The sequence below is a fragment of the Amycolatopsis echigonensis genome (assembly GCF_014174495.1).
GTDB classification, from domain to species: Bacteria; Actinomycetota; Actinomycetes; order Mycobacteriales; family Pseudonocardiaceae; genus Amycolatopsis; species Amycolatopsis echigonensis.
On sequence record NZ_JACJHR010000047.1, the window covers coordinates 1 to 56,831 of the forward strand.

Here is a 56,831-nt window from a genome sequence, read left to right on the forward strand (position 1 = left end):
GCATGAACGAGAAGATCCCGCACAAAGCCGACGTCGACGGCCTGACCGCCAAATGGGTACCGGTGTGGGAACGCGAAGGCGTATACCGGTTCGACCGGACGCGCCCGGACGTCTACTCGATCGACACGCCGCCGCTGACCGCGAGCGGTTCGCTGCACATCGGGCACGTCTTCTCCTACACGCACACCGACGTTCTCGCGCGCTACCAACGGATGCGCGGGCGTTCGGTCTTCTACCCGGTCGGCTGGGACGACAACGGCCTGCCCACCGAACGCCGCGTGCAGAACCATTTCGGCGTGCGCTGCGAGCCGTCGCTGCCCTACGACCCGTCCTTCGCCCCGCCGGATCAACCCGGCAAGAACGCGATTCCGGTGTCCCGGCGCAATTTCGTGGAGCTGTGCCGTCAGCTGACCGAAACCGACGAGAAGGTTTTCGAGGAGGTCTGGCGGAGCATCGGGCTTTCGGTGGACTGGACGCTGGCGTACCAGACGATCGACCCGGCGACCACGGAAATCTCGCAGCGCGCGTTCCTGCGCAACCTCGCGCGCGGCGAGGCGTACCAATCCGAAGCCCCGACGCTGTGGGATGTCACCTTCCGCACCGCTGTCGCGCAGGCGGAACTGGAGGACCGGGAACGGCAGGGCGCGTATCACGATCTCGTGTTCACCGCCGACGACGGCGCTGACGTGCTGATCTCGACTACACGGCCCGAGTTGCTGCCCGCGTGCGTCGCGCTCGTCGCGCATCCGGATGACGAGCGCTACCAAGGCCTTTTCGGGAAAACCGTGCGCACACCGGTGTTCGGGGTCGAGGTTCCGGTCCACGCGCATCACTTCGCCGATCCGGAAAAGGGCACCGGCATCGCGATGGTGTGCACCTTCGGCGACACCACCGACGTCACCTGGTGGCGCGCGCTGCGGCTCGAAACGCGTCCGGTGCTGGGCCGCGACGGCCGGTTCCGTTCCGAACCTCCGCACGGCGTCCCGGCGGACACATACAGCGAGCTGGCGGGCAAGACTGTCCACACTGGACGCCAGATCGTGGTGGAGCTCCTGCGGGAGGCGGGCGCGCTGCGCGGCGAGCCGAGGCCGATCACGCATCCGGTCAAGTTCTACGAAAAGGGCGACAAGCCGCTGGAAATCGTCACCAGCCGCCAGTGGTACCTGCGCAACGGCGGCCGCGACGACGCCCTGCGCGCGAAACTGCTGGAGCGCGGCGAGGAGCTGAACTGGGGCCCGCCGCACATGCAGGTCCGTTACCGCAGCTGGGTCGAGGGCCTGACCAGCGACTGGCTGATCAGCCGCCAGCGGTTCTTCGGCGTGCCGATCCCGGTCTGGTACCCGCTGGACGCCGACGGGGAGCCGGACCACGACGCGGTGCTCGTGCCCGACGACGCGAGCCTTCCGGTGGACCCGAGCACCGACGTTCCGCCGGGCTATTCCGAGGAGCAGCGCGGCGTGCCGGGCGGGTTCGTCGCGGAGGCGGACGTGATGGACACCTGGGCGACGTCCTCGCTGACGCCGCAGATCGCCGGTCGCTGGAGCCTCGACGACGACCTGTTCCGCCGCGTGTTCCCGTTCTCGCTGCGGCCGCAGGCGCACGAGATCATCCGCACCTGGCTGTTCTCCACCGCGGTCCGCGCCGAACTGGAGGAAGGCGTGCTGCCGTGGCGGGACGCGGTGATCTCCGGCTGGGTGCTCGACCCGGACCGCAAGAAGATGTCGAAGTCGGTCGGCAACGTCGTCACGCCCGCGGATCTGCTGGAGCGGCACGGTTCCGACGCGGTGCGCTATTGGGCGGCAAGCGCGCGGCCCGGCGTGGACACGGCGGTCGACGAAGGCCAGATGAAGGTCGGGCGACGGCTGGCGACGAAGCTGTTGAACGTGAGTCGGTTCGTCCTCGGCCTCGGGACTCCGAAACCGGATTCGGTCGCCACGAAGCCGCTGGACCGGTCCGTGCTCGCCGCGCTGGCGAACGTGCTCGAAGAGGCGACAGCCGCGTTCGAAGCGCTCGACCAGGCGCGTGCGTTGCAGGTCACGGAGACGTTCTTCTGGACGTTCTGCGACGACTACGTGGAACTGGTGAAGGGCCGCGCGTACGGCGATCTCGGGGCGGAGGCAGCTGAATCGGCGCAGGTGGCACTGCGGACGGTGCTGTCGGCGCTGGTGCGGATGTTCGCGCCGGTGCTGCCGTTCGCCACTGAAGAGATCTGGTCGTGGTGGCAGGAAGGTTCCGTGCACCAGGCGTCCTGGCCGACCGCGCCCGCCGGCGACGGGGACGTCACGTTGCTGCCGCTGGCCGGTTCCGTGATCGCCGCGGTGCGCCGGGCCAAGACCGACGCGAAGGTGTCCATGCGGACCGCCGTCGAGACGCTGTCGGTCACCGCTCCGGCGGATGTGCTCGAAGGCTTCGCCGGAGTCGCCGAGGACGTGCGGATCGCCGGGGTGGTCAACACCGTGGCCACCCAGGAGGGCGAACTCTCGGTGGCGGTGACGATCAGCTGATCACGCGCCCGCGGCGAGCCACCAGGCTTCGTCCAGCTCGCCGCGGGCCACGATCTCGGCCGGTCCGGTCAGCGTGGATTCGCCGCGCCCGACCGTCACCGACACCCGGCCGCCCGGGATGTCCACTGTGGACTCGCCGGTGTCCTTGCCTGCGAGGTGCAGCGCCGCAGCCACGGCGGCGACCGTGCCGGTGCCGCAGGCGCGCGTCTCCCCCACGCCGCGTTCGTGGACGCGCATCCGCAGCGCGCCCTCGCCGAGCACGTTGACGAACTCCAGGTTGACGCCGGCCGGGAAGAAGTCGTGGTCGAAATCGGGCTGCTCGCGCAGGTCGAGACCGGCGATGTCGGTGTCGGTGACCGACACCAGGTGCGGGTTGCCGACGTTCACCGCGACCCCGGAGAACGGCTGCCCGGCCACCACGGTGACCGAGGTGCCGGTGATCGCCGCCGGGCCCATCTGGACGGTGACGGAACGGTCCGGGTGCACGACGACCGGCCGATCCCCCGCGCGGGTGCCGATGACGAACTCGCCGCCCTCGGCCAGTCCGGCGTCGACCAGGTAGCGCGCGAAAACGCGGGTGCCGTTGCCGCACATCTCGGCGATCGAGCCGTCGGCGTTGCGGTAGTCCATGAACCACTCGCCGGCCGACTCTTCGCCGATCGCCTTCGCCCGGACGACGCGCAGCACGCCGTCCGCGCCGAGGCCCCGCTGCCGGTCGCACAGCGCGGCGACCCGCTCCGCCGTGAGGTCCAGGCGGCCGGCCGCGTCAGGCAGCAGCACAAAGTCGTTCTGCGTGCCGTGGCCCTTGAGGAATTCGATGCCGCCCATGCGTCCAGGCTACTGGTCGAGCGCGGCGAGGACCCGCGCGGCCAGGTCCGCCGATCCGCCGTCGAACCACTGGATCCGCTTGTCCCGCCGGAACCACGAACGCTGCCGCCGCACGAACCGCCGGGTGGCCTGCGCGGTCGCCGCGGCAGCTGCCGCGAAGTCGCCTTCGCCGTCCAGTTCGGCCAGCACCTGCTGGTAGCCGAGCGCTCGCGAAGCGGTTTTCCCCTCCCGCAACCCGCGGTCGAGCAACGCGCGCACCTCGTCCACGAGACCGGCCTCGAACATCCGCTCCACCCGCAGGTCGACGCGCTGGTCCAGCTCGGCGATCTCGCGGTCGATCCCGATCAGCACCGTGTCCCAGCGCGCCGGACCCGGTTTCGGCAGGTTCGCGGAGAACGGTTCGCCGGTGATCTCGATGACCTCCAGCGCGCGCACGATGCGCCGGGTGTTCGTGGGGAGGATCGCCGCCGCGGCGACCGGGTCGCGCTCCCCCAGGCGGGTGTAGAGCGCGGCGGTGCCGAGTTCGGCGGCCTCCTCGTCGAGCCGCGCGCGCACCGCGGGGTCGGTGCCGGGGAAACGGAGGTCGTCCAGCACCGCTTGCACGTACAGCCCCGAACCGCCGGTCAGCACCGGAACCCGGCCCGCGTCGAGAATCCGCTCGATCGTGCCGCGGGCGTCACGCTGATAGGCGGCGACCGACGCGGTTTCGGTCACGTCGAGTACGTCCAGCAGGTGGTGCGGGACCCCTCGCCGTTCCTCGACGGTCGCCTTGGCGGTGCCGATGTCCATGCCCCGGTAGAGCTGGAGCGCGTCGGCGTTCACCACCTCGCCGTCCAGCGCCAGCGCGAGTTCGACCGCGAGCGCGGTCTTCCCGGTGGCGGTGGGGCCGACGACGGCCACCGGACGAGGCCGTTGAGCTGGGCTGATCACGCCGGAGAACGCTACCCGGCCGGGGCGGGACGCGGGCACGGAGCGTCAAGGAGAAGTAGGATCAACGCTTTCAGGCGGCTCACCCAGTACCACGGCGCGCGCTGAGCTGCTTGAATGCCGCTGGGGCCCCATGCCCCCGGCAGAGCACGACAACAGCGCAACCCGGCCCCGCTCCCGCGGCGGGGCGCCCGCAGCAGCGGGCGTACAGGCGATAAGGAGCCTGCGATGGCCCAGGAGAACACGTCCCCCGGCACCCCGGCACCGCACCCGGTGCCGCACGCGCAGGGAGCCGGCCATGCCGCGCCTCCGGTGCCGCCCGCCGAGCCCAGCCCCGCCACCTGGGGCCGGGTCGACGAGGAAGGCACCGTTTACGTCTTCACCGCCGACGGCGAACGCGAGGTCGGGGTCTGGCAGGCCGGGACGCCCGAGGAAGGGCTGCTGCACTACGCGCGCCGCTTCGACGACGTGCGCACCGAGGTGGAACTGCTCGAAACGCGGCTGAAGTCCGGAGCGGGCGATCCGAAGCACGCGCTCTCGAGCGCCACCCAGATCCGCGACGGGCTCGGCGAGGCGGCCGTGGTCGGCGACCTGAAAGCGCTCGCCGCGCGGCTCGACTACGTGATCGGAGTGGCGGAGAAGGCGCTGGTCAACGTCAAGCACGAACGCGAGGAAGCCCGGGCCGCGGCCGTGGCGCGCAAGCAGGCGCTGGCCGACGAGGCGGAGAAGATCGCCGCCGAGTCCACCCAGTGGAAAGCCGCGGGCGACCGGCTGCGCGCGATCCTCGACGAGTGGAAGACGGTCAAGGGCGTCGACCGCAAGACCGACGACGAGCTGTGGAAGCGCTTCTCGAAGGCCCGCGAGGCGTTCAACCGCCGCCGCGGCTCGCACTTCGCCGAACTGGACAAGCAGCGGGCGAGTGCGAAGCAGCGCAAGGAAGAGCTGATCGCCGAGGCCGAGGCGCTGTCCGACTCCGACGACTGGGGCGCCACCGCGGGCCGGTACAAGGAGCTGATGGCCGAGTGGAAGGCCGCCGGGCGCGCTCCGAAGGACAGCGACGAGGCGTTGTGGCAGCGGTTCCGCGCCGCGCAGGACGCGTTCTTCGCCCGCCGCTCGGCGGTGTTCTCCGAGCGCGACGCGGAGTTCGCCGGCAACGCCCAGCGCAAGGAAGAACTGCTGGTCGAGGCCGAGAAGATCGACGTCGCGGCGAACCTCGAAGCGGCCAAGGCGGCGCTGCGCAAGATCCAGGAGCAGTGGGACGAGATCGGCAAGGTCCCGCGCGAACGCATCCGCGAACTCGACGGGCGGCTCAAGGCGGTGCAGGACGCGGTGAAGTCGGCCGAGGACAGCCGCTGGCGCCGCACCGACCCGGAGGCGCAGGCGCGCGCCGCGCAGTTCCGGGAGCGGGTCGAGCAGTTCGAATCGCAGGCCGCCAAGGCCCGGGCCGCCGGGGACGAGCGGCGGGCGAAGAAGGCCGAGGAGCAGGCCGCCCAGTGGCGGGAGTGGATGGAGGCCGCGGAAGCCGCGGTCGCCGATCGCTGATCCTGAGCGCGCGAAGGGCCGGTACCCGCGGGTGCCGGCCCTTTGCGTTGCCTGGTTCAGTTACGCGAGAACGCCGTGCGCATCCACAGCGTCGCCAGGACGATCGTCGCGATCCACGCCACGATCATGCCGATGCCCGGGCCGTCTCCGGCCGCTCCGCTGGCGTGCGCGGACTGCTGCGACCAGATCGCCAGCAGGCCGTCGACCGAGGCGAACCAGCCGCCCGCGGCGCAGCACCACGCGACCCACCAGCGGCGGGACACCAGCGCGACCGCGCCGATGAACAAGCCGACGCCGGTGGACGTCACGGCGAACAGCTGCGGGACCCCGCCCGCCTGGCCGGCCAGCGTTTCCCAGCCCGCGCGGCCCTGGGCCCACGGCAGGAGCTGGGCCACGAGCAGCACGAACATCAGCACCGAGATGGTGAACCCGCGCCTGCCCAGCTCCACCGTGCGCGCGGCGAGGCGGCCCGCGTCGTCGATCTCTTCGCTCAGCCGGCGATCGACCTCGGCCGGCGTCCCCGGTTCGCTCATCCTGCACACCCACTCACCGGGGCCGGCTGCGCCGCCGGGGCTCCGAAGCCCGGCAGTCCCAGGGTGACCCCGCTCGTCTTGGGCCGAAGACCGGCTTCGGCGTTGTCGCCCGCTCGCGTGCGGCGATGCGTCAGGAGGTCGCCGTCGGCGACCAGGTGGTGCGGCGCGCCGTAGCTGATCACCGTCTCCACGACGTCGCCCGGCCGGACCGAGCGGTCGACGGCCGATCCGGTCGGCGTGAAGTGCACCAGGCGTCCGTCGCGGGCGCGGCCGCTCATCCGGTGCGTCTCCGCGTCCTTGCGCCCCTCGCCCGCGGCGACCAGCAGCTCGACCCGGCGGCCGACCAGCTTGCGGTTCTCTTCCCAGGAGATCTCGTTCTGCAGCTCGACCAGCCGGTCGTAGCGCTCCTGCACGACCTCCTTCGGCAACTGGCCGTCCATCTCCGCGGCGGGAGTGCCGGGGCGCTTCGAGTACTGGAAGGTGAACGCGCTGGAGAACCGCGCGGCGCGGACGACATCGAGCGTCGCCTGGAAGTCTTCCTCGGTCTCGCCGGGGAAACCGACGATGATGTCGGTGGTGATGGCGGCGTCCGGCATCGCGGCGCGCACCTCGTCGAGGATGTTCAGGAACCGCGCGGACCGGTACGACCGGCGCATCTCGCGCAGCACGCGGTCCGAACCGGACTGCAGCGGCATGTGCAGCTGGTGGCAGACGTTCGGCGTCTCGGCCATCGCGTCGATCACGTCCGAGGTGAACGCGGCCGGATGCGGCGAGGTGAACCGCACGCGCTCCAGCCCCTCGATCCCCCCGGTGGCGCGCAGCAGCTTGCCGAACGCGAGCCGGTCGCCGAACTCGACGCCGTAGGAGTTCACGTTCTGGCCCAGCAGGGTCACCTCGAGCACGCCCTCGGCGACCAGCGCCTCGACCTCGGCGAGGATCTCGCCGGGACGGCGGTCGCGCTCCTTGCCGCGCAGCGACGGCACGATGCAGAACGTGCAGGTGTTGTTGCAGCCGACCGAAACCGACACCCAGCTCGCGTAGGACGATTCGCGGCGCGCGGGCAGCGTGGACGGGAACGTCTCGAGTGATTCGAGGATCTCGACCTCGGCCTCGGCGTTGTGCCGCGCGCGCTCCAGCAGCGCCGGCAGCGAGCCGATGTTGTGCGTCCCGAAGACGACGTCGACCCACGGCGCCCGCTTGACGATGTCGCCGCGGTCCTTCTGCGCGAGACAGCCGCCGACGGCGATCTGCATGTCCGGATTGGCGACCTTGTCCGGGCGGAGGTGCCCGAGGGTGCCGTAGAGCTTGTTGTCCGCGTTCTCCCGCACGGCGCAGGTGTTGAACACGACCAGATCCGGCTTCGCCTGCCCCGCGGCGGGGACGTAGCCGGCTTCCTCGAGCTGCCCGGCGAGCCGTTCGGAGTCGTGCACGTTCATCTGGCAGCCGAACGTGCGGATCTGGTACGTTTTCGCGTTCATCGTGCTCCAGCGTAAACCCCGGGGCCCGCGCCTGGCCCGGCACCCGCCCGCCCGGGCGTTATCGGACGGACGCCAGCACAATTCCGCTAATCGGGAAATGTGCCGTTGACCGGGAACGGAAATGCGCCGAAACGGCCATCGGAGAACAATTTCCGCTATTGTTTCCCGCACCGTTCCGAAGATAAGATCATCGCCATTGTTCCGAATCGGACCGCCGCCGCTATGGAGGAAAAGTGCGCAAGGTTTTCGCCTGTTCGGCGGCTGCTGTCGCGAGCACGCTCGTCGTCGCCGCGATCGCGGCCGCCCCGGTCGGCGCGGCTCCGGCCCCGGCTCCCCGGTCGGTCACCTGGTCGGCCGACCCCGCCGCCGGCGTCGGCGCGTTCACCTCGATCCAGTGCGCCGACGGCCACTTCAAAACCGCGAAAGACGCCGCGAAGGGCAAGGTGTGGGTCGCCGAGCAGCTCGCGAACGAGGAGCGCTGCGAGGCGGTCGGCCCGGACCTCTCCGCGGGCAAGACCTTTTACCTCGGCTGGTCGTCGAAGTACCGCATCACCGACTCCACCAGCCGCTACGTGTTCCAGCTGAAATGCAGCCCGAGCACCGGCACCGCGAACCATCCGATCGTCCTCGAGGTGATCGGCGGCAAGCTCCGGCTCGAGGACTGGACGACCGACCACACGAGCGTCACCCTCTGGGACACGCCGATCTCGAACGACCAGTGGCACGACATCGCCTTCCGGATCTCGACCGACCGCACCAAGGGCACGATCCAGTTCTGGTTCGACGGCAAACGGCAGACGTTCTCCGACGGGTCCACCACCTACACCGGCACCACGATCGACGGGACCCGCAACTACCTGAAGTGGGGCGTCTACCACCAGGCCGACCAGACGGCGACGCAGTGGCTCAGCAAGATCCGGATGGGCGGCAGCCTGGCCGACGTCACCGGCTGACCTCTGGCACCATCGCCCCATGCGATGGAGGCTTGGGGCGATGCTGGCAGTGCTCACGGTGCTGCTGAGCGGGTGCGGGCCGAGCTTCGCGAACCTGCACCTGCGCGTCGCCGCCGGGTCGGTGGGCGGCGTGTACCACGACCTCGCCGTGCCGCTGGCTTCGGCGTGGGCGGGCGAACTCGGCATCGAGACGCCCGAGGTGCTCGCCACCCAGGGCTCGCGCGACAACCTCAACCGAGTGCTTTCCGGGAGCGCGGACGTCGCGTTCGTCGCCGCTGACCTGGCCGCGGACGCGGCGGCCGCGCACCCCAGCAAGCTCGCCGCGCTGGCCCGCATCCACGACGACTACCTGCACATCGTCGTCCGCAAGGACTCGCCCTACACCTCGGTGCCGATGCTGCGCGGCCGCCACATCGCGGTCGGGTCGCCGGAGTCCGGCGTCGAGTACATCGCGGACCGGGTGCTGCAGGTCGCCGGGCTGAGAAGCGCGGTCGCGGTCAACCAGCTGAGCCTCGAGGATTCGCTCTCCGCGCTGGCCGACCGCAAGATCGACGCGATGTTCTGGTCCGGCGGGCTGCCGACGCCGCTCATCACCGAGTACAACCGCAAGGTCGGCCTGCGGCTGCTCGACATGTCCGCGCTGATGCCGGGCATGCAGCGGTTCAGCCCGGTATACGGCACCGCGACCATCCCCGGCAGCACGTACGACCAGCCCGGTCCGGTCACGACGCTGGTGGTGCCGAACTTCCTGGTCGTGCCCACCTCGATGTCCGCGGACGTCGCCGAAGCGCTCACGAAGGGCCTCTACGACGCCCGACCGCAGCTCGCGGCGGTCAACCGGGCGGCGCTGTCGATCGACGTGCATCCGGGCATCGAGACCGGGCCGCTGCCGTTGCATCCCGGCGCGCTGGCGTATTACCGCGCGGAGAAGGTCTAGCCCGCGACCGGGAAGTCCATCGCGACCCGCAGCCCGCCGCCGTCGGGAAGGGAAAGCCGGATCTCGCCGCCGGAATGCCGGACGATCTCGGTCACGATCGCCAGCCCCAGCCCCGATCCGGGCACGTTCTGGTGCGCCGTGCTCCGCCAGAACCGGTCGACGGCCCGCTCCAGTTCGTCCTCGCGCAACCCGGGGCCGTGGTCGCGGACCGAGACCTTCACGCGGTCCTCGACCACGCTCGCGGCCACCTCGACGGAAGTACCGGAAGGGCTGAACTTGAGCGCGTTGTCCAGCAGAGCGTCGAGTACGACCTCCAGCCCGCGCGGAGGCACGAGCACACGCGCGCCGTTGACGTCCACGTTGCTTTCCAACGAGACCTCGCGGGCCGCCCCGACCACCGACCAGTCGGCCACGCGATCGGCGATCACCTCGGCGAGGTCTTCGGAAACCAGCTCTCCTCCCGCGGCTTCCGCACGGGCCATGGACAGCAGCTCGTCGAGGATCTGGTTCAGCCGTTTGGCATCCACCTGCGCCGCTTCGAGATCGGCCGCCGCGGTTTCGTCGGTCACCTGGCCGTCGAGATTGCCCAGCCGGATCTTCAACGCCGTCAACGGATTGCGCAGCTGATGCGAGGCGTCCGCGACGAACGCGCGCTGCGCGGCCAGCGCCTCCGACACGCTGGCCGCCATCCGGTCGAACGACCGCCCCAGCTGCCGCAGCTCCGGCGGGCCGCCGCTCTCCCCCACCGGCTCCGCTTCCCGGCCGCTGACCACGGACGCGACCAGCGCGCCCGTCGCCTCGTCCAGCCGCCGGACCGGGCGCAGCGTCCAGCGCACCACCGGCAGCGCGACGAGCAGCGCGAGCCCGAACGCGACCAGCGCGCACGCGGCCAGCAGCAGCCATTGCCACATCAACTGGGTGCGGACGTGGTCGGTCGCGGACTCCGTCACCACCGCGCCGCGCACCTCGCCGTCGATGAGGATCGGCTCGGCCAGCACCAGCGGTTTCGTCGCCCACGGCATCAGCAACGGCCCCGCCTCGGGCGGCCGGGCGGCGAGCGCCTCGTTCACCGGCACCTGGATCGCGGCCCGGTCCACGGCGCCGCTCACCGAACTCAGCACCGGGTCGCCGTCCTGGTTCACCACGACCACCTTCACGCCGTACACCTCGGTGTACCTGCGCAGTTCAGGTTCCAGCAGGCCGAGATGGTTGTCGAGCAGCGGACGCTGGGCGAGCGAGGCGAACCGCGAGGTGTCGGTGAGCCGGTCGAGGAAGAGCTTCTGCTGGAGGCTGCCCGCGATGCTCAGCGCGAGCGGGATGCCGAGCCCGAACACGAGCAGCGCGACGAGCGTGACGACGATGCCCTGCAGCCGGACGCGCACCGGTCAGTCCCGTCCGCTGCCCAGCCGGTAGCCCACGCCGCGAACCGTCTCGATCAGCGCCGGACGGCCGAGCTTGGTGCGCAGGGTGGCGACGTGCACGTCCAGCGAACGGCTCTCCGCCGCGCCGCGGTGCCCCCACACCTCGTTCAGCACCTGCTCGCGCGAGCACACCGCGCCGCCCGCCGCCGCGACCAGCGCGAGCACCTGGAACTCCTTGCGGGACAACGCGATCGGCTCGCCCGCGACGAGCACCTCGTGCCGGGCGAGGTCGATCCGGACGTCGCCGACCTCGACCACCGGGACCGCGGGCGCGGCCCGTTCGCCGCGCCGCCGCCGCACCGCTTCGACGCGCGCGAGCAGTTCCTCCACGTCGTACGGCTTGACCAGGTAGTCGTCGGCGCCGGCGCGCAGGCCGTGCACCCGGTCGTTCACCTCGCCGCGCGCGGACACGACGATCACCGCGACGTCGCTGACCGCCCGGATCTGCCGGCAGAGCACCACGCCGTCGACGTCGGGAAGACCCAGGTCGAGGAGGATCACGTCGACGTCGTGGACCCGGTCGAGCACCCCGGCCCCGGACGGCAGCCGCTGCATGGTGAGGCCCCGGCGGACCAGTGCGGGCACGAGCGCCCCGGCGACCCGGTCGTCGTCTTCCACCAGCAGCACGCGCACGCTTCAGCCTCCCCGGTGATCCAGACCACGGTAGCCGGAACTCTAAGGCGCCACGCCTCGCGGACACGGTGCGTGGCGGCGGCCACAGTCCCGACTAGGCTGAACGCCGCCACGACGGCCGCATCCGATACGTAGTTGAAACCCTAAGTATTGCTCAAGCCGTCTTTACAAGAGATGTCCCGGTAGTAGGTTTCCGCAAGCGTTGCGGAACCCCGGTTCCGCGGACGCCGGACGACCAACGGAGCTCTGGAGGCCACGATGACCACCGAGGTGGCGACGCCCATGATCAAGGCGGCCGCCGTGAACAAGTACTTCGGCGACCTGCACGTGCTGCGCGAGATCACCCTCGAGGTGCCGCGAGGCCAGGTCGTCGTCGTGCTCGGGCCGTCCGGGTCGGGCAAGTCGACGCTGTGCCGCGCGATCAACCGCCTCGAGCCGATCAACTCCGGCGAGATCGCCGTGGACGGCGTGCCGCTGCCCGCCGAGGGCAAGGCGCTCGCCGCGCTGCGCGCCGACGTCGGCATGGTCTTCCAGCAGTTCAACCTGTTCGCGCACAAGACGATCCTCGAGAACGTCATGCTCGCGCCGATGAAGGTGCGCAAGACGGCGCAGGCCGAGGCCCGCAAGACCGCGATGGAACTGCTCGAGCGCGTCGGCATCGCGAACCAGGCCGACAAGTACCCGGCCCAGCTGTCCGGCGGCCAGCAGCAGCGCGTGGCGATCGCCCGCGCGCTCGCGATGAAGCCCAAGGTGATGCTGTTCGACGAGCCGACCTCGGCGCTGGACCCGGAAATGGTCCAGGAGGTGCTCGACGTGATGACCGGGCTGGCGAAGGACGGCATGACCATGCTGGTGGTCACGCACGAGATGGGCTTCGCCCGCCGCGCCGCCGACCGCGTGATCTTCATGTCCGACGGCGAGATCGTCGAGGACACGACGCCGGAGGAGTTCTTCACCAAGCCGAAATCCGACCGCGCCAAGGACTTCCTGGGCAAGATCCTGACCCACTGACACGTTCGGGGGAATCCCCCGGCGCCCCGCGTCCGGGGTGGCTGTAATCGGCCCGTACCCGGACCGGTACCGACGTTTCCCGGACAGATGTTTCCCGGACAGATATTGGAGAGAGACTGACATGAGGATCCGCACCCTCACGGCCGCCCTGCTCGCCGGCGGGCTGCTGCTCACGGCCTGCGGCAAGGAAGGCACCCCGGCCGGTTCCGGCGGGGACTCCAACGCCAGCACCGGCCCGCTGCCGACCTACGACGTGGCCAAGGACGTCAAGCTCGACGGCTCGCCGGTGTTCGCGAAGATGAAGTCCGCGGGCACGATCACCATCGGCGTCAAGGACGACCAGCCCGAGCTGGGCCAGAAGGACCCGAAGACCGGCAAGTTCCAGGGCTTCGACATCGAGATCGCCCGGATGGTCGCGGCGGGCCTCGGCTTCAGCGAGGACAAGATCAAGTACACGACGGTCGACTCGGCCGCGCGCGAGCAGGCCATCTCCAACGGCCAGGTCGACCTCTACGTCGGCACCTACACCATCAGCGACAAGCGCAAGAAGCTCGTGTCGTTCGCCGGCCCGTACTTCCAGGCCGGGCAGGACCTGCTGGTGCGCAAGGACGACAACTCGATCACCGGGCCGGAGACGCTGAAGGGCAAGAAGGTCTGCTCGGTCACCGGGTCGACCCCGATCCAGCGCGTGCGCGAGCAGAAGCTGACCGACCAGATCGTCGAGTTCCAGAAGTACTCGCAGTGCGTGGAGAAGCTGACCACGAAGGACGTCGACGCGGTCACCACCGACGACGCGATCCTGAAGGGCTACGCCGCGCAGGACCCGGACAGCTTCAAGGTCGTGGGCAAGCCGTTCTCGAAGGAGCCCTACGGCATCGGCCTGAACAAGGACGACAAGGTGCTGCGCGACAAGATCGACGACCTGCTGCAGGCCGCCGAGTCCAACGGCACCTGGAAGAAGATCTACGACGCCACCCTCGGCAAGTCGGGCGCGCCCGCGACGCCGCCGGCCATCGAGCGGTACTGACCTGATCCGGCGGCCGGTGGGCGAAGCTTTCGCCCACCGGCCGCCGTACACCCACCATCGGCACACGGACGCGGGAAGGCTCCATGGACGTCCTGCTCGACAATCTGGACCTCTTCGGTCCGTTCTTTCTCACCACGATCGAACTGTTCCTGATCGCGGGGGCCTGCAGCCTGGTGCTGGGCACCATCCTCGCGATGCTGCGGGTGAGCCCGGTCCCGCTGCTGCGCGCGATCGGCACGACGTACGTGACCATCCTGCGCAACACGCCGCTGACCCTGGTGTTCGCGTTCCTCGTGTTCGCCTACCCGCTGCTCGACATCGTCAAGATCGACTACTTCCCGACCGCCGCGGTGGCGCTGACGATCTACACGTCGGCCTTCATCTGCGAGGTCGTGCGCTCCGGCATCAACACGGTGCCGATCGGCCAGGCCGAAGCGGGCCGCGCGCTGGGCCTGTCGTCCGGGCAGATCCTCGGCGGCATCGTCCTCCCCCAGGCACTGCGGTCAGTGGTGCCGCCGCTCGTCAGCATGCTCATCGCGCTGCTGAAGAACACGACGATCGCCAGCGGGTTCTCGGTCGCGGAGGCCGGCGCGATCCGGCAGTACGTGTCCGAGCGCGGCGACAACCAGATGGTCGCGCTGCTGTGGGTGGCGCTCGGCTTCATCATCCTCGTGTCGGTGCTGTCGCTGGTGCAGCGCAGCCTGGAGAAGCGCTGGAGCGTGTCCCGATGAGCACGGTTCTTTTCGACACGCCGGGCCCGAAAGCGCGGGTGCGGCACCGGATCTACGCCGGGCTCGGCATCATCGTCGTGGCGGCGCTGATCGCGTTCGTGATCTACCGCTTCGTGGACAGCGGCCAGTTCTCCGCCCGCAAGTGGGAATGGCTGCAGTACTCTCAGGTGCAAAGCGACCTCGCGAACGCCGTGCTGGCGACCGTGAAGGCCTTCGCGTTCGGCGCGGTGCTGGCCATCGTGTTCGGTGCGGTGTTCGCCGCCGGACGACTGTCCGAGCACGCGTGGGTGCGCGGGATCTGCACGTTCGTCGTGGAGTTCTTCCGCGCGATCCCGCTGCTGATCCTGATGTTCCTGTTCTACTACGGCCTCCCGACCCTCGGCGTCGACACGTCGCCGCTGTTCGCGGTGGTGCTCGGCCTGACGCTGTACAACGGCTCGGTGCTGGCGGAGGTGTTCCGCGCGGGCATCCTGGCCCTGCCCAAGGGCCAGAGCGAAGCCGCGTACGCGCTCGGCATGCGCAAGACCCAGGTGATGTTCACGGTCCTGCTGCCGCAGGCGCTGCGCGCGATGCTGCCGACGATCATCAGCCAGCTGGTGGTGCTGCTCAAGGACACCGCGCTCGGCTTCCTGGTGACGTACCCGGAGCTCCTGTACTACGCCCGCTACATCGGCAGCCAGGGTGCTTTCGGCCGCCCGATCGTCCCGTCGACCCTCGTGGCCGCCGCGATCTACATCGCGATGTGCCTGCTGCTGACCGCGCTCGCGACGTACCTGGAACGCCGCAACCGCCGCAGCAAGAAGCACATCGACACGGACGACGGCGCCAAGCAGGCGGCGCTCGACGCCGGGGCTGGCGTGTCCACCGGTCTTGCCTGACGGTTCGTTCTTTTCCCTGAAGCCCCTGGCGCTGCTTTTTTCGCGGCGCTGGGGGCTTCTTGGTTCTCCGGGGTTCCTCGTGGGTCAGCCGTGCGCGACGGGATGACGCGGCTGGTAGAGCGGGAGCAGACTGCCGCTGGGCAAGCGGATCGAGACTCGCGTGCCCCACGACGCTGTCGTCGCCTCACCGTCCACTTCGGCACCCTTTTCGGTCAGCTGCCGGACGGTCTCGTCGAGGTCGTCGCACATCAGGTAGAACTCCTGCCGTGGTGCTCCGCCGGTCGGATGGACGGCGAGTTCCGTTGGGGGCAAACGGAAAATGAGCCAGCCGTCGCCTGCGTCGATGTGTCCTAGCGCCATGACGTCGCGCAGGAACTCTCGGTCTGCCGCTGCGTCTTTGCTGTAGAGGATCACGTGGGCACCGGTGATCATTGGGACTGTCCTTTCGGGAAGTTCTTTCAGGGCAACGGGAATCGCCTCGCTGGGATCGAGCCGATCGAGTGATGCCGATCGGTTGTGGGTGCTGCTAACGTTGATTTCATTGAAGTAAGTACATCTCCGGTGATGTGAGCCCGCGAGCCTTCTCGCTGCGGCCGTCGCGGTTTCCTTTCTCTCCCAGTGCGGTGGCCAGCGCACTGGTCAGCTTGTTCTCGCCTGCGCGCGGCAGGATCGACGCCGCCAGAACAAGGAACCGTCGCCGCCGCATCGCACGGAGGGCAGCCGCTCGGCCGTGCTGTGGCTGACTGGCGCATGCCCTGCGTCCGCCATCACTGACCAGGCCCGCCATCGCTGGCCAAGTGCGCCGCCGCTGACCAAGGCTGCCACCGCTGCCCCAAGGAGGAAGAGACCTGCCGCATATGCCCGTCCGCCACCCCGCCGGGATCGGCCCGGCAACCCGCCGACATGACCCGACTCGTCGTCCAAGGAGGAACCGCCTATCGCCCACCCACAACTGAATACGCCCACGACCCGCGGAAGCGAAGGCCCACGAGCTCGCGGATGCGACGACCAGCAAGCCCGGCCGATGTTGCGGGCCCGCGCACAGACGAACTCGCACCGTGCACTTGATCCGGCCCCGCACCAGGCCGCGGCGCAACCGGCCCGGCAGCGGAATCACCGCCCGCCGGTGGCGTGCCCGCCACGCGCCAACGGGCGCGCCCACCGCGTGCCAACGGGCGTTTCTGCCGCGCGCAAGCAAGGTGACCGCGGCCCCACCCACGGCCAGCGGCACCCGGCCACGCCCCTGAGCGAATTCGCTCGCAACCCTCGTCCGAACAGCGCAACTCGCGAACGAACCGGTCCGCAGCCCCTGGGCCAACGCGCTCGCAACGCACGCCTGAACGGCCTCGGCTCGCGAACGGGGACACCCGCGGCCCTCACCCCGCCAGATCCGCGACCGCGAATCCAGCCACCACCGCGGACGTCACCGGTTACGGCGGAACAGCTTGTCTCCCAGCCAGACAATCGGGTCGTACTTGCGGTCGGCGACGCGTTCCTTCATCGGGATCAGCGCGTTGTCGGTGATGTGGATGCCTTCCGGGCACACCTCGGTGCAGCATTTGGTGATGTTGCAGAGCCCGAGCCCGTGCTCGTCCTGCGCGGCGTCGCGGCGGTCGGCGACGTCCAGCGGGTGCATCTCCAGCTCGGCGATCCGCATGAGGTATCGAGGGCCGGCGAAGCTCTCCTTGTTCTCCTCGTGGTCGCGCACGACGTGGCAGGTGTTCTGGCACAGGTAGCACTCGATGCACTTGCGGAATTCCTGCGAGCGCGCGACGTCCACCTGCTGCATCCGGTACTCGCCGGGTTTCAGTCCCTCCGGCGGGGTGAAGGACGGGATCTCGCGTGCCTTCGTGTAGTTGAACGACACGTCGGTGACGAGGTCGCGGATCACCGGGAAGGTGCGCATCGGGGTGACCGTCACGACCTCGGCCTCGGTGAACGTCGACATGCGCGTCATGCACAGCAGCCGCGGCCTGCCGTTGATCTCCGCCGAGCAGGAGCCGCATTTGCCTGCCTTGCAGTTCCAGCGCACGGCGAGGTCGGCGGCCTGGGTGGCCTGCAGCCGGTGGATGATGTCGAGCACGACCTCGCCCTCGTTCACCTCGACGGTGAAGTCCTGCAGGTCGCCGCCGGTCGCGTCGCCACGCCACACGCGGAACTTCGCCTGGTAGCTCACGCGGTCCTCCCGGTGTGGTTCTCCAGCTCGGCGTCGGTGAAGTACTTGCCCAGCTCGTCGAGTTCGAACAGCTCGAGCAGGTCCGGCCGCATCGGCTCCTGTTCCTTCATGGCCACGTCGACGTCCGGCACCAGCGGGTTGTCGCCCGGCCGCGCGGAGCAGACGAGCAGCCGATGCCGCCATTCCGCGTCCATCGACGGATAGTCGTCCCGGGTGTGGCCGCCGCGGCTTTCCGTGCGGGTCAGCGCCGCGCGGGCGACGCATTCGCTCACCAGCAGCATGTTCCGCAGGTCGAGCGCGAGATGCCAGCCGGGGTTGAACTGCCGGTGACCCTCCACCGTCACCAGCCGCACCCGGCGGCGGATGTCTGCGAGTTTCTCCAGCGCATGCCGGATTTCCCCCGCCTTGCGGATGATGCCGACGAGGTCGTTCATCGACTGCTGCAACTCGGTGTGCAGCGTGTACGGATTCTCCGGCGTGCCGTCGGCAGGCGGGTTGAACGGCTCGAGCGCCATCGCGGCCGCGGCGTCCACATCGGACTGCGCAATCGTCGGCCGGTCCTTGAGACCGTCCACATAGGACGCCGCGCCCAGTCCGGCCCGCCGGCCGAACACGAGCAGGTCCGACAGCGAGTTGCCGCCGAGCCGGTTCGACCCGTGCATGCCGCCGGAACACTCGCCCGCCGCGAACAGCCCCGGCACGCTCGCCGCGCCGGTGTCCGGGTCGACCTCGACGCCGCCCATCACGTAATGGCAGGTGGGACCGACCTCCATGGCCTCCTTGGTGATGTCGACGTCGGCGAGTTCCTTGAACTGGTGGTACATCGACGGCAGCCGCCGCTGGATCTCCTCGGCGGGCAGCCGGCTCGCGATGTCGAGGAACACGCCGCCGTGCGGGGATCCGCGCCCCTCCTTGACCTCGGAGTTGATCGCCCGCGCCACCTCGTCGCGCGGCAGCAGGTCCGGCGTGCGGCGGTTGTTCTCCTGGTCGGTGTACCAGCGGTCGGCCTCGTCCTCGCTGTCCGCGTACTGGCCCTTGAACACCTCGGGCACGTACTCGAACATGAACCGCTTGTCCTCGGAGTTCTTGAGCACCCCGCCGTCGCCGCGCACGCCCTCGGTGACGAGGATGCCCTTGACGCTCGGCGGCCAGACCATCCCGGTCGGGTGGAACTGCACGAACTCCATGTTGATCAGCTTCGCGCCGGCACGGAGGGCCAGCGCGTGCCCGTCGCCGGTGTACTCCCACGAATTCGACGTCACCTTGAACGACTTGCCGATGCCGCCCGTCGCGAGCACCACCGCGGGCGCCTCGAACAGCACGAACCGCCCGCTCTCGCGCCAGTAGCCGAACGCGCCGGCGATCGCACCGTTGTCGAGCAGCAGCTCGGTGACCGTGCATTCGGCGAAGACCTTGATCCGGGCCTCGTAGTCGCCGTACTTCTTGAAGTCCTCCTGTTGCAGCGAAACGATCTTCTGCTGCATAGTGCGGATCAGCTCGAGCCCGGTGCGGTCGCCGACGTGCGCGAGCCGCGGATAGGTGTGCCCGCCGAAGTTGCGCTGGCTGATCCGGCCGTCCGCGGTCCGGTCGAAGAGCGCGCCGTACGTCTCCAGCTCCCAGACGCGGTCGGGTGCTTCCTTGGCGTGCAGCTCGGCCATCCGCCAGTTGTTGAGGAATTTGCCGCCGCGCATGGTGTCGCGGAAGTGCACCTGCCAGTTGTCGTTCGAGTTCGCGTTGCCCATCGACGCCGCGCAGCCGCCCTCGGCCATCACCGTATGCGCTTTGCCGAAAAGGGATTTGCACACCACCGCGACGCTGAAACCGCGTTCGCGCGCCTCGATCACCGCGCGCAGACCGGCGCCGCCGGCACCGATCACCACCACGTCGTAGCTGTGCCGTTCGACCTCGGTCATGGAATAAGCCACCTCACGAGCTGGGGAGAACTGCCTTGCGCTGCTGGATTTCCGAGGGTCAGCCCACGAATCGCAGGTCCGATATCGCGCCGCTCGACACGAGCATCACGTAGAAGTCGGTCAGCACGAGCGTGCCGAGCGTCGTCCACGCGAGAGCCATGTGCCGGGTATTGAGTTTCGTGACCTGCGTCCAGATCCAGTACCGGACGGGATGTTTCGAGAAATGCTTGAGCCGCCCGCCGGTGACGTGCCGACACGAGTGGCAGGAGAGCGTGTACGCCCACAGCAGCACGACGTTCACCACGAGAATCACGTTGCCGAGGCCGAAGCCGAACCCGCTGGGACTCTGGAAGGCGACGATGGCGTCGTAGGTGTTGACAAGCGAGACGATGCAGGCGACGTAGAAGAAGTACCGGTGCACGTTCTGCACGATCAACGGCAGCCGCGTCTCTCCGGTGTAGCGCGCGTGCGGTTCGGCGACCGCGCAGGCCGGCGGGGAGAACCACACCGAGCGGTAGTAGGCCTTGCGGTAGTAGTAGCAGGTCAACCGGAACCCGAGCAGGAACGGCAGCACGAGCACGCCGAGCGGCAGCCAGGACGGCATTTCGCCGAACCAATGCCCGAAGTGGCTCGAGCCGGGGACGCAAGAGGTCGAAACGCAGGGCGAGTAGAACGGCGTCAGATAGTGGTATTCGGGCACCCAGTAGGCGGTGCGCACGAATGCCCGGACAGTCGCGTAAACGACGAAGGTGGCCAGCCCCAGCACGGTGAGCAGGGGCGACAGCCACCACCGGTCGGTGCGCAGCGTCCGGGCAGCGAGCCGCGCCCGCCCCGGTGCCCGAACGCCGGCGGAGGCGCGGCTGACGTCGTTGTCAGCGGGGGCGCTCACCGCTGATCGCGCTTGTAGCCACCGACACCTTCGTCGTCAGCGCCGCTCCACAGCGCCGGATCGTAGGGAGTATCCGGAACAGGCACGCGTTCGACGGGTTTCGCCTGCGCCGGCACAGCGGGCGGGTGCCCGTCCAGATCAGCGCTGTCGATGTCGAGCCGCTCGACGTCATTGGCCAGCCGGCGCACCGCGGACGCGTCGCCGTAGCGCGATCGCAATGCGCCCACGCACTGCCGCAACTGGCCGATGGTGCGCCGGAGTTCGGCGATCTCTGTGGTGGACATCGGAAGCCTCCCTGATGGTGGGGCCGGCAGTTCGGGTGACGATCAACGCCGCCAAGTACGACTCTGCCTCGCGCGGTGCACTGTGACAAGTAGCACATTTACCAGAGTTGGGCATGTTGTACCTGTTGACCTGGGCATTTCTCGCCGGATAGGGGCCGAAAGTGGGGTCCAGGACGTCTGTGGGCCGTCAGCCGCATAAAACACGCCTTCGGCGCGAGCACGTCAGACCGGCGGAACCCGCTCACTACAGACGCAGCGTTACCTCTCGATGACCCCATGCGACAGCCTCGCTAGCCAGCCGGGTCCTCGCCTGCCAGGAGCTTCGTCAGTCCGGCATCGTTCGCCAGCCGCCGAGCTTTCACGTCCTCCGCGAACCCGGCAGCCGCGGCCGACAAACGGTGCAGTGAATCCTCCGCGGACAACGCAGCCTCGGCCAGCCGCTCGATGGTTCCCGCGTACGGGGCGGCCTGCCGACCGGCCAGGAAGACACCGGCGCGGTGGTGCGGGCAGTACACGACATCCGTCTCATCCCGCTGCCGGTACCAGCTGAACGCGCCCTCCGTCACGGCTTGGCTCGGGACGATCCGGATCTTCACCCTCTGCGAAACCTCCACGAGGTACCGCATCTGCCGCAGCATCACCTCGGCATCGCCGAAGTCGTTCCGCAGTGCCTCAGTCCCGACGAACAGCTGCGCCTCGACCGCCTCCACGCCGAACAGAATCCTGTTGCGGCTCAAGCGGTTCTGTACGACCCGCTCTAGGACTTCCTGGTCCCACAGGCTCGGACCGAACACCAGCCGGACGTAATCGGGGATCTGCAGCAAGTCCGGAATCCGCAGCGGAGCCCACACCGTCACCGATTCCGCGTTCCGCTCGTGCCCGGCCACGATCGCGTGATGCGCCGTGTCCGCCTGCGACCCGGGCATGATCCAGCTCGCCCCGGCCAGCTCCCGCGCCAGTGCCATGATCCGCGCTTTCTTCTCGCCGACCACTCCTAGCGCGCCCAGCACCCCCGCGACGTCCTCCAGCGTCGGAACCTGCTCGCCCAGCTCCCAGCTCGACAACAGCGCCGCGTCCACCCCGAGCCATCGCCCCAGTTCGCGCAAACCGAAGCTTGCCTCGATCCGGGCATTCCGCAATGCCGTGCCCAAAACGCGCTCCGGCGGACCAGGCATCTCCGAATCTCGCATCCACCGTCACCTCCAGCCGCGGATAGTGCCTGTCCCACCCTGATAACGCCCATCGACCGTCATCAGCCGCAGACACCGGCTGCGGTGGCTTCCTCCGCGGCCGTGAACCCGGTGGCACGCCCCCTCGCGAACCCCACTCGCCATACCTGCTCCACGCACCGGTACTCCCAGGCGAACCTCTTAGGGGTTTCTGAATCGATTTTGTTTCCGGGAGGTTTTCGGGTTACCGTGTGCACCGTCACGTTCCCGCGACGCCAGCGCTGCCGTCCCGCGAACCCGTCACGAGCCGGGAGCTTGAGATGAGCAGCAGCCCGAACCCGACCGCCGCGGTACACCGCGTTCTCGCCGACGTCACCGACCGGATCGCCGAACGCAGTGCGGACACGCGGGCGGCGTACCTCGCTCGCAGCGCGGCCGCTTTCGAGGAGGGGCCGGTCCGCCGCGGCCTCGCTTGCAGCAACCTCGCGCACGGATTCGCCGCGATGGACGGCGTCGACAAGCAGGCGCTGCGGCAGCTGCGCGCGCCCGGCGTGGCCATCGTGTCCTCCTACAACGACCTGCTCTCCGCGCACCAGCCGATGCAGGAATACCCGGCGTGGCTGAAGAAATCGGTCCGCGAATCCGGCGGTGTCGCGCAGTTCGCCGGCGGGGTGCCCGCGATGTGCGACGGCATCACGCAGGGCCGACCGGGCATGGAGTTGTCGCTGTTCAGCCGCGAAGTGATCGCGATGTCGACGGCGATCGCGCTGTCCCACGACATGTTCGATGCGGCACTGCTGCTGGGCGTGTGCGACAAGATCGTGCCGGGCCTGTTGATCGGCGCGCTGTCGTTCGGCCATCTGCCTGCGGTGCTCGTGCCCGCCGGGCCGATGAATTCGGGCTTGCCCAACAAGGAAAAAGCACGGGTGCGGCAGCTGTACGCCGAGGGACTCGCGACACGGGAAGACCTGCTCGACGCGGAAGCCGCGTCGTATCACTCCGCCGGCACCTGCACGTTCTACGGGACTGCCAACTCGAACCAGATGGTGGTCGAGGTGATGGGCCTGCACCTGCCGGGCGCCAGCTTTGTGCCACCGAACACGCCGTTGCGCCAAGCGCTCACCGAAGAGGCGGGCCGACGTGTCGTCGAGCTGTCCCGAGGCGAGGCGTACACGCCGATTTCGCAGGTGCTGGACGAAAAAGCGTTCGTGAACGGCATCGTGGCGCTGCTGGCCACCGGCGGGTCGACGAACCACACGATGCACCTGGTGGCGATCGCCGCGGCGGCGGGGATTCAGCTGAGCTGGGACGATTTCTCGGACCTGTCCGCGGTCGTGCCGCTGCTGGCGCGCGTGTATCCGAACGGCAGCGCGGACATCAACCACTTCCACGCGGCCGGCGGCATCCAGTTCCTCGTCGGCACGCTGCTCGACGCGGGCCTGCTGCACGAGGACGTCCTCACCGTCGCGGGCCGTGGTCTGCGCCGGTACACGCAGGAGCCGATCTTGTCCGACGGCGAACTGGTGTGGCGGGACGTGCCGACGCGCAGCCTCGACGAGGACGTGCTGCGTCCGGTGTGGCGGCCGTTCGCGCCGGACGGCGGGCTGCGGATGGTCGAGGGCAACCTGGGCCGGGCGGTCACGAAGGTATCGGCAGTCGCCCCTGAGCACCGTGTCGTGGAGGCACCGGCGCGGGTGTTCACGTCGCAGGACGCCTTCCGCGTCGCGTTCGAGGCCGGGGAGCTGGACCGCGACGTGGTCGTGGTGCTGCGCCAGCAGGGACCGCAGGCGAACGGCATGCCGGAGCTGCACGGTCTGACGCCCGCGTTGGGCGTGTTGATGGACCGGGGTTTCCGGGTCGCGCTGCTCACCGACGGGCGGATGTCGGGTGCGTCGGGCAAGGTGCCCGCCGCGATCCAGGTGACGCCGGAGGCCGCAGCGGGCGGGCCGATCGCCCGGATCGCCGACGGCGATGTGGTCCGGTTCGACGCGCGGTCCGGATCGTTGGACGTGCTGGTCCCGGACGACGAACTGGCGCGGCGCGATCTCACGGACGCCCCGCCGTCGGAGGCCGCGTGGAGCGGGACCGGGCGGGAGCTCTTCGGAGCGCTGCGCCGCGCGGTCGGCCCGGCTGACCAGGGCGCGAGTGTGTTCGGGGCGCTGACTCCGGAGCTGGACCTCGCCCGGGGCGTTCCGCCATTCGGAAGCGGGACAATGAACGCGTCCCCCTACGCTCTCCAGACCCAGGAGGTCGGTCAGTGACCACCGGCACGGACCTGCTCGCCCTGTCCCCCGTGATGCCCGTCGTGGTGATCGACGACGTCGACGACGCGGTGCCGACGGCCCGCGCCCTGCTCGCCGGCGGGATCGGGGTGATCGAGCTGACGCTGCGCACGCCGGTCGCGCTGACCGCGATCGAGCGGGTGGCCGCGGAGGTGCCGGACATCGTCGTGGGCGTCGGCACGGTGACCTCGCCGGAGCAGGCGAAGCAGGCCGCCGACGCGGGCGCGAAGTTCCTGGTGACGCCGGGCTGCACGGACGCGGTGCTGGACGCCGCGTTCGCCACCGGGCTGCCGTTCCTCCCGGGCGCGAACACGGTGTCGGAGGCGATGCGGCTGGCCGAACGCGGGCTGAGCGCGCTGAAGTTCTTCCCGGCCGAAGCCAGCGGGGGCGCGGCGTTCCTGAAGGCAATCGCCGGACCGCTGCCGCAGCTGCAGTTCTGCCCGACCGGCGGGATCACGGTGTCGTCGGCCCCGTCGTATCTGGCTCTGCCGAACGTCGGCTGCGTCGGAGGCTCGTGGCTGACGCCCGCGAAACTGTTGGCGGCCAAGGACTTCGCGGCTGTCGAGAAGCTGGCTGCCGAAGCCGCCGCGATGCGCTGAGTCGAAACCCGTCGCCTCCGTGCTGGAGGCGGCGGGTTTCTTGGTGTCGCAGGGCGATCAGTCCACCGGCACGTCGTCCAGCATGCTGGCTTCCGCCCCGAATTCGCGAAGTTCCTCGCGGATCACCGTGTACGCCAGGCCTTGCGGATAGCCCTTCCGCGCGAGGAACCCGAGCAGCCGGCGGATCGCGGTCTGCTCGTCGACGTTCCCGAGCGACCCGAGCCGCTTCCGCACCAGTTCTCGAGCCCGCTGTTCCTCGGCGTCCCGGTCGACTTCCTCCGCCGCTTGCGCCGCGATCTCCCCGTCAACGCCCTTGCGCCGCAACTCGGCGACCAGCGCCGTGCGCGACAGCCCTTGGTTGGCGTGCCGGTTGCGGACCCAGGTTTCGGCGAACTCGGCGTCGTTGACCAGACCGGCGCGGTCGAGCTTGCCGAGCAAGTCTTCGACGGTCTCGCTGTCGAAACCCTTGCGCTGCAACGCCTGCCGCAGCTCGTCGACTGTCCGCGGCCGAGCGGCGAGGAGGTCGAAGCAGATCTCCTTGGCCTTCTTGGCCCGCTCCTCCGGAGGCAACTCCGCAGGTTCGACCTTCGGCATCCTGGCCACGACCGCACTCCTCTTCCCGGCACCGCCCTCGGACGACGGCACCGTCACTTCAACACCGCTTTCCACCGGCACCAGACGCCACGGGTGCCGATTCCCGTCCTTGGTCAACGCTTCCCGTCAGGGCGCGACCTCCGCCTGGCCTCAGGTCGCCCCAGCCACGACCGCTCCGGCGCGGGATCCCGCCGAACCCAGCCGACAGCTTCACCCCCGCGCCGACTCGGATCGCCTGATCCCGCATCCCTTCACCGACCGGCACGTGCGACCACCGCCCCGGGCAGCCCTCTCGTACGCGGAGCGCGCAAAGCACGCCCGGCCGACCGATCCCAGCCGCGTCAGCCCGGCACCCCCTCGGAGAACTGTCCGGGCAGCAAACCTGGACGACTCCGGAACAACCGGACCCGGGCCTGATCGAGGACCTCGGCCCGGCCACCGTCGCCACCGAAGCTCCGGCGCGGCGGAACCGCGCTGGGTCTCTACTTCGGCACCAGCCTCGGCTTCGGCATCAGCCTCGGCTTTGGCCTGAGCCTCAGCCTCGACACTGGGCCTCGGCGTCGACTTCGGCGGCAGGCCGGTGCTCGGCCCAAGCCCGAGCACCGGGGAGGGAACCTGCCGATCCCCTCCCCTCCCCGGATCAGAAGTCGACCGGCGCGGGCACTGCCTCGACCTCGGCGTCGACCTGCGGGCCGATGCCGAGCTTCTCCTTGATGCGCTTCTCGATCTCGTTGGCGATGTCCGGGTTGTCGCGCAGGAACCGGCGGGCGTTCTCCTTGCCCTGGCCGAGCTGGTCGCCCTCGTACGTGTACCAGGCGCCCGACTTGCGCAGGATGCCCTGGTCGACGCCCATGTCGATGAGCGAGCCCTCGCGCGAGACGCCCATGCCGTAGAGGATGTCGAACTCGGCCTGCTTGAAGGGCGGGGCCACCTTGTTCTTGACGACCTTCACGCGGGTGCGGTTGCCGACCGGCTCGCCGCCGTCCTTGAGCGTCTCGATGCGGCGGACGTCGAGCCGGACCGACGCGTAGAACTTCAGCGCCTTGCCACCGGTGGTGGTCTCCGGCGAGCCGAACATGACGCCGACCTTCTCGCGCAGCTGGTTGATGAAGATCGCGGTGGTGCCGGAGTTCGACAGCGCACCGGTGATCTTCCGCAGCGCCTGGCTCATCAGGCGGGCCTGGAGGCCGACGTGCGAGTCGCCCATCTCGCCTTCGATTTCCGCGCGCGGCACGAGGGCCGCGACGGAGTCGATGACCAGGATGTCGAGCGCGCCGGAGCGGATCAGCATGTCCGCGATCTCGAGCGCCTGCTCGCCGGTGTCCGGCTGGGACACGAGCAGCGCGTCGGTGTCGACGCCGAGCTTCTTCGCGTACTCCGGGTCGAGCGCGTGCTCCGCGTCGATGAACGCCGCGATCCCGCCGTTGCGCTGGGCGTTGGCCACCGCGTGCAGGGCGACCGTGGTCTTACCGGAGGATTCCGGTCCGTAGATCTCGACGACCCGGCCGCGCGGCAGGCCGCCGATGCCGAGCGCGACGTCGAGGGCGATCGCGCCGGTGGGGATCACGGCGATGGGCGGACGGGACTCCTCGCCGAGGCGCATCACCGAGCCCTTGCCGTACTGCTTGTCGATCTGCGCAAGGGCGAGCTCGAGCGCCTTGTCCTTGTCGGGTGCTGCTGGCATGGAAGTCCACCTCGCTGGTTGGGGCCTGTGTGTGTTCGGTTGTCCAGTCGGGCTGGTCCGGGGACCAAACCCTGTCCGGTCCGACGCTACGGGGAGGGACCGACAATTCCAGGCGCGGCGACCGATCTGTGGATCGCTGGCCCCGTTGTGCACAACACCATAGACGAACAGGTGTTCGAGGCTCGCGGCGACACGCCCATCCGCCGCGGTTTTCGCCCTTCGCGGCGACCGGAACCGCGAAACCCCAGGTCAGCGTCGCTCCGGCGGCACCTCGAACTCGACGCAGACGGCTCGCCAGATCTCCTTGGCCGGCGTTCCCGCGCTCAGCGCTTCTTCGACCGTGCGCCCGCCGAGCCCGCTGAACACGTGGTCCTGGGCGAGCATCTCGGCGCGTCCGGACCCGAACTCCTCGGCCATCAGCCGTCGGAACACCGTGATACGCATCGGGCGAATGCTAGCTTTCCCGCGCGAACGGGGATCACTCCCCCGGCTGGACGTTCTGTTCGAAGTAGTCGGCCAGCGCACCCGGCGTGGCCGTCTGCCCGCCGGAATTCACCTGATAGAGGAACCCGACGAGGGGCCGGTCCTTCACGGTGAACACGAGGACCGCCGACGACTGCCCGGCCGCCGCCGCGTAGTGCCCTTCGAGGGCGTTGCCCTTCCAGTCCGCCTCGGTGCGGTCGCCGCCCGCGGAGGCGAGCAGTCCGTCGGTGTACTGCTTGAGCTCCGCTGCCGACTGTCCCTGCACGTACGTCACCTGCGTGCCCGCGCGCCCCGGCGCGGCGCACGTCGCCGCGGTCCCGAGGCTCTTCGCCGGCGCGGCCGGGCCGTTGCCCATACCGGGAGCACAGCCGCCGTTGTCAGCGACCTTGCCGGCGAGCTGACGCATGCAGCCGGTCATGCCCGACGAGTCAACTTGCCCCGGTGTACGGCACTCCTCAGCGGTGTACGTCTTCACTGACGAGCCCTTTGTTGTCAGGAACACGGTCAGCCCAGCCGCGAGCACGACCACCACCGCCGCCGCGATGCCGATCCACAGCTTGGTGCGGCTCTTCTTCTCCGGCGTAGCAGGCGTGTACGTCGGGAAGTTGGACGGTGCCGGCGAAGGCTGGAACGGCGGCATCGGCTGTGGCTGCGTCGGCGAGTACGCCGCGTAGTTGCCCTGTGGCGCGCCAGCCGGCGCGTACGGCGCACCTGACGCCACCTGGCCCTCGACGTTCTGCGTACGCATCGACAGTCCGTCGTTAGCCACGTGCTGCGCACCCAGTGCGACGGCCGTCTCCGGCTGGTCGAGACTCGTGGGGACAACGCCGAGCTTCTCCGCGATCATTGACCCGACCAGCGGCAACCGGCTCGAACCACCGACGAGGTAGATGCCGACGAGACGCTCCGAAGTCAGTCCGGCCGAACGCAGTGTCCGCGAAAGCAGCTCCACACTGCGCAGCATTGCCGGACGTACCAAGCCTTCGAGCTCTCCTCGCGTGACGAGCACGTCCTTGAACGGCTCGGGCATCGGCACCTCTGTCTGCGGATGCCGAGACAGCGCCTCCTTCGCGGCCTTCACGTCTTCTTGCAGCGCGCGTCGCGTACGCCGGTCCGCGGTGGACTCGGGGCGAAGCAGCCGCTGCCAGCGCTGCGGGTCCGAGTGCGACACCTCACGTCCTACGTGGACCATCAGCGCCTGGTCGACGTCGAGGCCTCCGAGGTCGGGCAGACCGTCCTCGGCGAGCACCGTGTAACCGTTCTGATTCGCGCCGACGACGGCGACGTCGAACGTGCCCGCGCCGAGGTCGTACACCGCGAGAGCCTGTCCTGGAGCCAACGCGCGCTCAGGGAACGACGCGAAGTGCGCCGCGGCCGCGACTGGTTCCGGCACGAGGACTACGTTTCCGCGAATGCCAGCAAGTCGCGCCGCGCTCAGCAGCACGTTTCGGCGCACCGGACCCCACTGGGCGGGGTGGGTGAGCCGGACCTCGTCGGGCTGTTCGCCGCCGAGCTGGCGCGTGGTCTCGTCGAGCACGCGGCGCAGGATCGCGGCGAGCGCCTCGTTGACCGGCACGACGTCCGTGCCGAGCAGCAGCGTCTGCTCGTCGATGCGCCGTTTAGGGTTGGGCTCGAACCGTGTCGGGTCGAGCCGAGCACGACGTTCGGCGTCCCTGCCGACCATCAGCGTGCCGTCTTCCCCGGCGAAGACCGCGGAGGGCATGTTGGCCGACCCGTCGACCTCTACGACGCGTGGCGGCCTGCCGTGCGCGGAAAGGACGGCAACGGTGTTGGACGTCCCGAGGTCCACCGACAGGATCCGCACAGTAACTTCCCCTCGACTCAAGCAGCGCTGGCGGAGATGCTGCCACGTGCCCGGTCACCGTGCGTGCGGACCCGCGAAACTCGCGACGCACGCAACCCCGGGAAGCGACGGAACGTCTCGTCTTCCGAGGACGGGGAGGCAATGACAGAGCTAGTGGACAAGACCCGCCGAGAGCAGTTCGCACAGGCAGCGGCGGGCGGTCCGGCGCACCCCTTGCGGGCCGCGCCGGGCAGATGGGGCCGTTCCGGCTACGTGCACGCGGCGGTGCTGTACCTCGTGGCGCGGCTGGTCAGCGTCGGTGCGCTCGCCGCCATGGCCGCGCCCCGGAACCTGCCGCTGGGCGACCGGCTGCAGGCCTGGGACGGCTGGTGGTACCTGCAGATCGCGGAGCACAACTACACCGGCGTGAGCAATCCGCTCGACGCTGCTGGACTGCCCTATCCCGACGCGTCGTACGGCTATTTCCCGCTGTATCCGGCCCTGACCGGGCTGCTCGAGAAGCTGCCCGGGGTGACCTACTTCGGGGCGGGCATTCTGCTGTCGACGCTCGCCGGAATCGCGGCGGCGACGGCGATGTACCGGATCGGCCGGCTCGTCCACAGTCCGCGAGCGGGGTTGCTGCTCGCCGTGCTGTGGGGCGCCGCACCGATGGCGATCGCCGAGAGCATGGTGATGACCGAGGCGCTCTTCACCGCTCTCGCCGCGTGGGCGCTGGTCGGTGTACTCGAACGCAAGTGGTACCTCGCTGCTTTCGCCGCCCTGTTCGCCGGGCTTACCCGATCCACCGCCTGCGTGCTGGTCGCGGTCGTCATCATCGCCGCGGCCATCGACGTGTGGCGGAACAAACAACGGTGGAACGCGCTCTTGTGCGTCTTCGTCGCGCCGCTCGGCCTGCTCGGGTACTGGATGTTCGTCGCGGTGCAGACCGGCAGTTTGACTGGCTGGCAGGACGTGGAGCTCCGCGGCTGGAACACGCGTTTCGACACCGGCGCCGAAGCCTGGCAATGGATCACGCACACGCTTTTCACCTCGGGCAACGCCTGGGAGACGCTCGTCGTGCTCGTGACGCTCACGGCGGTCGCGCTCGCGGTCATCACGGTGACCGACCGCCGGGTGCCGTGGCCGCTGGCCGCATACGCGGTGGGCGTAGTGGTGCTGGTCCTGTGCAGCGCCGGGCTGCCCGCCCTGAAGTCGAGGTTTCTTCTTCCCGACTTCGCGCTCCTGCTGCCCGTCGCGATGGGGCTCGCCGGTCGCAAGAAGTCCACGATGATCGCCGCGACGACCGTGTTCGTGCTGGTCGGGGCCTGGTATTCGGCTTATTCGCTGACCGTGTGGAAGTACGCGATCTAGGCCGATCGGTCACCCGTCCGAGGGGATCCGGACCAGGCTGCTCTGCCCGGGCCCCGGAAATTGTCGGGGGCGCCGCGCATGATGGATCCCGTGGCAAACGACGTCCTCGACCTCTTCTCCCCGGCGACCAGCACCTGGTTCGCCGGAGCCTTCGCCGCCCCGACGGCCGCGCAGGAAGGGGCCTGGCGGGCCGCACACGCCGGGCAGCACGCCTTGGTCGTGGCACCCACCGGGTCCGGCAAGACGCTGTCCGCGTTCCTGTGGGCGCTGGACCGGCTGGCGTCGGAACCGCCGCCGGCGAACCCGCGCGAGCGGTGCCGGATCCTGTACGTCTCTCCGCTGAAGGCGCTGGCGGTCGACGTGCAGCGCAACCTGCGCGCGCCGCTGGCGGGCATTTCCCAGGCCGCGCACCGGCTCGGTCTGCCCGCGCCAGAAATCGAAGTCGGCATGCGCACCGGCGACACCACGGCGGCCGAGCGCCGGTCGTTCGGGAAAACCCCGCCGGACGTGCTGGTCACCACTCCGGAGTCGTTGTTTCTCATTCTCACGTCCTCGGCGCGGGAATCGCTGAAGGGCGTCGAGACGGTCATTGTCGACGAAGTGCACGCCGTCGCGGGCGGCAAACGCGGTGCGCATCTGGCGTTGTCGCTGGAACGGCTCGACGCGCTGCTGCCGAAACCGGCCCAGCGGATCGGGCTGTCGGCCACCGTGCGCCCGGTCGACGAGGTGAGCGCGTTCCTCGCCGGCGGTCGTCCGGTCACCGTCGTGCAGCCGAAACTCGCGAAGACGATCCAGGTGCGGGTGGAGGTGCCCGTCGAGGACATGGCGAACCTCGACGGCCCGGCGCCCTCGCCGATGGAGCGGCTCGACGACCTCACGTCGCTGTCGCAGTTGCCGTCGGAGGGCGGGATCGGCACCCAGGAAGAAGTGGCCGGCGCGGCGGTGCAGCGGCCGTCGATCTGGCCGGCGGTCGAGGAACGGGTGCTGGAGCTGATCCGCGCGCACCGCTCCACCATTGTGTTCGGCAACTCGCGGCGGCTCACCGAACGGCTCACCGCGCGGCTCAACGAACTCGCGTCCGAGCAGACCGGTCTGTCCCCGGGCGACGCGTTTCCGGCCGAGGCGGTCGGCCAGTCCGGTGTCACGACCGGGGCGGAGCCGGTCGTCGCGCGGGCGCACCACGGGTCGATGTCCCGCGAGCAGCGCACCCATGTCGAGGAGGAACTGAAGTCCGGGCGGCTGCCGTGCGTGGTGGCGACGTCGTCGCTCGAACTCGGCATCGACATGGGCGCGGTGGATCTGGTCGTGCAGATCGAGGCTCCGCCCACGGTGGCGTCCGGGCTGCAGCGCGTCGGCCGGGCCGGACACCAGGTCGGCGCGGTGTCGTCCGGCGTCATGTTCCCGAAGTTCCGCGGCGATCTGGTGTCGTGCGCGGTCGTCGCGGAACGGATGGCGAGCGGGGCGATCGAGGCGGTGCGGTACCCGCGCAACCCGCTCGATGTGCTGGCCCAGCATGTCGTGGCGATGGTGGCGCTCGAACCGTGGACGGTGCCGGAGCTGGCGGCGCTCGTCCGGCGGGCGGCCCCGTTCAGCTCGCTGCCGGACGACGCCCTGCACGCGGTGCTCGACATGCTCGCCGGCCGTTACCCGAGCGAGGAGTTCGGCGAGCTGCGGGCACGGATCACGTGGGACCGGGTCAGCGGAGAGCTGCGCGGGCGGCCGGGTTCGCAGCGGCTCGCGGTCACGTCCGGCGGCACCATCCCCGACCGCGGGCTGTTCACCGTGATGACGCCGGGCGACGAGGGCAAACCCGGCTCGCGCGTGGGCGAGTTCGACGAGGAAATGGTGTACGAATCGCGGGTCGGCGACACGATCCTGCTCGGCACCTCGTCGTGGCGGATCACCGACATCACGCACGACCGGGTGATCGTCGTGCCCGCGCCCGGCCAGCCCGCCCGGATGCCGTTCTGGAAGGGCGACGCCGCCGGACGCCCGCTGGAACTGGGGCGGGCGCTCGGCGCGTTCGTCCGCGAACTGTCCACTTCGGACACCGCAGTGGCGCGGGACCGGGCCGCCGCGGCCGGGCTCGACCAGCGCGCCTGCGACAACCTGCTGGCGTATCTGGAAGAACAGAAGTCGGCGACCCGGCACGTGCCCAACGACCGGGTCATCCTGCTCGAACGCTACCGCGACGAACTGGGCGACTGGCGGATCGTGCTGCACTCGCCGTTCGGCGCGCAGGTGAACGCGCCGTGGGCACTCGCGATCGCCGCGCGGCTGCGGGAAAACCGCGGCGTCGACGCCCAAGTCGCACACTCCGACGACGGCATCGTGCTGCGGCTGCCCGACGCGCTCGACGCCGACGGCGGCGAGGTCACCATCACCGCCGACGATGTCCTGCTGGACCCGGAGGAGGTCGAGCAGCTGATCGTGGCGGAGGTCGGCAGCTCGGCGGTCTTCGCGGCGCGATTCCGGGAATGCGCGGCACGTTCGCTGCTGCTGCCGCGCCGGGATCCGCGGCGACGCACACCGCTGTGGCAGCAACGGCAACGGGCGTCGCAACTGTTGTCGGTAGCGGCGAAGTACGAGCGGTTCCCGGTCGTCCTGGAGGCCATGCGCGAGGTTCTGCAGGATGTCTACGACGTCGGCGGTCTGCGGGAGCTGATGTCCGACGTCCGGGCGCGGAAGGTGCGGCTGGTCGAGGTCGAGACGCCTGCCGCGTCGCCGTTCGCACGAAGCCTGTTGTTCGGTTACGTCGGGATGTTCCTGTACGAGACGGACGCCCCGCTGGCCGAGCGACGAGCCGCGGCGCTGTCGCTGGATTCCGCGCTGCTGGCCGAATTGCTGGGCACGGAGGCGATTCGCGAGCTGCTCGATCCCGAAGCCGTGGCCGAGGTCGAACGGTCATTGCAGCGGCTCGACCCGGACCGGCACGCCCGGTCGGCGGAGGACGCGGCCGACCTGCTGCGGTTCCTCGGCGATCTGTCCGTCGCGGAGGCAGCGGAACGCGGGATTCAGGCGGAATGGCTGGCTGAACTCGCCTCCGCACGGCGCGCCATCCAGGTGCGCATCGGCGGCGAGGAGCGCTATCTGGCCATCGAGGACGCCGGACGGGTGCGGGACGCGCTGGGCGTCGCGCTTCCGGTCGGCGTGCCCGAGGCGTTCACCGAGCCGGTGGCGGATCCGCTGGGCGACCTCCTCGGCCGCTACGCACGGACCCGCGGTCCGTTCTCCGCGACAGCCGCGGCGGACCGGTTCGGGCTGGGCACCGCCGTCGTCACCGGCGTGCTCGACCGGCTCACCGGTGAAGGCAGGCTCGTCCGCGGCGAGCTGAGCCCGGTCGGGCATCCGGAAACCCATGGCGTGGGCACCGAATACTGCGACGCAGCCGTGCTGCGGCGGTTGCGGCGCGCGTCGCTCGCTCGGCTGCGGGCAGAGGTCGAGCCGGTGGAACCGGCGGCGCTGGGCCGGTTCCTGCCCGCGTGGCACGGAATCGGTGCGCGCCTGCGGTCCGCGCCGACGGCCGACGACGTGCTGTCGGTGGTCGAACAGCTCGCCGGCGCGCCCTTGCCGGCGAGCGCGGTCGAATCGCTGATCCTGCCGAGCCGGTTGCCGGGCTACTCCCCCGCGCTGCTCGACGAACTCACCACTGCGGGCGAGGTCACGTGGGCAGGCTGCGGGTCCCTCTCCGGCGGAGACGGCTGGCTGGCGCTGGCTCCGTCCGACGTCGCGGATCTGCTGCTGCCCGAGGTCGAAGAGAATCCGCCGACCAGCCCGCTGCACGAAGCGATCGTGACGGCGCTGGAAGGCGGGGCGTTGTTCTTCCGGCAGCTCGTCGACCGGGTCACGCCGGGTCTGGAGCAACCGCCGGACGACGGGGCCGTCGTATCCGCGATGTGGGATCTGGTGTGGGCCGGGCTAGTCACCGGCGACACGCTCGCACCCTTGCGCGCGCAAGTCGCGGGCCACGGGGTGCACAAACCCCGGCGGCAAGCGCCACGCGGCCGCTACGCCCGCATGCGCGCCGGCCGTCCGGCAATGCCGTCGCGCACGGGTCCGCCGACCGTAGCCGGCCGTTGGGCGCTGACCCCGCCTCGGGAAGCCGACCCGACGCGACGCGCCCATGCCCGCACCGAGGCATTCCTGGAACGGCACGGTGTCCTCACCCGAGGCGCGCTCGACACCGAACGGGTCACCGGCGGTTTTTCCGGGATCTACAAGGTGTTGCGCGGCATGGAAGACACCGGGCAGGTCATCCGCGGCTATGTCGTCGAAGGTCTCGGTGCCGCACAGTTCGCCGCGAAGGGCGCGGTCGACCGGCTGCGGGCCCTGTCCAGCACCGCGCCCTCCTCCGCGGCCCGAAACGACAGCGCTCGTGCCGTGGTCCTCGCCGCTGCGGATCCGGCACAGCCGTACGGCGCGGCTCTGTCCTGGCCCGCCGCGACAGGCGACACCAAACACCGTCCGGCGCGCAAAGCCGGAGCGCTGGCGGTGCTGGTCGACGGAATCCCAGCCCTGTACGTCGAACGCGGCGGCCGCTCCTTGCTGAGCTTCACCGAGGAACGCGGCACGCTGCAAGCCGCCGCGGCTGCGTTGTCGACCGCGGTCCGAGAAGGCTGGCTGGGCCAACTGGCCGTCCAACGCGCGGACGGAGAACACGCGCTGACCTCGGAGCTGGCCGAGATCCTCCAGGAAGCCGGCTTCCGCGCGACTCCGAAGGGACTCCGTTTGAGAGCTTGACCTGTCTGGTCGTCGCCCGGCCAAGCCACGAACGCGTCTGGCCCATGGTCCGGCCACCGTCCGGCTTCGTCGCGCGGGGCATGCTCGGTGTACCCGCGTCGGGGAAGCAGGTGGTGTCACTAGACTTCCCGTGGCCCCTCGGTGGATATAAGGACGTTCGATCATGGCGATGCGCGAGTTGCGCTACTTCGGTGACCCGGTGCTCAAGTCCGTGTGCGACCCGGTGACCACGTTCGACAGCAAGATCGAGGCGCTGGTGAAGGACCTCCTCGACAGCGTGCAGCCGGAGGGCCGTGCCGGGCTCGCCGCGCCGCAGATCGGGGTCGGGCTGCGGGTGTTCAGCTACGACGTCGGCGGGCTGACCGGATACGTCATCAATCCCGAGATCGTCCACCTCTCCGAGGAAACGCACGAAATCGGCGAGGGCTGCCTGTCCGTGCCGGAACTGTGGTTCCCGACGGTCCGCGCGAAGCACGCCGTCGTGCGCGGCGTCGACCTGCGCAACGAGCCGATCGAGGTCGAGGGCGTCGACGTGCTGGCCCAGTGCCTCCAGCACGAAACCGACCACCTCGACGGAAAGCTCTACCTCGACCGGCTCACGCCCGACCGGAAGAAGCAGGCGCTGCGCGAGGCGCGGGGCAAAGACTGGTTCTGGAACCGCTGACCGTCCGCGGCGTCCGAGCGGCGACGAGCCGAAGCACCGTGTCGTCGTCCGAACAGGTTTCGACCTGCAGTCCGGCGCGAACAGCAGTCCGGACCATGGCGTCGTTGCCCGCAAGGCGGATCGCGGACAGCTCCGTGGTGCCACCAGCCTCCGCGAGGGCGGCCAGCCGGGCAAGCAACGCCGTGCCGATTCCCTGGCGCTGCCAAGCATCCTCGACGAGAAGCGATACCTCGGCCGTGCCGTCGAGTTGAGAAATCAGCTGTCCGAACCCGATCACGTCCCGGCCGCACACCGCGAGCAAACTGGTTCCGCGCGGTGGCATGAGCAAGCGGTGCAGCCATTTTCGCGGAACTGTGCTCAGCCCAGTGTGGTAGCGGTTGAACAACGTCTTCGCCGAACAGCGAAGATGCACCGCGCCGATCGCGTCGATGTCCCGCGGAGTGCCCAGCCGCAAAACGACCGCGGCACCGTCTGGACGGTCGAGCACTACCGGACCGGCCAGATTCTGCTCCGCTGCGGCAAGTAGTTCCAGGAACGCCGCGGCCTGAGCGAGTTCGGGTTCAGCGAAGGCCACCCATCTCCGTCGAGCGACGTACGCCTGCCCGTCGCCGAAGGGAAAGACCGCTCGGTGCCCGCCTTCAGTGCGCTTGGGATTGGCCTCGTTCGCGGGGACGAGCGTCACGAGGTCGGCGGACAGGACCATCCGCAACATCGGAGCACGGCAACCAGGGTCGACAATCGCCCGCCGAGCAGCGACGAGTGCTGTCGCGGCCGGATCGCGAAGTCCGCGGACAGTGGTTTCGGCAACCGTCTCTCGCGCTGCGGTGCCGACAGTTGCTGCCTGCACACGGGACTCCCCAGCCTCAGCGTCCGTCTTCTCAGCAGTGACGGCAGTTGTCGCGGGAGCACGCAGATCCTGGGTGTCCGTCCCGATGCACAGTTCTCCCGCGACAGGAGGTGCGGTGGCGGCCGAAACACGGCGTCGTCCTGCCTCGGATTCCGAAGCAGTGTCCCCGTCGGCGGGGAACGTCGTTGCCGACGGGACATCATGTTTCCCAGCACCGGCTCCATCGGCAGCCGCCGGGGCGGGGTGCGGCCGAGACGAGGGCTTGGGCGTCCCCTCGGCGGTGGGCAGGGCGGTTGTCATCCGGTCAGGGGCTGGTGTGTCCGTGAGCGGGGTGAGGAGTTCTCGGGCGGCGGCCTCGGCGATGGACTCCTCGGCGAGCGCGGGGGCGGCCGGGGAAGGGACGGCGATTTCGGTCATTCCGAGGCAATCGCCGCCTTCGTCGCGGAGGGCGTCTATCAGCAGGTGCGGGGGCAGGCCGGCCGCTGGGCAGAGTACGAATTCGTCTAGGACGCCGCCCGGGGCCGGGTGTCTGGTGAGGCCCAGGATCCGGCATTCGAGGTCGGCCAGCCGGATTGCGAAGCGGGCCAGTGTTCCGGGGTAGTCGTCGGAGAGGACGCGTACTCGCCAGGCGCGGGCCGGTGTGCGGTTTTCGTCGGGGGAACCGGGCTCGAGGCCGGAGCGGGAGCGCGGGAGGTCGGAGAGGGCGCTACGGGGCGTCAAAGGCATGTCCATGGGACTTACCGTTCCTGACGCACGTAACCGGGGGCGTCCTGTGGTGTTTCGGGTGTGTCAGAGGGTGGCCGGAAATGCGTGATCTGCGGGAAACAGTGGCGCGGGTCAGCATGGGACGAGAAGGCGGAATTCGTTGTCTTCCGGGTCGGTGAAGCCGGTCTGGTCGGCTGCGACGGGGCGAGCGCCGGCGGCTTGAAGGCGGCGGGTTTCGGCGGTGTGGTCGCCGTGGAGGGCCAAGTCCAGGTGGAGGCGGTTTTTGCTGTGCTTCGGGCTGTTCACGCGCAGGAATTCGAGGGTGGGGCCGCGGCCGGCGGGGTTGCGCAAGGTGGTGATGGCGGGCTCGTCGGCGATGATCGGCCACCCTGCGAGCGGGGACCAGAAGCGGGCTAGGCGCGCGGGGTCCTGTGCGTCGACGACTATCGCTGCGATGGCACCGGAATTGGCGTATTCCTCGCGGGGTTCGAGTACGCAGAATTCGTTGTCTTCCGGGTCGGCCAGAACGATCCACGGAACGTTGTGCTGGCCGATGTCGATTGGGCGTGCCCCTAGGGAAACGGCTCGGGCGACTGTTTCGCGCTGGTTCTCGCCGGAGGTGCTGGAGAGGTCTAGGTGGAGACGGTTTTTGTCGGTCTTCGGGCGGAAGGTCGCGGCGAAGACCAGGGTGAGTTCGCAACCGTCGTCGGGTGGGGGTTGGACGGTGGCTTCGTCTGGGGATTCTGTCGTGGTCCGCCAGCCGAGGAGGTCGGCCCAGAAGCGGGCCAGGCGTGCCGGTTGTTCGGCGGCGGTGACCAGGTTGACCAGACGTGTTGCCATGCCGCCACGGTAGCGGGCAGGGCCGACAAAACCGGGTGGCGCAACGGGTTGGCGAGGTCGGGTGAAAGAACTGTGCCGGCAAGCGCGAGGGTATCGCGCTTGCCGGCACAGCCGGATCGCCACGGGTGGTCCAGAAATGCGCTGGCCGGAAGAACCGGGAAGCTTCCCCGCTTTCGGTTCTCCGCGGTTACCTGGTGGCTAGTCGCAGCAGGGCCCAGGCTTGGGCGGACAGCTCGTGGTCTCCGTCAGTGTGGACCATGGTCACCGGGGCTCTTCCCCACAGCCACAGGTACACGTTCGCGGGCGAGCCGGTGACGATCGCGTCCGCGGCGTCGGCTTCTCGGGGAGAGCAGCGCCAGGCCTCTGTCTCGCCGGGGCCCGCTCGCGCGATCCAGCTGTGGCCGCCGGTGTGGAAACCCACTGTGCCGTTTCGGGTTCCCGAGATGCCCATGGTGGTGAGCTTGTGTCCGAAGTAGAGGGTGAGGGCCTCGTCGACACCGTCGGCGGCCAGGTCGTCCGGGACTGCCGAGTCGCCGATTCCGGCCGCGTTTTCGGCGTCCACTCGGTGCACGAGGGTTTCGTGGAGCATGCGACGGCGCCAGAAACCGTGGGTCGGATCGGCTGACCACCAGGTGGCGGCTCGGGTGGCCGGGTCGTGGTTGGCCAGTTCGACTTCGAGCTCCGCGCGGGCAGTGGAGTAGAAATCGACCACCGGCTGGCCGGGGAGGGGCTCGCGCCACGATTCGGGACGGCGGCCGTCGCGGATCCAGCCGAGCACCTGCCAGTACACGGCGCCGACGTGCTTGAGCAGCTCGTTCAACGTCCAGCCTGGGGCGGTGGGCACCGGCGAATCGGGCGACGCCGAGTGCGCCACCTCCCCCAGCAGCTGCGCCTCCACGGAGAACGCTTCAAGCAACCGGCCGTGGTCGACCGTGCCCAGTTCACGCGACATGAGCTTCCCCGGACATCGGCAGGCCGTGCACGACTCGGCGGACCAGTTCGAGGAACTGGGCGGTCGCCTGCAGCAGGCCCGCAGCCAGTTCGGCGGTGACACGGCCGGTGATGCCCGCTTCGGCGGCGGCCCGGGTTTCGGAGTGGTCGGCGAAGAACGCTGACCATTCGCGCAGCTCGGGGGCGACGGCGTCAAGCAGCACCCAGCCGCTGGCCGGACGGCCCCGGCCCCGGCGCGGGCGGCCTCGGACGGCGAGCACCGCCCCTGCGCCGCGCAAGGCGGCCAGGTAGGCGCCGATGAAGCGTTCGGCCGGATCGCGTTCGTTTTCCGCGTGATCGAGTCCGCGATTCGCCTGGGCGAGGAGGGCGACCGCCTCCGGAGGGGCCGGTGGACGCAGCGACAGCGGAAGCTGCGGCTGGCCCTGGACGCCGGAGCGGCGAGCGGCCGGTTCGGCGGAGGGCCGGACCGCGGCTCGGGTGCGGTGCACGACCTGCCTCGGGGGCGGGGAGCTGGGCAGGGTGGTTTCGGGGACGTGGTGCACGGTGGGCCTGGAGGTTGGGGTGCGTGCGGGCTGGGGAGCGGGGCTGGCCGCTGCGGGGGAACGGTTCTCCGACGCGAAGGGCGGCGCGGGGTCGGTCGCCGGAGCGACGGGCAGGCTGGCCGCCGCAGCAGAGCCGCTTCCCGACTCGAACGCCGAACCGACGCCAGACTCCACAGCAGCAGGCTGAACGGAACCAGCCACCGAAACCGAATCGCTTCCCGATGCGGGCCGCGAAACGGAATCCGCCGCTGGAGCAGCAGGCTGGCTAGCCTCAGCCACCGAGGTCGACGACACCGCAGGGCTGTTTTCCGGCTCGGGCCGCGAGCCAGGGCCGGTCGCCGGAGCGGCGGACCGGGCTGAACTGGCCGCCGAACCAGGAGCCGGAGCAGCAGAGCCACTTCCCGATGCAGGTGCCAAACCGGAACCAGCCGCCGAAGCAGAGGCGGTCACCGAAGCCGACGGTGCCGCGAAGTTGCTTCCCAGCGCAGGCTGCGGGCCCGGGCCACCTTCCGGCGCAGCAGAACTCGCCTCCGAAGCTGACGACTCAGCAAAGCCGTGTTCCGACCCCGACCACAGATCCAGGCCAGGCTGAGCGGAGCCAGTCACCGGAGCAGAGGACCGAACCGAAGCACCAACCGAAGGAACGACAGCAGCCGGCTCCGCGGAAGCCGCCGGGGCATCAGGCCGGCCCGGCTGTTCCACCGGCGCGCCGAACGTCAGCTGTTCGCCAACCGCACCAGGTCGGTCTGGGCGTCCCTCGGCGGCGCGGTCCGCGGGGGACACGACCGAGACGGACATGGCGACCCTCCTCCTGCTCGGGTGGGCCCGGCCGGGGCCCGAGGTGCTTCCCCCACCCCGGGACCGGCCGGTGCGCTCCCACCGGGTATCGAACGTCTGTTCGATCTGTTTCCAGAGTAGCCGCGCCGGCGAGTCCGCTCAACCCCGCCGGCGGAATCCGGGCACGTGGTGCGGGACACGGCCGCACCGGCGTGGTCTCATAACCGGGTGAGCACCCACGACCATCCCGCTGTCGCCAAGGTCACCGCCGCGCTGGGCGAGGCCGGGCAGCACGCCGCCGCTGCCGGAGTGCGGGTGCTGCCCGCCGAAGTGCGCACTGCCGCGCAGGCCGCGGAGGCGCTCGGCGTACCGGTCGGCGCTATCGCGAACAGCCTGGTTTTCCGTGCCCGCACCGCCGGCGGGACTGAGGTCGCGCTGCTCGCGCTCACCTCGGGAGCGCACCGGGCGAAGGAGTCCCGGCTGGCGGAACTCGCCGGGGTCGCGGAGGTCGGCAAGGCGGACGCGGCGTTCGTCCGGGAGCACACCGGGCAGCCGATCGGGGGCGTCGCTCCGGTCGGGCATCCGGAGAAGCTCGTTACGCTGGTGGACACGGCGTTGCGCGGGCATTCCGAGGTGTGGGCCGCCGCGGGGCATCCGAAATCGGTCTTCCCCACCACCTTCGACGCGCTCGTCACGCTCACCGGGGGCACCCCCGGCGATCTCTCGGGCGAAGGGGAGGATGGTCGACTGTGACCGCGATGTCCTCCTCCGGGTGCTCCCGGTACGTGCAGTTCTCCGCCGACGAGTTCCGGTCCCGGCTGCCGGAAGCGCTGGCGATCTACGTGAACGCGATGCACTACCCCGAGGGCACGGCCGAGCAGCGCGCGCCGATGTGGCTCACGCACGCGTTGCGCGAGGGCTGGCGCTGCATGGCAGCCCTCGACGACAACGGCGTCCTGCTCGGAATCGCTTACGGCTACAAGGGCCGCGCCGGGCAGTGGTGGCACGAGCAGGTCCGGCACGGCCTCACCCGCCGCTCCGGAACGGAGGAAGCCGAGCGCTGGCTCGCGGACTACTTCGAGCTCACCGAGATCCACGTGCGCCCGGAAAACCAGGGCAAGCAGATCGGCGAGGACCTGCTGCGCCGGCTGCTCGACGGCGTGCCCAGCGCGAACGTCCTGCTCTCCACGCCCGAGGGGACCAGCCGGGCTTGGAAACTGTACCGGCGCATGGGGTTCGTCGACGTTCTGCGCGACTACCAGTTCACTGGCGATCCGCGGCCGTTCGCGATTCTGGGCCGGTCGCTCCCGATTGAACCTCGCTGACCGGTTCCGGCCGCCAATAGCCGACAGCCAGCGCCGCGACCAGCAGAGCCGCACCGGTCCAGGCGAGCACGCCCAGACGTTCGCCGAGGAACGCCACGGACAGGATCGTGGCGGTCAGCGGCTCCAGCAGTGCCGACAGGGCGCCAAGGACGGGATGCGCACCGGATAGACCGCGGAAGTAAGCGGCGTACGCGGCCGCTGTCGGCACGATGCCGAAGTAGGCGGCTACGAGCAGGACGTCCGGCCGGAGAGGAAGCGCCATCCCCAGCCACGCCGCGGCGGGAGTGAGCAACAGGCCGCCGAGGAAGCAGCCGTACGCGGTGGTCGTCATGGGGTCTAAGCCGGGCCTCGCGGTGACTGTCGTCAGGACAGCGAAGCCTGAGCCCGCGAGCAGGGCGAAGAGGATTCCGGCGGGTTGTGCGACCGAGTCCGGGGACCAGCGCAGCAACACCAGACCTGCGACGGCGCCCAGGACGGACACCAGCGTCGTCACGCGCGGTGCGCGGCGAGTGCGGACAACGGACGCAACGGTCAGTGCGACCGGGGAGCTGCCGATGGTGGTCATGGTCGCGACGCTGACTGAGCTGAGCGCGACGGCGGCGAAGTAGCTGGCTTGGAAGAGGGCGAAGAGGCTGCCGATGAGGAGGAGACGACGCCAGGTTTGCTTGGCGGGGAAGCGAAGTCCGCCGGTCAGGGCGACGTAGACCGCGCTCGCGGCGCCGCCGATGAGCAGGCGGTAGGTGGCGACGACCAGTGGGTGCACGCCGGCTTGGTGGCCGAGAAGCGAGCCGGACAGGCCGCCCGTTCCCCAGAGGACGCCGGCTACGACGAGAGCGGCGGACGAGCGGGCGCGCGAAGGTGCGGAGATGGACATGCGGAAGAGGGCTCCTGCGTCGAAGGAATCGGAGATCGACGACGCGGGGCAGCGTGCGTTGGCCGGTTCAGGACGTCATCCGGTGGCCGCGTGCCCTGATCCGGGCGCACGCGGCGAAAACTGCCCCGCTCAGGAGGCCGGGGGTGGGGTGACGAGGAAGATCCGGTGCACGGGCGGGAGCTTAACCAGCGGCCGGACAGATGACCAACGGTTTTGTTGCGCTCATCGCGTGCGCCGCCAGCGGATCTCGCCGTCGTGCACTTCCTCGGTGGCGGTGAGCCCCGCCGCGGCGGCGACAGCGGCGGAAGCCCGGTTTTCCGGGTGGATGTGGGCGATGACCGCGTCCACTGGCTGCCGGAGGAGCCAGCCGACCAAGCCTCGGGCCGCCTCGGTGGCGATGCCCCGGCCCTGCCACGGAGTACCCACGACCCAGGCGATTTCGGCGACCGCGTCGCGGACCGTCGCCTGGACAGTGCCCGCCAGCCCGGAATCGCGCGGCTGGATCACCCAGTTCAGCCAGGACACCGCTGGATCGGGCGAGCCCGCGGTCATCCGCCGGTAACGCGAACGGAGAGACTCCGCCGAGTCCGGAGCACCGCCGATGTACGTGTGCAGGGCCGGATCGGACAGCACCTCAGCCATCTCCTCGGCATGGGAGACGGACAGCGGCAGCAGGTCCAGCCGGACCGTGGCGATGGGCTGAGCGGTAAGCACAGTCAAGCGTAGGAGACTCCCGGGCCAGCGGAAACCGCCGGCCCGGGAAAGCAGTCTCAGTCCAGTTGCGCCAGCTGCTCGCGCAGGGTGTCCAGTCCCATGCCGCCCATTTTCAGGGCCTTCGTGTGGAACTGCTTGATGTCGAACGCCGAACCCTGCCGCGCTCGGGCGTCGTCGCGCGCCGCCAGCCACAGGCGTTCGCCGAGCTTGTACGAGGGGGCCTGGCCCGGCCAGCCGAGGTAGCGGTCGATCTCGTCGTGGATGTGCGCGTGATCGGTGATCGTGCGCGTCAGCATGAACTCCAGGCCCAGGTCCGGCGTCCAGCGCGAACCCTCGTGGAATCCGGTGCCCGCCGGGATTTCCAGTTCGAGGTGCATGCCGAGGTCGACCACGACGCGGGCGGCGCGGAACAGCTGCTCGGACAGCATGCCGAGCAGGTTGCCGTCGTCCGACAGGTAACCCAGTTCCTCCATGAGGCGTTCCGCGTACAGCGCCCAGCCTTCGCCGTGCGCCGAGATGAACGTCATCAGCCGCTGGTACTTCGTGAGGGTCTCGGCCTGGTTGACCGCCGTCGCGATCTGCAGGTGGTGGCCCGGGACGCCCTCGTGGTAGACCGTCGACACCTCGCGCCACGTCGTGAATTCGTTGCGGTCCGCGGGAAGCGACCACCACATCCGGCCCGGGCGGCTGAAGTCCTCGCTCGGTCCGGTGTAGTACGCGCCGACGCCACCGCCGGGCGGGGCGATCTTGCATTCCAGCGCCATCAGCCGGTCCGGGATGTCGAAGTGCTTGCCGCGCAACGACTTCAGCGCGTCGTCGGACAGCTGCTGCATCCACGCCTCGAACTGCGGGCGGCCCTGGATGCGGTAGCGCGGGTCGGCGTCGAGCACGGCCGCGGCCTCCGCGGGCGTCGAACCGGGCTTGATGCGGTTCGCGACCGCGCGCATTTCCGTTTCGAGGCGCGAGAATTCGTGCCAACCCCACTCGTAGGCCTCGCGCAGGTCCAGCTCCGCGCCGATGAAGTAGCGCGACCACAGCCGGTAGGTGTCCTCGCCGACCGCGTCCTTCACCGGAGCCCTCGGAGCCAGTTCGGCGCGCAGGAATCCGGCGAACTCCGCGAACGCCTCGTCCGCGGCCCGCGCGCCCGAGGCCAGTTCGGACTTCAGCGCATCGACATCCGCGTCGGCGACCAGGCTGGCGAAGAATCCGGGGCCGTCCTTGAGCCCGGCCCACGTCTCGCACTGCTCGGCGACCTTCGAGACCTGCCGCAGCGCCGAAACCTGTCCCTTGTCGGCCGAGGCCAGCAGCGACGCGCGGACGCCGGCGAGCGCCTCGGGCACCTTCGGCAGCCGGGCCGCGACGTTCGCCCAGTCGTCCGGGGTGTCGGTCGGCATCAGGTCGAAGACCATGCGCAGGCCCTGCACCGGGCTCTCGATCACGTTGAGCGAAGCGGCGTCGAGACCCGCGTCGTGGATCTCCAGCTCGAGGCCGATCCGCTCGCTGAACACGGCCTTCGCGACCCGCTCCCCCGCGTTCGCCGGTTCGGCGGCGGTCACGGCGGCCAGCGCGCGCCGCGCCAGCTCCGCACGGGCTTCGTGGCCCGCGGGCGAATAGTCGGTCAGCTGGTCGTCGTAGCCTGCGACGCCGAGCATGGTGGCCGCGACCGGGTCCACGGCCACGTAATCGTCGACGTACCGGTCGCAGATCTCCGGAACGCTCTGTTCGGTGGAAGCCATGTCCGGCACGCTACCGGCCGGAGGGGCCCCGAGCCCACGGAGTTACGCGCGGGCGGGCACCAGTCCGAGCCGGGTGACGACCTCGCGCGTCGCCTTGGACCGGTTGAAGGTGTAGAAGTGCAGGTCGGGCACGCCTTCGGCGATCAGTTTCTCGCACAGTTCGGTGACCCAGTCGAGGCCGGCCGCGCGGAACGCCTTGGGGTCGTCCGACAGCGGTTCGAGCCGGTCGAGCAGCCGTTGCGAGGCCGGGGCTCCGGAGAGCTTGATCGTCGTGTGCAGCGTGCGCAGCGTGGTCAGCGGCATGATGCCGGGCAGCACGAGCGCGTCGCAGCCCGCGGCGGCGACCCGGTCGCGCAGCCGCAGGAAGTCCTCGGCCTCGAAGAACAGCTGCGCGATCGCGAAATCGGCTCCCGCGCGGAACTTGCGGACCAGGTGCTTCGTGTCCGATTCCAGGTCCGGCGAACGCGGATGGCCGTACGGGAACGCCGAGACGCCGACGCAGAAGTCGCCGAGCGAGCGGACCAGCTCGACCAGTTCCTCGGCGTAGGTGAGGCCCTCGGGGTGCGGCACCCAGTCGCCGTAGACGTCGCCGGGCGGGTCGCCGCGCAGCGCGAGGATGTTGCGGACGCCGACCGCCGCGTACCAGCCGATCACGTTCCGCAGTTCGGACACCGAATGGTCGACCGCCGTCAGGTGGGCCATCGGGCAGAGCGTGGTTTCGGTGGCGACGCGGGCGATGCTGCGGATGGTGCCGTCGCGGCTCGAACCGCCCGCGCCGTAGGTGATCGACATGTACGCCGGGTCCAGCGGTTCCAGCTCGCGGATGGCCTTCCACAGGACGGCCTCGTCGGCTTCGTCGCGGGGCGGGAAGAACTCGACGGAGAACGCGGGCCCGTCCCCCCGCAGCCTTTCGATCACCGACGTCATGGAGTGAAATGGTAGTGGCTCGCCGCGACCCGCGGCAGAGCTGCGGGGTGGGCTTGGCCACGCGTACCGTCAGGCATCGAACCCTCCCGGGGAGGCGAGCCGATGAGCAGTGAAGACGATCTGGCCTGGGACGAAGACGTGCGCGTGGCCGTCTACCGCGCCTTCTCCACCCGCGGCCGCCCGCCTACCGCGCCCGAGCTGGCCGACGCCGCGCACGGGTCGCTCGCGGTGGCGAAACAGGCGCTGCACCGGATGGCCGACCCGAGATGGCTGTGGCTCGACGAATGCGAGCACGTGGCGCTGGCCGCGCCGTTCGCGGCGGTCCCGCTCGGGTTCGCGGTGATGGGCGAGCACACCATGTGGTGGGGCGGGTGCGCCTGGGATTCGTTCGCGATCCCGCACCTCGTCTCCGGCGAGCCGGAGGTGCTGGTGGCGACGCGTTGTCCCGGCTGCGGCGAGCCGTCCGCGCTGGTCGTGCGGCGCGACCGGCCGCCGACCGGCGCGCAGGTGGCGTACTTCCCGGTCCCGCCCGACCAGCTGGCGGGAGACCGCGGAAAGCAGCGGCTCTACTGCGACGAGTCCTGTGTGGACAGTCCGGGCGAGCTGCTCGGGCTCGACGCGCTGTGGCATCTCGCGAAGGACTGGTACACCGGCTGCCTCGAACCCGGTTACCGGCCGCGCGGACCGGCCGAGGCGGCGGAATACTTCGCGGCGAGCGCGCGTCCGGACGCGTTCCGGAGCGCCTGACCGCGTCTGGTGCGCCACATCCGGGGGCGCCCGGCGTGACCCCGGCCGCCCGCGTCCCGGAGGATGAAGGCATGGACGCGCCCGGATTCGACGCCGACCTCCCCGCGCACGTGGAGCGTGCGCTGGCCGATTTCCTCGGCCGGGCGGGGAGCGAGATCCTGCGCACCGAACCGAGCGTCGCGGCCGGGATCGAGGCGCTGTCGGGTTTCGTGCTGGGCGGCGGCAAGCGGATCCGGCCGACCTTCGCCTGGTGGGGCTGGCGCGGCGCGGGCGGCGCGGCATCCGGCCCGCTCGCCGAGGGCGCGCTGCAGGCGGTGGCGAGCCTCGAGCTGATCCAGGCGTGCGCGCTCATCCACGACGACCTCATCGACTCCTCCGACTCGCGCCGCGGCAGGCCGACCGTGCACGTGGCCGCCGAGAAACTGCACGCCGACCGCGGCTGGCTCGGTTCGCCGTCGGTGTTCGGGCTGGCCAGCGCGGTGCTGGTGGGCGACCTGGCGCTGGCCTGGGCCGACGACATGTTCGCCGAGGCCCGGCTGCCCCCGGCGACGATCGCGGCGGCCCGCCCGGCCTGGCGCGCGATGCGCACCGAGGTGCTCGCCGGGCAGTACCTCGACGTCCGCACGCAGGCCGTGGGCGACGCTTCGCCCGAGGCCGCGTTGCGGATCGACCGGCTCAAGACCGCCGCGTACACGGTCCAGCGGCCGCTGCACCTCGGAGCCTCGCTCGCCGGGGCGGACGACCGGCTGATCGCCACCCTGCTGGAGTTCGGCGGCGACGTCGGCGTGGCGTTCCAGCTGCGCGACGACCTGCTCGGCGTGTTCGGCGACCCGTCGGTGACCGGCAAGCCCGCCGGCGACGACCTGCGCGAGGGCAAGCGCACCCTGCTCGTGGCGCTCGGCCTGCAGCTCGCCGCCGAGCGAGGCGACCACGCCGCGGCCAAGGTGATCGCGGACGCGATCGGGGCCGCCGATCTGGCCGGCGCCACGGTGGATCGCGTGCGCGAGGCGCTGACGTCGGTCGGCGCGGTCGCCGCGGTGGAGCGCCGGATCGACGAGCTGACCGCCTCCGCGAACGCCGCGCTCGACCGCGCGCATCTGGCCGAGCCCGCTCCGTCGGCGCTCGCCGAGCTGATCCGTCTGGCTACCCAGCGGAAGTTCTGATGCGGACGGTGAACGGGCGCGCCGACCACGTGGTGGTCGTCGGCGCGGGCCTGGCCGGGCTGTCGGCGACGCTGCACCTGCTCGGCGCGGGACGGCGGGTGACGCTGCTGGAACAGCAGAAGATGCCCGGCGGACGAGCCGGCCAGCAGGATTTCGGCGCCAACGCGGTCGACACCGGGGCCAGCGTGCTGACCATGCCGGAACTGGTGGACGAAGCCCTGCACGCGGTCGGCGAATCGCTGGCCGGAACCGTGCCGCTGACCAGGCTCGATCCGGCGTACCGGGCTCGTTTCGCCGACGGCAGCACGCTCGCCGTGCACACCGACGGCGACGCGATGGAAGCCGAGATCCGGTCGTTCGCCGGTCCGGCCGAGGCGGACGGTTACCGGCGGCTGCGGCGGTGGCTCACCGACCTGTACGCGGCGCAGAAGGACCATTTCATCGGCGCGAACTTCGATTCGCCGCTCGATCTCGTCCGCCCGGAACTGGTGAAGCTCGCCGCGTTGGGCGGCTTCGGCCGGTTAGGGCCGCGCGTCTCCAGCTTCTTGCGCGACGAGCGCGTACGTCGGCTCTTCTCGTTCCAGGCGTTGTACGCAGGTCTTGACCCCACGCGTGCGCTCGGCGCGTACGGCGTCATCGCGTACATGGACACCGTCGGCGGCGTGTACTACCCGCGCGGCGGCATGGGCGCTATCGCTCGCGCGATGTCCGACGCTGCGTCGCGTGCTGGCGCGGAGCTGCGGTTCGGCACGGAAGCTGCGTGGCTTGAGCGAGTGTCGTCCCGCGTACGCGCTGTACGGACGCGCTCGGGCGAGCGTATTGAGTGTGACGCCGTGGTGCTCGCGACAGAGCTTTCGGCGGCGTACCGGCTGATCGGCGCGCGTCCGCGGCGTGTGCTGCCGTTGAAGTACTCGCCGTCGGCCTTCGTGCTGCACGGGCACGCGGGCCGTTCGTGGCCGGAGCTGGACCACCACACGATCTTTTTCGGCCAGGCGTGGGAACGCACCTTCGCCGAGATCGTCCGCGAGGGCAAGCTGATGAGCGATCCGTCGTTGCTGGTCACGCGCCCGACCGCGACGGAGCCGTCGCTCGCCGGCGACGGAGGCGAGATCGTCTCCGTGCTCGCTCCGGCCCCGAATCTGAACACCGGCCCGATCGACTGGGCGCGCGTCGGTCCGGCTTATCGCGAAGAACTGGTGCGTACGCTGGAATCGCGTGGCCTCAGCGGGTTCCGCGAAGAGTACATTGTGGACGAACAGCTGACTCCGGCGGACTGGACGGCACGCGGATTGGCCGCCGGGACGCCGTTCTCGCTCGCGCACACCTTCTCACAGACCGGCCCGTTCCGGCCCGCGAACCTGGTGCGGGCGGCGGAAAACGTGGTGCTCGCCGGATGCGGGACGACGCCGGGCGTCGGCATCCCGCCGGTGCTGATCTCCGGACGCCTCGCCGCGGAAAGGATCACCGGCCGGTGAACGAACTCGACGCGGCCGGCATCGCCGAGCCCGCGCTGCGCGCCGCGTACACGGAGTGCCGCCGCATCAACGCCCACCACGGCCGCACGTTTTTCCTCGCCACCCGGCTGCTTCCGGCGCGGGCGAGACCGGCCGCGCACGCGCTGTACGGCTTCGCGCGGATGGCCGACGAGCTGGTCGACAACCCCGAGCCCGGCACCGATCCGGCGGTCGCGCTGGACAAGGTCGCCGGGCTCGTCGACGAGGTTTACGACGGCGGCGTCCCGGCCGATCCGGTGCTGGCCGCGCTCGCGGACACGGTGCGCCGCTACGACATCCGCCGCGATCTCGTGGACGCGTTCCTGCATTCCATGCGGATGGACCTGACCGTTGCGGAGTACGCGACTTACGCCGACCTCGGCGAGTACATCTACGGTTCGGCGTGCGTGATCGGGCTGCAGATGCTGCCGGTGTTCGGGACCGTCGTGCCTCGGGAGGAAGCTTCGCCGAGCGCGGCGGCATTGGGAGAAGCGTTCCAGCTGACTAATTTCCTGCGCGATGTCGGCGAGGACCTCGACCGCGGGCGGTTGTATCTGCCGACGGAGGAACTGGCGGCGTTCGGGGTGGACCGGGCGGTGTTGCTGGACGCGCGGCGGAACGACCGTCCGGACCCGCGGGTACGGGCGGCGCTTGCGGTAGCGGTTTCGCGGACGCGCGCCGTATATCGGCGGGCGGAGGCAGGGATTCCGTTGCTGCGGCCCGAATCTCGGCCGTGCGTGCGGACGGCGATCACGTTGTACGAGGGTATTCTGGACGAGATCGAGGCAATGGATTACGCCGTGCTCAACCGGCGCGCGGTCGTGGGCAACGGGCGACGGATCGCGGTCGCGTTGCCCGCGCTGGCGCGGCGTGCGCTCACGCCCAGGTCGGCACGCCCTCGCTGACTCGGGCTGATTCGACGCTGGCGTCGTACGAGCGCAGCCAATCCGGGACCAGGCGGATGAGAGCAAAAGCCTCGTCCAGGGCGCGACAGCCCGGGAACTGCTCCAGGTAGACCTGGCCAGCCTCGCGACGGGCAGCGCCGGATTCGATGACTGCCGCGCCTTCGGCCTGGACCGAAATCGCGCCGGTGCAGCCGATGACCACGGCGGTGCGCGGGTTGGCGCGGAGGTTGGCCACCTTGCGTGTGGTGAGCTGGGCGTTGAACAGCAGCGATCCGTCCGGGGTGACGGCGAAGCTGACCAAAGCCGCCTCGGGATGGCCGTTCGGGGCGGCCGTGGCGACGACGCCCAGCGGATTGGCCCGGACGAAGCTCGTGAAGCCCGCCAGGGAAAGGATCTCCATGGCGATCAGGTTAGCCGGGCACGGTGGGCGGCGACGCGTTCCCTTGTGGCGCACCGGGAAGAACAGTAGCGGCGCGGACTTCCCCCGCCGAGGTGAGCGAAGGGCTTCCCGCACGACGGCGACGCGCACAAACCGCCGGGAACGCTCTGGCGGTCGGCCAGCAGGGTGGCCAAAGCCAGCGCGGAGGAAGTGATCAGCCAGGCTCCCCACGGGCCGTCGTCGGCGGAGTCGACGTGCAGGTGCCAGCCGAAGTTGTCGTCGTGCGCGGTCAGGCGCGGGGGCGCGGCGTAAGTCGAGAACAGCGCGTTCAACACCTCGGCGGCCGAAGCGACGTCCGGCGCGGCGAAGACCTCCCGCAGTTCCAGCGCGGCGGCGCGCAGCTCAGCCACTTCTCGCGCGGAGAGCTGGACCTGTGGTTCACCGTGCTCGACCAGCACTGCGGCTACCGAATCCGGTGAAGGATCCGCTACCAGCAGCACATCGAGCAGCGCTACGGCACGACGGACGGCCTCCCGGGCGGAGCGGCCCGCGAAATCCGGCTGCGTTCCAGGCATGAACCACTGTAACATCTTGTCAGTGACAAGCCGTTACAGGTTCGCGGCGTATCTCACCGGCGCGACCGCCGCGCGCACTGGTGACGAGTTGTCCGGTCCGGCGGTGTTGCTGCTGGGCGTGGGTGCGTCGGGGGCGGTCGCCGGATCGACGTTGCTGGCCGGGCTCACGATCGCGGCCGCGGCGGGCGGGCCGCTGCTGGGCGCGATTCTGGACCGGTCGCGTAAGCCGGGCCGAGTCCTCGCGATCGGGCTGATCGGATACGCGGCGGGGCTGGCCGCGATCACCGCGCTCTTCGGAGCAGCGCCGTTCGAGCTGGTGGTCGGGATTGCCGTGGCGACCGGGTTGCTGGCACCGGCGATCGGGGGCGGATGGACGGCGCAGGTGCCCGCGCTCGTCCCGGCGGAGACGCTCGGCAGGGCGAGCACGCTTGACGCGATGACGTTCACCGCGGCGGCGCTCGTCGGGCCCGGGTTGGCGGGAGTACTCGCCACGACAGCGGGGGCACCGGCCGCGATGGTCGTCGCCGGGGCGTTGGCGTTGATCGCGGTGCCGTTCGCTTGGCGGCTTCCCGGCAACGGAGAACGGCAGCGGCCGCGATTCTTCGAAGCGGCGGCAGTTCTCGTGCGCAATCCCGCGTTGCGGCAGTCGACCGCGACCTCGACGTTGTCGTGCGTCGGGATCGGAATGGCGTTCGTCTGCTATCCGTTGATCGGCGCGCAGCGGCTCGGCAACGCGGGATACGGGACGTTGCTGCTTGTCGGGTTGTCGGTCGCGTCGCTGCTGGCGAACACTGTCCTCTCCCGACGGTCGTACTCGCCGGACCGTGCCGTGCAATTGAGCGCGGTCGCCATCGGAATCGGACTTGCCTGGGCGGCGGTGGCACCGAATGCGGTCCTGCTAGTCGCCGCAGTCGCGCTCACCGGGATTGGCGAAGGGCCGCAACTGGCGGCATTGTTCTCGGTTCGGCATCGGGAAGCGCCGCCGGAAATGCGCGCGCAGGTGTTCACCACCGCGGCCAGCATCAAGATCGCCGGGATAGCGCTCGGGAACGCGGTAGCTGGACCGTTGGCCGCCTGCTCCCCTGCCGCCGGATTGGCCGCGGCGGCAGGGATGCAGGTGGTCGCGGCGATCGCGCATCCGTTGTGGACGGGCAGAAAGCAGCTAGTCCGTTAGGAGTTCATGGTGCCGGCCAGCGCGACGACTCCGGCCGCGGTTTTGTCGATATACCGTCAGGTCCCGCTTAGGCTAGAACGCCATCGCCTGCGCGCGCCGCTTCACCTCGGTGCCGTGGCTGGTGCGCAGCGCGTTGATCGGCGTGCTGCCGGGGAGCGTGTCGTCGGCGGTGAAGAGCCAGCGCAGCATCTCGGTCCGGCTGAACCCGGAGTCGGCGAGCACGGTGATGGTGCCGGCCAGCCCCTTGACGATGCCGTCCTTCACGAAGAAATCTCCGGGCACGCAGAGTTCGCCGTCGCGCCGGACGGCGATCAGCTCGCCGTCCCGCAGCATCTGGCGCACCTTGTTGGCCGAGACGCCCAATGCGGCCGCCACCTCCGGCAACGGCTTGACCGCGACCGCGGCGTCGAGGATGTCGTCGGCGACAGGAATCCCACTCACACGTGACACTGTGCCACATTCCGCCGTCCGGCCCACTGGTACGCACGGGTGACCCGCCCCGGCACGCGCGCCCTTCCGTACGATTGCCCACCGTGACGCGCACCCAGCCCAGCCTCGTCGGCGCCCTGCTCGAACGCCGGTACCGCGTTGACCAGCTGCTGGCCAGGGGCGGGATGTCGGCCGTCTACCGGGGCCTCGACACCCGTCTCGACCGGGCGGTCGCGATCAAAATCATGGATCCCCGCTTCGCCGACGACCGGTCGTTCGTCGACCGGTTCGTGCGCGAAGCGCGTTCGGCGGCCCAGCTGCATCACCCGAACGTGGTCGCCGTGCACGACCAGGGCTTCGACACCCCGGCCGGCCAGGACGCCGGGCTCGCCTTCCTGGTGATGGAGCTGGTCAACGGCGGCACGCTGCGCGACCTGCTGGACGAACAGGGCCAGCTGGACGTCTCGCTCGCGCTGAGCGTCGCGGAGCCGGTGCTGGCCGCGCTGGCCGCCGCGCACGCCGCCGGGCTGGTGCACCGCGACGTCAAGCCCGAGAACGTGCTCATCGGCCGCAGCGGCCAGCTCGCCGGCGGCGTGGTCAAGGTCGGCGACTTCGGCCTGGTCCGCGCGGTGGCCAGCGCGGGCACCACGAGCTCGAGCGTCATCCTGGGCACCGTCGGCTACCTGGCCCCCGAACAGGTCGCCACCGGCGACACCACGGCCCGCAGCGACGTCTATTCGGCGGGCATCCTGCTGTACGAGATGCTCACCGGCCGCCTGCCCTACACCGGCGACACCGCGATCTCGGTCGCCTACCGGCACGTGAACGACGACGTCCCGCGTCCGAGCGAGCTGCGGCCGGATCTGCCGCCGGTGCTCGACGACCTGATCCTGCGCGCCACCCGCCGCGACCCCGACCAGCGCCCGGCCGACGGCGGCGAGTTCCTGGCGCAGCTGCAGGCCGCGCGCGCCGAACTGGGACTGCAGCCGGTCGCGGTGCCGGTGCCCCCGCCGCCGGACGGCGACCGCGTGTCGGACGTCGAACGCACGCTCCCGAACATCCCGGCCGTTCCGCAGGGCGAGCAGACCATGCCGGTCTCCGGGCCTCGCGGCACGCGCGCCATGACCCGCGCCGTGCCCGCCGCCCCGCCCCCTCCCGTGCCGCCGCACGCCGGACCGCCGGCGCCGGACGAACCGCGGAAGCCTCGTGACAAGCGCAAGCTGATCGCGCTGGCGATCGCCGGGGTGCTCGTGCTCGGCGGCCTGATCGGCGCGTTCGCGTTCATTCTCAGCGATTCCAAGGTCACGACCACGACCGTGCCGAAGCTCGCCGGGCTGACCCAGGCCGAGGCGGGCGACCAGCTGCGCGCGGCGAAGCTGAACCCGCGCTACAGCCAGGAGTTCGACAACACCGTCGGCGCCAACCGGGTGATCAAGGTGGATCCGGCCCCGGGCACCACGCTCGACCAGGACGCCACCGTGTCCGTGGTGGTGTCGAAGGGCAAGCCGAAGGTGCCGGACATCCGCGCCGGCACCGCGCTGGACACGGCCACCAAGGCGATCGAGGAGCAGAAGCTCACCGTCGTCCAGGGCACGCCGGAGTACAGCGACACCGCGCCGCAGGGCACGGTCCTGAGCGTGAGCCCGGCCGCGGGCACCCCGGTCGACGTGGGCGGCCAGGTCACGCTGGTGCTGTCCAAGGGCCCCGAACCGCTTCCGCCGGTCCCGGACGTCACCGGGCGGTCCAAGGACGAGGCGTTCCAGATCCTCCGGCAGGCCGGATTCCAGCCGCAGGACGGCGGCGAGGAGTTCTCGCCGACCGTGCCCGCGGGAGCGGTCACGCGCACCGACCCGGGCGCGGGCTCGCCGGGGACCAAGACGGTCAAGGTCTACGTCTCCAACGCGGTCCAGGTCCCGGACGTCCGGTACCGCCCGTTCGACGAGGCCGCGGACCTGCTCAAGCAGGCCGGGCTCGACGTCGACCGCAAGGGCGGCGACGGGCACGGGCACGGCGGTTTCGACTTCGTGCTGCAGCAGGACCCGGCCCCCGGTTCGTTCGTGCCCAAGGGCACCAAGGTCAAGATCCGGGGGTTCGGCGGATGATCGGCAGCCGCGGCCGGGTGACCGGCACCGTCGGGCCGGGGCTGATCGGCGAGGTGCTGCTCAGCGTCCGCGGCGGCACCGAGGCGTTCTACGCCTATCCGGCGGATCCGGACGCCAGTTTCGCCGTCGGCACCCCCGTTCTCGTGGTCGATTTCGAGCCTCCGCGCACGGTCTACGTGGAAAGGTGGCAACCGTTGCGCGCTTGACCGCGTCGCAGTGCTGACGGCGACTGAGCGCCGTGCCAGCTGACTACGGAAAGTGCGGCGAGGGCTATGGAAATCTGGGTCATCGTGGTGATCGCGGTCGTGGCCGTGATCCTGCTGTTCGGGCTCCTGCGGATCCTGTACAAGGTGGCGGAACCGAACGAGGCGCTCATCATCTCGGGCTGGGGCGTCCGGGTCGAGCGCAGCGAGACCGCCGACAGCCTCGGGTTCAAGATCGTCACCGGCCGCGGCGTGAACGTGCTGCCCGGCTTCCAGACCGCGCGCAGGCTGTCGCTGGACACCCGAGGGGTGAACCTGCAGGTCTCGTGCGTGACGAAACAGGGCCTGCCGGTCACCGTGCGCGCGGTCGTGATCTACAAGGTCGGCGACGATTTCGCCTCGATCGCGAACGCCGCGCGCCGGTTCCTGGACCAGCAGAAGGGCATGAACGACACGATCCACGAGCTGTTCTCCGGCCATCTGCGGTCGATCGTGGGCGGGCTGACCATCGAGGAGATGATCCACAACCGCGACGCGCTGACCGGCGAGGTCCGCCAGTCGTCGGCCACCGAGATGATCAAGCTCGGGCTGATCGTGGACTCGCTGCAGATCCAGGAGATCGACGACGAGTCCGGCTACATCGTCAACCTCGGCAAACCGCACGCGGCCGCGATCGCCTCCGCCGCGCGGATCGCCGAGGCGCAGCGCGACCAGGAGGCCACCGAGGCCGAGCAGATCGCCGCCGCGCGCAAGGCGGGCGCGATCCGGGAAAGCCAGATCCAGCAGGCCGGGTACCAGGCCGAGGTCGACCAGGCCAAGGCGAAGGCGAGCCAGTCCGGTCCGCTGGCCGAGGCGACCGCGCGGCAGGAGGTCGTGGTCCAGGAGACCAGGGCCGCCGAACTCGAGGCGGCGCTGTCCGAGCAGCGGCTGCAGTCGCAGGTCCGCAAACCGGCCGACGCGAAGGCGTACGAAACGCGCACCACGGCCGACGCGGAACGCGACGCGCAAATCGCCCGCGCGCAGGCACAGGCCAAGGAAACCGAGCTGCGGGCGGGCGCGGACGCGACCCGGGTCAAGACCGCGGCGGACGCCGAAGCGCAGGCCACGAAGGCCCGGGCGGAAGCCAGCGCGAGTGCGACGAAGGCCACTGGCGAGGCGGAAGCGGCGGCGGCCAAGGCGAAGGGGCTCGCGGACGCCGAGGCGGCGAAAGCCAAGGGTCTGGCCGAAGCCGAGGCGGCGAAAGCGAAGGGGCTCGCCGAGGCCGAGTCGATCAAGGCGCGCGCGGCCGCACTGGCGGAGAACCAGGAGGCTGTGGTAGCACAACAGCTGGCCGAGCGCTGGCCGGAAATCGTCGAAGCCGGCGCGCAG

The 56,831-nt window shown here is 70.2% G+C and carries 51 protein-coding genes (1 of these 51 running past the window's edge); 24 read left to right on the top strand and 27 right to left on the bottom strand.

Annotated elements, in window-relative coordinates; genetic code table 11:
- Positions 1 to 2 precede the first annotated feature (2 nt).
- On the top strand, positions 3 to 2,504 hold the full coding sequence (gene valS / locus H5411_RS28220) for a valine--tRNA ligase (protein WP_183125579.1): 2,502 nt from the start codon (positions 3 to 5) through the stop codon (positions 2,502 to 2,504).
- Here valS and dapF read toward each other — a convergent pair whose 3' ends face one another.
- Both dapF and miaA read right to left on the bottom strand, forming a co-directional pair.
- A complete protein-coding gene (gene dapF / locus H5411_RS28225) occupies positions 2,505 to 3,332 on the bottom strand; it encodes a diaminopimelate epimerase (protein WP_183125580.1) in 828 nt (275 codons plus the stop codon).
- A gap of 9 nt (positions 3,333 to 3,341) precedes the next feature.
- Complete coding sequence (gene miaA / locus H5411_RS28230; protein ID WP_183125581.1) at positions 3,342 to 4,262, bottom strand: tRNA (adenosine(37)-N6)-dimethylallyltransferase MiaA; 921 nt, start codon at positions 4,260 to 4,262, stop codon at positions 3,342 to 3,344.
- A gap of 225 nt (positions 4,263 to 4,487) precedes the next feature.
- Here miaA and H5411_RS28235 point away from each other — a divergent pair, with 225 nt between their 5' ends.
- Positions 4,488 to 5,801 carry a DUF349 domain-containing protein gene (locus H5411_RS28235; RefSeq protein WP_101434862.1) on the top strand — a complete coding sequence of 438 codons (1,314 nt, stop codon included), beginning with the start codon at positions 4,488 to 4,490 and terminating at the stop codon, positions 5,799 to 5,801.
- A gap of 56 nt (positions 5,802 to 5,857) precedes the next feature.
- Here the strand turns inward: H5411_RS28235 and H5411_RS28240 are convergent, their stop codons facing one another.
- Positions 5,858 to 6,334, bottom strand: coding sequence for an Rv2732c family membrane protein (locus H5411_RS28240; RefSeq protein ID WP_101434863.1), 477 nt, complete (start codon positions 6,332 to 6,334; stop codon positions 5,858 to 5,860).
- Positions 6,331 to 7,812 carry a tRNA (N6-isopentenyl adenosine(37)-C2)-methylthiotransferase MiaB gene (miaB, locus tag H5411_RS28245; protein WP_101434864.1) on the bottom strand — a complete coding sequence of 494 codons (1,482 nt, stop codon included), beginning with the start codon at positions 7,810 to 7,812 and terminating at the stop codon, positions 6,331 to 6,333. The genes H5411_RS28240 and miaB overlap by 4 nt, the downstream gene beginning before the upstream one ends.
- A 233-nt stretch (positions 7,813 to 8,045) precedes the next feature.
- Here miaB and H5411_RS47855 point away from each other — a divergent pair, with 233 nt between their 5' ends.
- Together H5411_RS47855 and H5411_RS28255 are read left to right on the top strand one after the other, a co-directional pair.
- The gene (locus H5411_RS47855; RefSeq protein ID WP_101434865.1) at positions 8,046 to 8,765 is read left to right on the top strand and encodes a heparin lyase I family protein; all 720 of its coding nucleotides are present in this window, start codon (positions 8,046 to 8,048) and stop codon (positions 8,763 to 8,765) included.
- A 19-nt stretch (positions 8,766 to 8,784) separates the two neighbouring features.
- Positions 8,785 to 9,702: a TAXI family TRAP transporter solute-binding subunit gene (locus tag H5411_RS28255; RefSeq protein WP_183125582.1), complete on the top strand. Its 918-nt coding sequence runs from the start codon at positions 8,785 to 8,787 to the stop codon at positions 9,700 to 9,702.
- Here H5411_RS28255 and H5411_RS28260 read toward each other — a convergent pair.
- Complete coding sequence (locus H5411_RS28260) at positions 9,699 to 11,084, bottom strand: sensor histidine kinase (RefSeq protein WP_101434867.1); 1,386 nt, start codon at positions 11,082 to 11,084, stop codon at positions 9,699 to 9,701. The two genes, H5411_RS28255 and H5411_RS28260, sit on opposite strands and share 4 nt — an antisense overlap.
- A gap of 3 nt (positions 11,085 to 11,087) precedes the next feature.
- A complete protein-coding gene (locus H5411_RS28265) occupies positions 11,088 to 11,756 on the bottom strand; it encodes a response regulator transcription factor (protein WP_101434868.1) in 669 nt (222 codons plus the stop codon).
- 282 nt (positions 11,757 to 12,038) lie between these two features.
- Here H5411_RS28265 and H5411_RS28270 point away from each other — a divergent pair, with 282 nt between their 5' ends.
- From H5411_RS28270 to H5411_RS28285, 4 genes are all read left to right on the top strand, one after another.
- The gene (locus H5411_RS28270; RefSeq protein WP_183125614.1) at positions 12,039 to 12,767 is read left to right on the top strand and encodes an amino acid ABC transporter ATP-binding protein; all 729 of its coding nucleotides are present in this window, start codon (positions 12,039 to 12,041) and stop codon (positions 12,765 to 12,767) included.
- Between the two features lie 121 nt (positions 12,768 to 12,888).
- Positions 12,889 to 13,794: a glutamate ABC transporter substrate-binding protein gene (locus H5411_RS28275; protein WP_101434870.1), complete on the top strand. Its 906-nt coding sequence runs from the start codon at positions 12,889 to 12,891 to the stop codon at positions 13,792 to 13,794.
- 83 nt (positions 13,795 to 13,877) lie between these two features.
- Positions 13,878 to 14,525, top strand: coding sequence for an amino acid ABC transporter permease (locus H5411_RS28280; RefSeq protein WP_101434871.1), 648 nt, complete (start codon positions 13,878 to 13,880; stop codon positions 14,523 to 14,525).
- A complete protein-coding gene (locus tag H5411_RS28285) occupies positions 14,522 to 15,403 on the top strand; it encodes an amino acid ABC transporter permease (RefSeq protein ID WP_101434872.1) in 882 nt (293 codons plus the stop codon). Before H5411_RS28280 ends, H5411_RS28285 begins: the two co-directional genes overlap by 4 nt.
- 84 nt (positions 15,404 to 15,487) lie before the next feature.
- On the opposite strand, the gene H5411_RS28290 is transcribed toward H5411_RS28285, so the two are convergent.
- The 6 genes from H5411_RS28290 to H5411_RS28315 form a co-directional block, all read right to left on the bottom strand.
- Entirely contained in the window at positions 15,488 to 15,835 is a 348-nt protein-coding gene (locus H5411_RS28290; protein ID WP_101434873.1) for a VOC family protein, read from the bottom strand.
- Between the two features lie 991 nt (positions 15,836 to 16,826).
- On the bottom strand, positions 16,827 to 17,579 hold the full coding sequence (locus tag H5411_RS28295; protein ID WP_101434874.1) for a succinate dehydrogenase/fumarate reductase iron-sulfur subunit: 753 nt from the start codon (positions 17,577 to 17,579) through the stop codon (positions 16,827 to 16,829).
- Positions 17,576 to 19,492, bottom strand: coding sequence for a fumarate reductase/succinate dehydrogenase flavoprotein subunit (locus H5411_RS28300; RefSeq protein WP_183125583.1), 1,917 nt, complete (start codon positions 19,490 to 19,492; stop codon positions 17,576 to 17,578). Before H5411_RS28300 ends, H5411_RS28295 begins: the two co-directional genes overlap by 4 nt.
- Before the next feature lie 58 nt (positions 19,493 to 19,550).
- On the bottom strand, positions 19,551 to 20,381 hold the full coding sequence (locus H5411_RS28305) for a hypothetical protein (RefSeq protein WP_183125584.1): 831 nt from the start codon (positions 20,379 to 20,381) through the stop codon (positions 19,551 to 19,553).
- The gene (locus tag H5411_RS28310; RefSeq protein ID WP_182890836.1) at positions 20,378 to 20,665 is read right to left on the bottom strand and encodes a hypothetical protein; all 288 of its coding nucleotides are present in this window, start codon (positions 20,663 to 20,665) and stop codon (positions 20,378 to 20,380) included. Before H5411_RS28310 ends, H5411_RS28305 begins: the two co-directional genes overlap by 4 nt.
- 290 nt (positions 20,666 to 20,955) lie before the next feature.
- Positions 20,956 to 21,855: a helix-turn-helix domain-containing protein gene (locus H5411_RS28315; RefSeq protein ID WP_183125585.1), complete on the bottom strand. Its 900-nt coding sequence runs from the start codon at positions 21,853 to 21,855 to the stop codon at positions 20,956 to 20,958.
- A gap of 299 nt (positions 21,856 to 22,154) precedes the next feature.
- Here H5411_RS28315 and edd point away from each other — a divergent pair, with 299 nt between their 5' ends.
- Positions 22,155 to 24,095, top strand: coding sequence for a phosphogluconate dehydratase (gene edd / locus H5411_RS28320; protein WP_183125586.1), 1,941 nt, complete (start codon positions 22,155 to 22,157; stop codon positions 24,093 to 24,095).
- Complete coding sequence (gene eda, locus H5411_RS28325; RefSeq protein ID WP_183125587.1) at positions 24,092 to 24,715, top strand: bifunctional 4-hydroxy-2-oxoglutarate aldolase/2-dehydro-3-deoxy-phosphogluconate aldolase; 624 nt, start codon at positions 24,092 to 24,094, stop codon at positions 24,713 to 24,715. The genes edd and eda overlap by 4 nt, the downstream gene beginning before the upstream one ends.
- A 57-nt stretch (positions 24,716 to 24,772) precedes the next feature.
- On the opposite strand, the gene H5411_RS28330 is transcribed toward eda, so the two are convergent.
- The 4 genes from H5411_RS28330 to H5411_RS28345 all read right to left on the bottom strand — a co-directional run bounded on the left by H5411_RS28330 (position 24,773) and on the right by H5411_RS28345 (position 29,301).
- Positions 24,773 to 25,309: a regulatory protein RecX gene (locus H5411_RS28330; protein ID WP_183125615.1), complete on the bottom strand. Its 537-nt coding sequence runs from the start codon at positions 25,307 to 25,309 to the stop codon at positions 24,773 to 24,775.
- Positions 25,310 to 25,949: 640 nt separating this feature from the next.
- A complete protein-coding gene (gene recA / locus H5411_RS28335; RefSeq protein ID WP_101434882.1) occupies positions 25,950 to 26,993 on the bottom strand; it encodes a recombinase RecA in 1,044 nt (347 codons plus the stop codon).
- 249 nt (positions 26,994 to 27,242) lie between these two features.
- Complete coding sequence (locus tag H5411_RS28340) at positions 27,243 to 27,437, bottom strand: DUF3046 domain-containing protein (RefSeq protein ID WP_037363693.1); 195 nt, start codon at positions 27,435 to 27,437, stop codon at positions 27,243 to 27,245.
- A 34-nt stretch (positions 27,438 to 27,471) separates the two neighbouring features.
- A complete protein-coding gene (locus H5411_RS28345) occupies positions 27,472 to 29,301 on the bottom strand; it encodes an Hsp70 family protein (RefSeq protein ID WP_183125588.1) in 1,830 nt (609 codons plus the stop codon).
- 141 nt (positions 29,302 to 29,442) lie between these two features.
- Between H5411_RS28345 and H5411_RS28350 the strand changes: the two genes are divergently transcribed.
- From H5411_RS28350 to def, 3 genes are all read left to right on the top strand, one after another.
- Positions 29,443 to 30,651 carry a glycosyltransferase family 39 protein gene (locus tag H5411_RS28350; protein ID WP_183125589.1) on the top strand — a complete coding sequence of 403 codons (1,209 nt, stop codon included), beginning with the start codon at positions 29,443 to 29,445 and terminating at the stop codon, positions 30,649 to 30,651.
- A 78-nt stretch (positions 30,652 to 30,729) separates the two neighbouring features.
- Positions 30,730 to 35,391, top strand: coding sequence for an ATP-dependent helicase (locus H5411_RS28355; protein ID WP_183125590.1), 4,662 nt, complete (start codon positions 30,730 to 30,732; stop codon positions 35,389 to 35,391).
- Between the two features lie 163 nt (positions 35,392 to 35,554).
- A complete protein-coding gene (gene def, locus H5411_RS28360) occupies positions 35,555 to 36,055 on the top strand; it encodes a peptide deformylase (protein ID WP_009075052.1) in 501 nt (166 codons plus the stop codon).
- On the opposite strand, the gene H5411_RS47860 is transcribed toward def, so the two are convergent.
- The 4 genes from H5411_RS47860 to H5411_RS47865 form a co-directional block, all read right to left on the bottom strand.
- Positions 35,988 to 36,767, bottom strand: coding sequence for a GNAT family N-acetyltransferase (locus H5411_RS47860; protein ID WP_246369345.1), 780 nt, complete (start codon positions 36,765 to 36,767; stop codon positions 35,988 to 35,990). The genes def and H5411_RS47860 overlap by 68 nt on opposite strands.
- Before the next feature lie 972 nt (positions 36,768 to 37,739).
- Positions 37,740 to 38,447 carry a VOC family protein gene (locus H5411_RS28370; RefSeq protein ID WP_183125591.1) on the bottom strand — a complete coding sequence of 236 codons (708 nt, stop codon included), beginning with the start codon at positions 38,445 to 38,447 and terminating at the stop codon, positions 37,740 to 37,742.
- A gap of 187 nt (positions 38,448 to 38,634) precedes the next feature.
- Positions 38,635 to 39,399 (bottom strand): maleylpyruvate isomerase N-terminal domain-containing protein, encoded by a 765-nt coding sequence (locus H5411_RS28375; protein ID WP_183125592.1) that lies wholly within the window; start codon positions 39,397 to 39,399, stop codon positions 38,635 to 38,637.
- Positions 39,389 to 39,886, bottom strand: coding sequence for an SAV_6107 family HEPN domain-containing protein (locus H5411_RS47865; RefSeq protein WP_376772238.1), 498 nt, complete (start codon positions 39,884 to 39,886; stop codon positions 39,389 to 39,391). The genes H5411_RS28375 and H5411_RS47865 overlap by 11 nt, the downstream gene beginning before the upstream one ends.
- A 55-nt stretch (positions 39,887 to 39,941) precedes the next feature.
- On the opposite strand from H5411_RS47865, the gene H5411_RS47870 reads away from it, so the two are divergent.
- The 3 genes from H5411_RS47870 (at position 39,942) to H5411_RS28395 (ending at position 42,042) form a co-directional block, all read left to right on the top strand.
- Positions 39,942 to 40,127, top strand: coding sequence for a hypothetical protein (locus H5411_RS47870; protein WP_183125594.1), 186 nt, complete (start codon positions 39,942 to 39,944; stop codon positions 40,125 to 40,127).
- Positions 40,128 to 40,945: 818 nt separating this feature from the next.
- Positions 40,946 to 41,470 carry a YbaK/EbsC family protein gene (locus H5411_RS28390; RefSeq protein WP_183125595.1) on the top strand — a complete coding sequence of 175 codons (525 nt, stop codon included), beginning with the start codon at positions 40,946 to 40,948 and terminating at the stop codon, positions 41,468 to 41,470.
- Complete coding sequence (locus H5411_RS28395) at positions 41,467 to 42,042, top strand: GNAT family N-acetyltransferase (RefSeq protein WP_101434891.1); 576 nt, start codon at positions 41,467 to 41,469, stop codon at positions 42,040 to 42,042. Before H5411_RS28390 ends, H5411_RS28395 begins: the two co-directional genes overlap by 4 nt.
- On the opposite strand, the gene H5411_RS28400 is transcribed toward H5411_RS28395, so the two are convergent.
- The 4 genes from H5411_RS28400 to H5411_RS28415 all read right to left on the bottom strand — a co-directional run bounded on the left by H5411_RS28400 (position 41,981) and on the right by H5411_RS28415 (position 46,293).
- The gene (locus H5411_RS28400) at positions 41,981 to 42,916 is read right to left on the bottom strand and encodes a DMT family transporter (RefSeq protein WP_183125596.1); all 936 of its coding nucleotides are present in this window, start codon (positions 42,914 to 42,916) and stop codon (positions 41,981 to 41,983) included. The two genes, H5411_RS28395 and H5411_RS28400, sit on opposite strands and share 62 nt — an antisense overlap.
- A gap of 222 nt (positions 42,917 to 43,138) precedes the next feature.
- A complete protein-coding gene (locus tag H5411_RS28405; protein ID WP_244194918.1) occupies positions 43,139 to 43,630 on the bottom strand; it encodes a GNAT family N-acetyltransferase in 492 nt (163 codons plus the stop codon).
- A 56-nt stretch (positions 43,631 to 43,686) separates the two neighbouring features.
- On the bottom strand, positions 43,687 to 45,366 hold the full coding sequence (locus H5411_RS28410) for a DUF885 domain-containing protein (RefSeq protein WP_183125597.1): 1,680 nt from the start codon (positions 45,364 to 45,366) through the stop codon (positions 43,687 to 43,689).
- Positions 45,367 to 45,408: 42 nt separating this feature from the next.
- On the bottom strand, positions 45,409 to 46,293 hold the full coding sequence (locus tag H5411_RS28415) for a methylenetetrahydrofolate reductase (RefSeq protein WP_101434895.1): 885 nt from the start codon (positions 46,291 to 46,293) through the stop codon (positions 45,409 to 45,411).
- Between the two features lie 102 nt (positions 46,294 to 46,395).
- Between H5411_RS28415 and merB the strand changes: the two genes are divergently transcribed.
- From merB to H5411_RS28435, 4 genes are all read left to right on the top strand, one after another.
- Positions 46,396 to 47,040 (top strand): organomercurial lyase, encoded by a 645-nt coding sequence (merB, locus tag H5411_RS28420; RefSeq protein WP_183125598.1) that lies wholly within the window; start codon positions 46,396 to 46,398, stop codon positions 47,038 to 47,040.
- 71 nt (positions 47,041 to 47,111) lie between these two features.
- On the top strand, positions 47,112 to 48,203 hold the full coding sequence (locus tag H5411_RS28425) for a polyprenyl synthetase family protein (protein WP_183125599.1): 1,092 nt from the start codon (positions 47,112 to 47,114) through the stop codon (positions 48,201 to 48,203).
- Positions 48,203 to 49,678 (top strand): phytoene desaturase family protein, encoded by a 1,476-nt coding sequence (gene crtI, locus H5411_RS28430; RefSeq protein ID WP_183125600.1) that lies wholly within the window; start codon positions 48,203 to 48,205, stop codon positions 49,676 to 49,678. Before H5411_RS28425 ends, crtI begins: the two co-directional genes overlap by 1 nt.
- Positions 49,675 to 50,601, top strand: a complete 927-nt coding sequence (locus H5411_RS28435) for a phytoene/squalene synthase family protein (protein WP_183125601.1) — start codon at positions 49,675 to 49,677, stop codon at positions 50,599 to 50,601. Before crtI ends, H5411_RS28435 begins: the two co-directional genes overlap by 4 nt.
- On the opposite strand, the gene H5411_RS28440 is transcribed toward H5411_RS28435, so the two are convergent.
- Both H5411_RS28440 and H5411_RS28445 read right to left on the bottom strand, forming a co-directional pair.
- A complete protein-coding gene (locus tag H5411_RS28440) occupies positions 50,573 to 51,001 on the bottom strand; it encodes a pyridoxamine 5'-phosphate oxidase family protein (RefSeq protein WP_183125602.1) in 429 nt (142 codons plus the stop codon). The two genes, H5411_RS28435 and H5411_RS28440, sit on opposite strands and share 29 nt — an antisense overlap.
- 5 nt (positions 51,002 to 51,006) lie before the next feature.
- Positions 51,007 to 51,555, bottom strand: coding sequence for a CGNR zinc finger domain-containing protein (locus H5411_RS28445; RefSeq protein ID WP_101434901.1), 549 nt, complete (start codon positions 51,553 to 51,555; stop codon positions 51,007 to 51,009).
- 22 nt (positions 51,556 to 51,577) lie between these two features.
- Here H5411_RS28445 and H5411_RS28450 point away from each other — a divergent pair, with 22 nt between their 5' ends.
- Positions 51,578 to 52,729 (top strand): MFS transporter, encoded by a 1,152-nt coding sequence (locus tag H5411_RS28450; RefSeq protein WP_312878641.1) that lies wholly within the window; start codon positions 51,578 to 51,580, stop codon positions 52,727 to 52,729.
- 72 nt (positions 52,730 to 52,801) lie between these two features.
- On the opposite strand, the gene H5411_RS28455 is transcribed toward H5411_RS28450, so the two are convergent.
- Complete coding sequence (locus tag H5411_RS28455; protein ID WP_009075013.1) at positions 52,802 to 53,170, bottom strand: Rv2175c family DNA-binding protein; 369 nt, start codon at positions 53,168 to 53,170, stop codon at positions 52,802 to 52,804.
- 92 nt (positions 53,171 to 53,262) lie between these two features.
- Between H5411_RS28455 and pknB the strand changes: the two genes are divergently transcribed.
- The 3 genes from pknB to H5411_RS28470 all read left to right on the top strand — a co-directional run.
- Positions 53,263 to 55,260 carry a Stk1 family PASTA domain-containing Ser/Thr kinase gene (gene pknB / locus H5411_RS28460; RefSeq protein ID WP_183125604.1) on the top strand — a complete coding sequence of 666 codons (1,998 nt, stop codon included), beginning with the start codon at positions 53,263 to 53,265 and terminating at the stop codon, positions 55,258 to 55,260.
- Complete coding sequence (locus H5411_RS28465; RefSeq protein ID WP_183125605.1) at positions 55,257 to 55,466, top strand: hypothetical protein; 210 nt, start codon at positions 55,257 to 55,259, stop codon at positions 55,464 to 55,466. The genes pknB and H5411_RS28465 overlap by 4 nt, the downstream gene beginning before the upstream one ends.
- 66 nt (positions 55,467 to 55,532) lie before the next feature.
- On the top strand, positions 55,533 to 56,831 hold the 5' portion of the coding sequence (locus H5411_RS28470) for an SPFH domain-containing protein (protein ID WP_183125606.1). It continues 177 nt past the right edge of the window; 1,299 of the gene's 1,476 nt are visible here — the first part of the coding sequence; it begins with the start codon at positions 55,533 to 55,535; the stop codon falls past the right edge of the window.

Bases quoted from the DNA above. Each gene is read 5' to 3' on its own strand.
- H5411_RS28410 (WP_183125597.1), bottom strand. From the start codon at position 45,366: ATGGCTTCCACCGAACAGAGCGTTCCGGAGATCTGCGACCGGTACGTC.
- merB (WP_183125598.1), top strand. From the start codon at position 46,396: ATGAGCAGTGAAGACGATCTGGCCTGGGACGAAGACGTGCGCGTGGCC.
- H5411_RS28290 (WP_101434873.1), bottom strand. From the start codon at position 15,835: ATGATCACCGGTGCCCACGTGATCCTCTACAGCAAAGACGCAGCGGCA.
- def (WP_009075052.1), top strand. From the start codon at position 35,555: ATGGCGATGCGCGAGTTGCGCTACTTCGGTGACCCGGTGCTCAAGTCC.
- H5411_RS28285 (WP_101434872.1), top strand. From the start codon at position 14,522: ATGAGCACGGTTCTTTTCGACACGCCGGGCCCGAAAGCGCGGGTGCGG.
- H5411_RS28370 (WP_183125591.1), bottom strand. From the start codon at position 38,447: ATGGCAACACGTCTGGTCAACCTGGTCACCGCCGCCGAACAACCGGCA.
- H5411_RS28340 (WP_037363693.1), bottom strand. From the start codon at position 27,437: ATGCGTATCACGGTGTTCCGACGGCTGATGGCCGAGGAGTTCGGGTCC.
- recA (WP_101434882.1), bottom strand. From the start codon at position 26,993: ATGCCAGCAGCACCCGACAAGGACAAGGCGCTCGAGCTCGCCCTTGCG.
- H5411_RS28255 (WP_183125582.1), top strand. From the start codon at position 8,785: ATGCGATGGAGGCTTGGGGCGATGCTGGCAGTGCTCACGGTGCTGCTG.
- H5411_RS28425 (WP_183125599.1), top strand. From the start codon at position 47,112: ATGGACGCGCCCGGATTCGACGCCGACCTCCCCGCGCACGTGGAGCGT.
- H5411_RS28310 (WP_182890836.1), bottom strand. From the start codon at position 20,665: ATGTCCACCACAGAGATCGCCGAACTCCGGCGCACCATCGGCCAGTTG.
- H5411_RS28270 (WP_183125614.1), top strand. From the start codon at position 12,039: ATGATCAAGGCGGCCGCCGTGAACAAGTACTTCGGCGACCTGCACGTG.
- H5411_RS47860 (WP_246369345.1), bottom strand. From the start codon at position 36,767: ATGTTGCGGATGGTCCTGTCCGCCGACCTCGTGACGCTCGTCCCCGCG.
- H5411_RS28240 (WP_101434863.1), bottom strand. From the start codon at position 6,334: ATGAGCGAACCGGGGACGCCGGCCGAGGTCGATCGCCGGCTGAGCGAA.
- H5411_RS28465 (WP_183125605.1), top strand. From the start codon at position 55,257: ATGATCGGCAGCCGCGGCCGGGTGACCGGCACCGTCGGGCCGGGGCTG.
- H5411_RS28440 (WP_183125602.1), bottom strand. From the start codon at position 51,001: ATGGAGATCCTTTCCCTGGCGGGCTTCACGAGCTTCGTCCGGGCCAAT.
- dapF (WP_183125580.1), bottom strand. From the start codon at position 3,332: ATGGGCGGCATCGAATTCCTCAAGGGCCACGGCACGCAGAACGACTTT.
- valS (WP_183125579.1), top strand. From the start codon at position 3: ATGAACGAGAAGATCCCGCACAAAGCCGACGTCGACGGCCTGACCGCC.
- H5411_RS28275 (WP_101434870.1), top strand. From the start codon at position 12,889: ATGAGGATCCGCACCCTCACGGCCGCCCTGCTCGCCGGCGGGCTGCTG.
- H5411_RS28330 (WP_183125615.1), bottom strand. From the start codon at position 25,309: ATGCCGAAGGTCGAACCTGCGGAGTTGCCTCCGGAGGAGCGGGCCAAG.
- H5411_RS28415 (WP_101434895.1), bottom strand. From the start codon at position 46,293: ATGACGTCGGTGATCGAAAGGCTGCGGGGGGACGGGCCCGCGTTCTCC.
- edd (WP_183125586.1), top strand. From the start codon at position 22,155: ATGAGCAGCAGCCCGAACCCGACCGCCGCGGTACACCGCGTTCTCGCC.
- H5411_RS28300 (WP_183125583.1), bottom strand. From the start codon at position 19,492: ATGACCGAGGTCGAACGGCACAGCTACGACGTGGTGGTGATCGGTGCC.
- H5411_RS28400 (WP_183125596.1), bottom strand. From the start codon at position 42,916: ATGTCCATCTCCGCACCTTCGCGCGCCCGCTCGTCCGCCGCTCTCGTC.
- H5411_RS28445 (WP_101434901.1), bottom strand. From the start codon at position 51,555: ATGCCTGGAACGCAGCCGGATTTCGCGGGCCGCTCCGCCCGGGAGGCC.
- H5411_RS28280 (WP_101434871.1), top strand. From the start codon at position 13,878: ATGGACGTCCTGCTCGACAATCTGGACCTCTTCGGTCCGTTCTTTCTC.
- H5411_RS28315 (WP_183125585.1), bottom strand. From the start codon at position 21,855: ATGCGAGATTCGGAGATGCCTGGTCCGCCGGAGCGCGTTTTGGGCACG.
- miaB (WP_101434864.1), bottom strand. From the start codon at position 7,812: ATGAACGCGAAAACGTACCAGATCCGCACGTTCGGCTGCCAGATGAAC.
- H5411_RS28375 (WP_183125592.1), bottom strand. From the start codon at position 39,399: ATGTCGCGTGAACTGGGCACGGTCGACCACGGCCGGTTGCTTGAAGCG.
- crtI (WP_183125600.1), top strand. From the start codon at position 48,203: ATGCGGACGGTGAACGGGCGCGCCGACCACGTGGTGGTCGTCGGCGCG.
- H5411_RS28355 (WP_183125590.1), top strand. From the start codon at position 30,730: ATGATGGATCCCGTGGCAAACGACGTCCTCGACCTCTTCTCCCCGGCG.
- H5411_RS28235 (WP_101434862.1), top strand. From the start codon at position 4,488: ATGGCCCAGGAGAACACGTCCCCCGGCACCCCGGCACCGCACCCGGTG.
- H5411_RS28350 (WP_183125589.1), top strand. From the start codon at position 29,443: ATGACAGAGCTAGTGGACAAGACCCGCCGAGAGCAGTTCGCACAGGCA.